Here is a 57671-nt window from a genome sequence, read left to right as displayed (position 1 = left end):
CCCTGCCGGACTTCCGCGACTACGGCGTGGAGGTTCCCGAACCGGGTACGCCGATCGCCGGCGCGACCGGGGTGCTCGGCCCGTGGATTCGCGACGTCATCAGCGCCAACCCGGAGACGTTCCGGCTGTTCGGCCCGGACGAGGTCGCGTCCAACCGGCTGGGTGCGGCGTTCGAGGTGACCGACCGGGTCTGGGTGGCCGCCACAGTGCCCGGCGACGACCACCTCTCCCCCGACGGGCGGGTCATGGAGGTGCTCTCCGAGCACCTGTGCCAGGGCTGGCTGGAGGGCTACCTGCTGACCGGCCGGCACGGCGTGTTCACCAGCTACGAGGCGTTCATCCACATCGTCGACTCGATGCTCAACCAGCACGCCAAGTGGCTGAAGGTGACCCGGGCCATCCCCTGGCGGCAGCCGATCGCCTCACTGAACTACCTGCTCTCCAGCCACGTCTGGCGGCAGGACCACAATGGCTTCTCCCACCAGGACCCGGGCTTCATCGACCACGTCGTCAACAAGAAGGCCGAGGTGGTGCGGGTCTATCTGCCGCCGGACGCCAACACGTTGCTCGCCACGATGGACCACTGCCTGCGCAGCCGGCACTACATCAACGTGGTGGTGGCCGGTAAGCAGGCAGCCCCGAACTGGTTGACGATGACCGAGGCGATCCAGCACACCCGGCGCGGCCTGGGCATCTGGGAGTGGGCCAGCAACGACGGCGACACCGAACCGGACGTGGTGCTCGCCTGCTGCGGAGACGTGCCCACCCTGGAGACGTTGGCCGCCGCCGAACTGCTGCGCCAGCACCTTCCGACATTGAAGGTGCGCCTGGTCAACGTGGTCGACCTGATGCGCCTCCAACCGGACACCGAGCATCCGCACGGCCTGACCGACAACGAGTTCGACACCATCTTCACCCAGGACCGGCCGGTCATCTTCGCGTACCACGGTTATCCGTGGCTGATCCACCGACTCACCTACCGCCGCACCAACCACGACAACCTGCACGTGCGCGGTTACAAGGAGGAGGGCACCACCACCACCCCGTTCGACATGGTGATGCTCAACGACCTGGACCGCTTCCACCTGGTCATCGACGTCATCGACCGGGTGCCCGGGCTGGCCGCCAGCGCCGCGCACCTGCGCCAACGGATGGTCGACGCCCGGCAGGCGGCCCGCGACTACACCCGCCAGTACGGCGAGGACGACCCCCAGGTCGCCGAATGGCGCTGGGTCCGCGAAACCGACCCGACCACCCCCTGAAGGAGGACGACGTGCGCGACGCGGAGATCCTGGTCGGCTACGACGGCTCCACCGACGCCTCGGTGGCCCTGGACTGGGCCCTGGAGGAGGCCCGCCACAGCGGCCAGCCGGTGCGGCTGGCGTACGTCTTCGAATGGCTGACGGTGGCCAGTTGGGTCGGCCCGGGCGTGGCCCCCGGCGTGTGGCCGGACGACACCGCCCGCCGGCAGGTCGACGACCTGGTGCGCAAGGCCGCGGCGGACGCCACAGCGGCACACCCCGGGCTGACCATCACCGGCGAGGTGTACGACGGGCCGCCCGCGCTGGTGTTGCAGGAACGCTCGGCGGAGGCCGGGATGCTGGTGCTCGGCAGCCGGGGTCACGGCGGCTTCGGCGGCCTGCTGGCCGGGTCGACGGCGGTCTCGGTCGCCGCGCACGCCCACTGCCCGGTCGTGGTGGTCCGGGACGGGGCCGACAAAGCCCTGGCCGGCCCCGTGGCGGTCGGCGTGGACGGCTCGGAACCGTCGCTGGTGGCGCTCGGCTTCGCGGCCGAACGGGCGGCACAGCGTCAGGTGCCGTTGCGCGTCCTGCACGCCTGGACACCGGGCCCCAACGCCGAGGCCGGGGTGCCCGACGAGCGGGCCGCCGTGGAGCAGGCGCTGGAGCCGTGGCGGCGGACGTTCGCCGAGCTGACCATCGCCGTCGACCTGGTCCCGACCAGCCCGGCGGCCATGCTGATCGAGGCGAGCCGGGACGCGCGGCTGGTGGTGGTCGGCAGCCGCGGACGGGGCGGGCTGGCCGGAATGCTGCTCGGCTCGGTCAGCCAACAGCTCATCCAGCACGCCCACTGCCCGGTCGCGGTGGTCCGCGAACGCTGACATCCACCGGGCGGGGCCGCACCCGGATGGGCGACCTGGCCCGGGGTCAACGCCGCGCGGTCGTCGGGTCGGACGGGTCGAGGGAGAAGAACTCCTCCTCTTCCTGAGCGCGCGTTCGGTCAACCCGCGGTACGTCTCGCGTACCGCCGGCAAACACCTCGGCGAGGCGGCGAGCCGGTCCAGCCGGTCCACTGTGAGCACCGCGTACGGTGCGGCGAGCGTCAGGGCGCACCGGATCCTCCAGCAGGATCGCGCCGAGCACTCCACCCTCGTCGCTGACCCACACCGCGGACACCGGGCGTTTCGCCCCGTGGACGGACGTCGTGCGGTGTGCCGGACCTGGTAAGGGCGGGCGTAACGGCTCGGCGTGGTCGGGACCTGCGGCCCCTGCGGGCACACCACCGGATGGCGAAGGATGAGGCGGCAACCCCGGACACGGCGACGCGCCGTACGGCACGATGAGCAGAGACGGAAAGGTCGTGACCATGAGTCAGGAAAATCAGCTGACCACCGCGTTGGCGGAGGCCGCCGCCACCGCCGGCCACGCCCCCTCGGTGCACAACAGCCAGCCGTGGCGCTGGCGGGTGCTGCCCGACGCGTTGGAGCTGCGCTCCGTCGCCGACCGACAGCTCGCCGCCGCCGATCCCGAGGGGCGGCTGCTCGCGATCAGCTGCGGCACCGCCCTGCACCACGCCCGACTGGCGCTGGCCGCCGAGGGGTGGCGCGCCGTGGTGCAACGGCTGCCCGACCCGGACGACAACGAGCTGCTGGCCCGGCTGACCGACCTCAGCCACACCGGGTCCGATCCGGACGCCATGCGCATGGTGCAGTGCATGCAGGTGCGCCACACCGACCGGCGGCCGGTCAGCGACGAGCCGGTCGCGCCCACGGCGATCGAGGAGATCACCCGGGCGGTCGGCGCGGAAGGCTGCCGGTTGCAGATCCTCGACCGTGACCAGGTGCTGGAGCTGGCCGCCACCGCCGGGCACGCCGACACGGTCGAGGCCGAGGACCCGGAGCTGCGCACCGAGCTGGCGTACTGGACCAGCCGGGCCGGCTCGGGCACCGGCCTGCCGGCGGAGGTGCTGCCCGAGCAACCCGCGCAGACCACCGTGCCGGGCCGGGACTTCGGCCGTCCCGGCAGCCTGCCGACAGGCCCGGGCCACGACCGGATGGCGGTGTACGCGATGCTGCACGGCGACGAGGACGAACGGGACAGCTGGTTGCGCGCCGGCGAGGCGCTCTCCGCCGGTTGGCTGACCGCCACCCGCCTCGGCGTGTCCGTGGTGCCGCTCAGCGCGGTGGTGGAGGTGCCGGGCACCCGACAGACCCTGCGGCAGCTGCTCTCCGGGATCGGCTTCCCGTACCTCGTGCTGCGGTTGGGCATCGCGGACCCGGCACACTCCGGCCCGCCGCACACGCCGCGGTTGACCACCGCGCAGGTGGTCGACACCTCCGCCGTCCGCTGACGGGTCTGGCGACGAGCGGCACCGGCGCTACCATCCCCCGGTGACCAGCAGCGCGCCGTCGCCCCGTCAGGAACCGTCCCCGACGCCGTCGCTCGGGCTGAGCCCGCTGTCGCGGGTCCGTCTCGACGAGCTGCTACAGGAGATGCTGGTCCGGGTCGGTGAGGTGATGACCAGCCGGGAGCGCCTGCGGGCCCTGCTCGACGCGGTGGTCGGCATCGGCACCAACCTGGATCTGCGCACCACCCTGCAACGCATCGTGCAAGCGGCCTGCGAGTTGGTCGGCGCCCGGTACGGCGCGCTCGGCGTGGTCGGCCCGGACCGGCTGCTGCACGACTTCATCGTCCACGGCATCACGCCCGAGCAGCACGAGCAGATCGGCGACCTGCCGCACGGGCGGGGCGTGCTCGGCCTGCTCATCGACGATCCCCGGCCGCTGCGGATGCCCGACATCACCCAGCACCCCCGCTCCTACGGGTTCCCGGCCCACCACCCGCCGATGCACAGCTTCCTGGGCGTGCCGGTCCTCATCCGCGACCAGATCTTCGGCAACCTCTACCTGGCGGAGAAGCAGGGCGGCGCGCAGTTCACCGAGGACGACGAGGAGATCGTCGTCGCGCTCGCCGCCGCCGCCGGCGTGGCCATCGAGAACGCCCGCCTGTACGCCCTGGCGCACCGGCGGGAACGCTGGCTCGCCGCCACCGCCGAGATCACCACGGTGCTGCTGGGCGAGGTACGCCGTACCGACGCGTTGGCGTTGGTCGCCCGCCGAGCCCGCGAGGTCGCCGAGGCCGAACTGGCGCTGGTGCTGCTCTACGACACCGACACCGAGCAGTTCTCCGTGGAGGTGGTCGACGGCCCCGACGAGCAGGCCGACCCGCTCGTCGGCGCGGTCCTGCCCGCCGCCGACACCAGCTTCGGCGCGGCGGTCGCCGAGGGCCGGCACGACCAGGTGGACGACCTGGCGCACGCCGCGCCGTGGCCGGCGCTGCTGCACACCGGCCCGGCGATGATCTCGCCGCTCACCACCGCCGAGACCCTGCACGGCGTGCTGATCGTGGCGCACCGGCCGGAGCGCGGCGGTGGCGCCAGCGAGGAGGACCTGACGCTGCTGGGCAGCTTCGCCGGGCAGGCCGCGCTGGCCATGGAACGGGCGCGCGGCCAGGAGGAACGGGAACTGCTGGTGGTCCTGGAGGATCGCGAGCGGATCGCCCGCGACCTGCACGACGTGGTGATCCAACGGCTCTTCGCCACCGGCCTGCAACTCCAGAGCGCCGCCCCGATGGCCCGTCCCGAGGTGGCCAAGCGAATCAACGCGGCGGTCGACGATCTGGACGCCACCATCCGGGACATCCGCCGGACGATCTTCGAGTTGCGTACGCCGATGACCTCGGAGCTGCGCACCGAGATCCGTGCGGCGATCGAGGCTGCTGCCGAAGCGCTGGGCTTCAAGCCGCACCTGGAGCTCTCCGGGCCAGTCGACAGCGCCGTGCCGGACGCCATCCGCCCGGACCTCACCGCCGTGCTGCGCGAGGCGCTGTCGAACGTGGTCCGCCACGCACGGTGCACCCGCGTCGACGTCGCCGTACGCGTCGATCCCGGCCAGGTCACCGTGACGGTCACCGACAACGGGGTGGGCTGCGACCCGGCCGCCGCCCGGGGTGGCCTGGTCAACCTGCGCGAACGCGCCAGCCGCCTCGACGGCACCTTCACGGTCACCGCGGCCGAGTCGCAGGGCACCGAGGTGTGCTGGGCCGTGCCGCTGCGCGACTGACTCCCGCGACCCAGGTCAGGGCGCCTTGCCGAGCAGACGCGTGGCCAGAACGGCGGCCTGCGTGCGGCGCTCCAGCCCCAGCTTGGCCAGCACACTGGAGACGTAGTTCTTCACCGTCTTCTCCGCCAGGAACATCCGACCGGCGATCTCCCGGTTGGTCAGCCCCTCGGCCACGTACTCCAGGATCCTGCGCTCCTGCTCGGTCAGCGACCTCAGCTCGCGCGGCTGCTCGACGCCGTTGCGGATGCGCTCCAGCACCCGGGTGGTGATCGCCGGGTCGAGCAGCGACTGCCCGGCCGCGACGCGACGCACCGCGTCGACCAGGTCGGTGCCACGGATCTGCTTGAGCACATACCCGGCGGCGCCGGCCATGATGGCTGCGAACAGCGCCTCGTCGTCCTCGTACGAGGTGAGGATCAGCCCCTTGATGGACGAGTCGACGGCGCGGACGTCGCGGCACACGTCGATGCCGTTACCGTCCGGCAGCCGCGCGTCGAGGATGGCCACGTCGGGGCGCAGCGCCGGGATGCGGCGGGCCGCCTCCTGTGCCGAGCCGGACTCGCCGACCACCGCGATGTCGCCGCTGCTCTGCAACAGGTCGGCCAGGCCACGGCGGACGACCTCATGGTCGTCGAGGAGGAAAACCCGGATCATCCCTTGTTTCTACCCGCTGCCCGTAGCCCACCGCACGGGCCGAAGGTCCCGATCGGCACGAAGCGAGCGGGCGCTCGGACCCGACTGGTCGGGACGTCCGGCCCTGCTGGGCGAGCACTGAACGACGGACCGTGAAGGTACGCCAGCACTGCGGAACCACCCGCCGCCGGCCCAGCGGGAGAGGAGCACCGCCATGGACATCGGCTACACCGCAGCCCAGTTGCGGACCGCCGCCGTGGACGCGGTCCGGGCACCGTCGTTGCACAACACCCAGCCGTGGCGGCTACGGCTGCGCGACGGCGGCATCGAGGTGCTGGCCGACCCGACCCGCCGGCTGCCGGCGACCGACCCGAGCGGGTGGGGTGTCCGGATCGCCTGCGGTGCCGCGTTGTTCAACCTGCGGATCGCCCTGGCCGTGGCAGGAGTCCCGGCCCGGGTGCGGCTGCGCCCCGACCCGGCCGAGCCGGACCTGCTGGCCCGGCTGGTACCGGACCTTCCGCGTCGACCCACCCCCGCCGAGCAGAGCCTGCACGGGGCCATCCCGCGCCGGTTCAGCAACCGCCTGCCGTTCTGGCCGGACCCGGTGCCGGCCGATGCCCGGTGGCGCCTCGGCGAGGCGGCCCGTGCCGAGCAGTGCTGGCTGGAACTGCTGATCGGGGTGAGCGCGGTCGCCGCGTTCGGGGAGATCGCGCGCAGCGCGCACCGGGTGCTGGAACGCGACCCCGCGTACCGGGCCGAACGGGATCGGTGGCTGCGCCGGGAGTCCACCCCGGACGGCGTGCCCAGCTCCGCCGGGGGTCCGCGGGGCGAGCCGCAGGACGTCCTCCCGACGCGCGGCTACGGTGGGCGTGACCGCGCCCCCGGGCGGGATTTCGAACCGGAACCCCTGGTGGGGGTGCTGGGCTCGGCGGGCAACACCGCCGTGGACCAGGTGATCGCCGGGCAGGCCCTGCAACGCCTGCTGCTCACCGCCACGGACGCCGGACTCAGCGTCTCGATGCTCTCCCAGCCGATCGAGGTGCCCACGGCGCGGGAGCAACTGCGGCTGTCCCTGGGCCGGTTCGGCACACCGCAGATGGCTTTGCGGATCGGGTACGGCCAGCCGGGTCGACCGACCCCCCGACGTGGTGTCGACGAGGTGCTGGACCTGCCGGTGGTGCCCGCCTGACCCGCCGGGGCACGGTCAGGCGGCGAGCACGGCGGCCTCCACTGTCGGGTCCAACCCGATCGAGCTGCGGTGCGGTCGCCCGGCGCGCGGCGGAACCGCACCGACCTCGCGCAGCCACCGCCAGGTGTCGGCGACGGTCTCGGCCACCGGCCGGCAGGTCAACCCGGCGGCGAGGGCCCGGGTCACGTCCTGCTCCAGCAACCCCCGGTACGGGTGGCCATGCGGCAGCCAGATCGGCAGGTCGCTCCACGGTTGCACCCCGGCGGCGAGGATCGCTGCCGGATCGGTCCACCGCAACCGGGCGTCGGCACCGGTGGCGGCCACGCACGCGTCGAGCAGCTCGCCCATCGTGGTCTGCGTCGGACGGCCGACCGCGTTGAACGTGCCGCCCACCTTCCGGGTGCCCGCGTCGAGCATCCACCCCGCCAGGTCGCGGACGTCGACGTACTGCACCGGCAGGTCGGCCGGGGCGGGGGCGAGCACGTCCCCGCCCCGCTCGATGCGCCGTAGCCACCAGGGCAGCCGGCCGATGTCCTCACCCGGGCCCAGGATCAGGCCGGCCCGGGCGACCAGCGCACGCCCACCGAATACTTCCCGTACGGCGCGCTCGGCACCGGCCTTGAGCTGCGGGTAGTCGCCGTCGACGGAGCCCGGGTCGGCGTCCACCACCGGGGAGTCCTCGTGCAACCCCGCTGCGGCATGGTCGGTGTAGACCGAGCCGCTGGACACGTACACGTAGTGGCCGACCGCGTCGACCAGGGCGCGGGCGGCGTCGCCGGCGGCCCTCGGCGCACCGTCCCAGGTGTCCACAGCGACGTCCCACGCGCCGTCGGCGAGCGCGGCCAGACCGTCCGGCGCGGTCCGGTCACCCCGCAACCGGTGTACGCCGGAGGGCACCGTGCCGTGCAGCCCCCGGTTGAACACCGTCACCGACCAGCCGCGGCGTACCGCCTCGGCGACGGTGGCCCCGCCCACGAATCCCGTACCACCCAGCACCAGCAGTCTCATGTGCTCCACCCTGCTGGCACCGGTCGGCGGAGGGCACCCCCATTCGCCGGCAGCGGATCTGCCCGTGGCAGAACCGGACGGTGAGGACGCCGTTCACCTGCTGCCGGTCGCCGGTCCGGCCAGCACGCTCCTGCGGCGCAGCAGCGCCGCACGCGCCCGACGGGCCGCCCGCAGGTTCAGGGCCGCCACCGCGCCGAGCAGGAGCACAACGCCCAGCAGCGCCGGCTCCAGTTCGTGTCGCAGCAGGCTGATGACCAGCGCGCCAACGCTGAATGCCAGCCAGGCTCCGACGCCGAGCCAGCCGGCGACCACCCGATCCCGGGCGAACAGCGGAGTCCGCCGAGTCACGGCCCAACCACCGAACACCGCCCAGCACAGGCCGATCGCCACCAGGACGGCGAAGGCCACGTTGGTGCGCGTCGGCAACCCGGGCTCGGTGGCCCAGAGCAGGCCGATCAGGGCGCTCGCGGTGAGACCGGTGAAGGCCAGGGCCAGGTAGCCGACCCGCCTGCGCAGCGACAACGGCGCGTCCAGTCGCGCCAGCACCTCTTCCGGAGTCATGCCTCGTACCCCTTCCGCACCAGCTCGTGACGTAACAACCTGCGGGCCCGGTTGAGCCGCGACTTGACAGTGCCGACGGGTACGCCGCAGATCAGCGCGCAGGCGTCCAGCGGCTGGTCCTCCAGGTAGAACAGCAGGAGCACCTCCCGTTCCCGGGCGGGGAGCGCCGCCAGCGCCCCGGCCAGCGTCTCCCGGTCGACGACCTCCTGCGCCTCGTCACCGCCGGGCAGGTCGTCGACCGGTTCGGGCTCCGGGCGGGCGTACGCGTCCCGCAGCCGGTTCATCACCGCCCGCCGGGCGATGATGAACAGCCACGGGGTGAACCGGTCCGGCTGCCGCAACTTCGGCAACCCCTTGACGACCGCCAACCAGACTTCCTGCACCACATCGTCGTCGGACCCACCGAGCATCCGCCCGACGTACCGTTCGACCGCCGGATGCCAGCCCTGCACCAGCTCGGCGAACGCCTCCCGTTCACCCAACTGGCAACGGACCACCAGCAACTCATCGCTCATCGGCCCTCCTTCGCCTGTTCAGTCGACGTGGAAGCCCGGCAGGTTCACGACCCGCCACAGCGAAAACCGGTCTCGGCGGGTGGGAGGGTCGCGACGGTAGACCCCCGCCCAGAATGCAGGAAAGCCACCCCGGGCATGGTCAACGAAGCCACCGATTGCGAAACTGCTTCAATCTGCCTCAGCACAAGCCGGACGGAGCAGGGAATGTCCAGCACCCCGCTGTCCCTGCTGCAGCCCTCCGCGCGGGCACCCGAGTTCGGCCGCGACGCGCTCATCGTCTGCGAGAACCTCGTGCGGATCTACCAGACCGGTTCGATCGAGGTGCAGGCACTACAGGGACTGGACCTGGCCGTGGAGAGCGGTGAACTGGTCGCCGTCGTCGGTGCCTCCGGATCGGGCAAGTCGACACTGCTCTCCATCCTGGCCGGCATCGACGCTCCCACCGCCGGGCGGGTCCGGGTCGAGGAGTGGAACCTGCTGGCGATGTCCCGCGCGGACCGGGTGGACTACCGACGGCACACCGTCGGGTTCGTACGGCAGCAGACGGCGAGCAACCTGATCCCCTACCTGACCGCACGGGAGATGGTGGACCTGCCGATGACGGCGGCCCGTACCCCGAAGCAGGAACGCCGGGAGCGCACGGCCGAGCTGCTGGACAGCCTCGGTGTCGCCGACTGCGCCGATCGCCGCCCCGGGCAACTCTCCGGAGGGCAGCAGATGCGGGTCGCGATCGCGGTGGCGCTGGCCAACCAGCCGCGTGTCCTGCTCGCCGACGAGCCGACCGGCGAGCTGGACGCGGCCACGTCCGCCGAGGTCTTCGGTGTGCTGCGCGACGTCAACCGGCGCTACGGCGTCACCGTCGTCGTGGTCACTCACGACCCGGAGGTCAGCGGCCAGGTCGAACGGACCGTCGCGATCCGGGACGGACGCACCAGCAGCGAGGTGCTGCGCCGCACCACCACCGACGCGGAGGGCGACACGCACATGATCGCCGAGGAGTACGCGGTGATGGACCGGGCCGGGCGGGTCCAGGTGCCCCGCGAGTTCCGCCAGGCGCTGGCGCTGACCCGACGGGTCCGGCTGGCCCTCGAACCCGACCACATCACGATCCACCCCGACTCGGGAAGCGGCGAATGAGCAGCGAGCCACTGCTGAGCGTGCGCGGCGTACACCGGCGCTTTCGCACCGGGCCGACCGTCGTGCACGCCCTGAACGGCGTGTCGCTCGACGTGGCCGCCGGTTCGATGGTGGCGCTGGTCGGCCGGTCCGGCTCGGGCAAGACCACCCTGCTCAACGTCATCGGTGGCCTGGACCGCCCGGACGCCGGCACCGTGCACGTCGACGGCACCGACGTGACGGCGCTCGACGAGGACGGCCTGTCCCGGCTACGACGCGAGAAGGTGTCGTACGTCTTCCAGAGCTTCGGGTTGATCCCGGTGCTGTCGGCAGCGGAGAACGTCGCGGCCCCGCTGCGGATGGCCCGTGTCGCCCCACCCGAGCGCGAGCGGCGGGTCGAGTTGCTGCTGGAGCTGATCGGCCTGGCCGACCACGCCCGGCAGCGGCCGGCCGAGCTGTCCGGCGGCCAGCAGCAGCGGGTGGCGATAGCCCGCGCGCTGGCCGCCTCACCCCGGCTCCTGCTCGCCGACGAGCCCACCGGGCAACTGGACGCCGAGACCGGTCTGTCGGTGATGGCGCTGCTGCGCGGGATAGTGGAATCCGAGGGCGTCACGGTACTGGTGTCGACCCACGACGCGGTGATGATGGCCCTGGCCGACCGGGTGATCCGCATCCACGACGGGCAGCTCGACGAACAGGCGGCCGGGCAGCCGTACGTACCCGTGCCGGACGCCGGGTGACGCGAAAATGAGGTTGGTCAGCCGGCGCGCCCGCGCGCAGTGGCCGCTGCTGGCAGCCCTCCTCGGGGTCGTCACGATCGGCGCGACCCTGCTGGGCACCTGCACCCTGCTCGTCACCCGCACCGCCGAGCGGGCGCTGGAGGTCGCCATGGCCCGCGCCGCCCCCGCCGACGTCGACGTGACCGTCTACACCGGCACCGTCGAGGGCCCCGACACGCAGTCCGTCGCCGCCGACACCCGTACCGTGGTGGCCTCCACGCTCGCACCGATCCCGGTGACGACAACCGCGCGGGCGTCGACGGTGCTGCGGGCGCTGCCGCCCACGCTCGCCACGGGCACCACCGTCCCGCCGCAGGCCTACCTGTCGGGGCTGGACGACCTGCCGACCCGCGCCGAGCTGGTCACCGGGCGCTGGCCACAGCACCCGGGCGACGCGGTGCTGCTGGAGTCCACCGCACAACTGCTCGGCCTCACCCCCGGTCACCGGGTACGCCTCGGCGCCGAACTGGCCCACGCGCCCGTCCCGGCCATCGACGTGACAGTCGTCGGTGTGGTGCGCCCCCTCGCGGGACGCGGCTGGGACCGTGACCCGCTGGCCGCGGCCGGCTCCGCCATCGGCTACCGGGACGGCCGCTTCATGCAGCCGGTCAACGCCTACGGGCCGTTCCTCGTCGACCTCGCCGACCTGTTCACTACCGGCGCGACAGTCGACCGGATGGAGGTCACCGCCCATCCGGACCTGTCCCACAACAACCGCAGCAACCTGGAGACCGTGGCCGGGGCCGTCGACAAGGCCGACCGCCGGCTGGCCGGCACCCTCGGCGAGCGCGTCCAGCTCGCACGTGTCGCCTCCGACCTGCCGCTGACCCTGCGGGCCGCCGACGACCAACGGCACGTCACCGCCGCCGTCGTGCTCGCCGTCGCCGTCCTCGGCGGTGTCCTGGCCGCGACAGCACTCGTCCTCGCGGGCCGGCTGACCGCGGGCATCCGCGCCGACGAAACCGCCCTGCGGGCCGCCCTGGGCGCCAGCCGTCGCCAACTCGCCGCCACCGCGACACTCGAGGCCGGGCTCGTCGCCGCCGTCGCCGTCGCCGTCGCGATACCTGCCTCGTCGGCCCTGCACGCCGGTCTGACCCACCTGCCACCGCTGGACGACGCCGGCCTGACCGTCCGGCCGGCCGTCGCCGGCGTCCAGGTTCTCGCGGTCGTCGGTGGCGCGGTGGTGCTCGCCGCCGTACTCACCGTCCTGGCGATCCGACCCGGCCCGGCGGCCGGCGAGCGGCGCACCCGCCGCGAACTGCTGGCCCGATCCGGCGCCGACCTGCTGCTCGCGGCATTCGCCGCCGTCGGGTGGTGGCAGCTGTACGCGCAGCCCACCACCGCCAGCCCACGCGCCGACGCGGTCCGGGTGCTCGCGCCGGCACTGCTGCTCACCGCAGGTGCCGCCCTGGCTCTCCGGGTGGTACTCCCCGCCCTGCGCGGTGCCGACCGGCTGGCGTACCGCGCCCGCGGGCTGGCGCTTCCGCTGGCGGTCTCCGAGGCTGCCCGCCGGCCACAAGCGGTCGCCGCCGGTCTGCTCGTCGGGCTGGCCTGCGCGGCCGGAACCTTCGGCCTCGCCTTCGACAGCACCTGGCACCAGTCGCAACGCGACCAGGCCGCGCTCTCCGTCGGCACCGACCTGGCACTCACCCTCAGCACCGCGCCGGTGGCCGGAGACGGCGCCGTCGTAGGCGCGGCCACCACGGGGGCGGTGAGTCCGGCCCTCGACCGTGGCACCACGGTCGGTCAGTGGCTCGGCACCGCCGGCGACGCCCCGCGTCTGGTCGCCGTCGACACCACCCGCGCCGACGCGCTGCTGCGCGGGCGGCTCGACAGCGAGCGCGGATGGGCGGACGTCGGCGCCGCGCTGGCACCACGCACCCGGGTCACCGGCCTCGCCGTCCCGGCCGGCACCCCGCTCGTCGTGAGCGGAACCGCCTCCGGCGGCACCCCGCTCACCGTGACGCCCCAACTGCTGTTGCAGGACGCCACCGGCCTGCGCACGTCCTGCACCGGTCCCGCCGTACCGCTCGACGGTCGGGAGGTTCGGCTGCCCCACTGCGCGTCCGCCGACGGACTGCGGCTCGTCGCGGTCGCCCTGCCGATCGCCGCCGACCCGGTCGGCGGACGCGTCGCCGTGGCCGTCACACTCACCGTGCCGCCCGCCGGCTCGCAGGGGAGGTCCACCGACGGGTCGGACTGGACCGCCACGTCCGCGCCGCCGGTTCCGGGCAGGTTGGTCGACCCGACGGTCATGATGTCCGCGACGCCGACGGGAACCGCGCTGCGGATGGCCACGACAGTCGACCTCGCCGCCGCCGACGACGCCGCCCGGACCCTCGTCGCCACCGCCTTCCCGGACCCCGGCCCGGTGCCCGTCGCCGTCTCCGACCACTTCGCCAGCGAGGTCGGCGCCGATCGCGGCAGCAAACTCAGCGTCACGGTCGGCATCACGCCCGTCCCGGTCGTCGTCACCGAGGTCATCCCGACCGTACCGTCCGCCCCCGGCGCCGCCGCCGTGCTGGCCGACCTGGACACGCTGTCCCGCGCACGCGTCGTCACCGGCGACCTGACGTTCCCGGTCGACGCCTGGTGGGTCGGCCGGCCGACCGAGCCCGGTGCCGCCGAGCGGGCCACCGCCCTGCACCTGGGCACCGTCGCGACCCGCGAGGCGGAGACCGCTCGTCTCACCGACGGCCCGCTGAGCGCCGGGCTGCCGGCAGCTCTCCGGCTCATCGTCCCGGCCGCCGCACTGCTGCTGCTCGCCGGCGTCGTCCTGCACGTCAAGTGTGATCTGCAGGTCCGTGCCGTCGAGGTGGCGCGGCTGCGTGGCCTGGGGATGTCCCGACGCGACATCCGAGCCGTGCTGCTCGGCCAGCACGCCGGCGTACTGCTGCCCCTGCTCGCGGCGGGTACGGCCGTCGGCGCGCTCGCCACCAGCATCGTCGCTCCCCTGCTGGTGCGCTCCGACACCGGCGCCGCGCCCGTCCCGGTCGCCCAACCACACTGGCCGTGGCCGGCCGAGGCCGCACTGCTCGCCGTCCTGCTGGCCGGATGCGTGCTGGCGGTCTCCGTCGTGGTCACCGTCCAGGTCCGCCGGGCCGACGCCGCGCACCTGCGGGTGGCACCGTGAACCGGTGGCTGACCCGCCGGTGGCCGACGCCACACTGGCCCAGCATTCGCGGCCGTGGCCGCACCGACGTCGGGCCGCTGCTGCTCACCGCCGCCGTCATCGCGACCGTCACGCTGCTCGCCGGGGCCGTACCGCCGCTGCTCCGCGCCGCCGCCGACAACGCCGTCCAGGGCACGGTCCGCGACGCCGGCACCGACTCGAACGTTCTGGCACACGCCGACTGGGAACGCGACGACGGACCGACCGGTGGTCGGGTCCGGATGCCCAACCTCGCCGAGGCGGTCGACGCTTTCCTCGCCCGGGCGACGTCCGCGCTCGGGCCCGACCTGGACGCCGCGCTGCTCCCGCCCGTCGCCGTCGTCAACGGCCCGATCCTCACCATCACCGACGGCAGCTCCCCGCGTACCTTCCAGTTCACCTACCTGGCCGGTGACCTCGGCGGCCCGGACGTCACCTGGATCGCCGGCAGCCCGCCCGGTCCCGCCGTCTCCGACCAGTACGTCGAGGTCCGCTACGACGGACCCCCCTGGCCGGTGCAGATCGGCCTCTCCGAGGCGGACGCCGCCGCACTCGACCTCGGCCCCGGCGACCGGATCCCGGCCAAGGACGGCCAGGGTCGCGACAAGGACGTCCGGGTCAGCGGGATCTACCGACCCGCGGACAGCGCCGACCCGGCCTGGCGACTCGCCCCGGCACTGCTGCGCCCCGTACCCGGCGCGGACGGCGTCGGGACCACCCGGTTCAACGGCCTGCTGTCGCGCGACTCGTTACCGGACGCCCGGCTCGCCATCAACGAGGACCAACTACGACGCACCGTCCACTTCGCACCCGTTCCCGACGCGCTCACCTCGGACTCCACCACGGCGCTCGCCAGCCAGGTGGTCAAGCTCAAGGCGACCTCCGGCTCGTCGAGCGACCGCGACGAGTCCCTGAAGTGGGAATCGCAGCTCGACACCGTCCTGCGCGACGCCCGTACCCGCAACAACGCCGCTGCGGCACAGGCCGCCATCCTGCTCGCCGGGGTACTCACCGCCGCGGTGCTGGTCCTGCTGCTCGCCGCCGACCTGCTGGTCCGCCGCCGCACCCCGGTGCTGAGCATCGCCCGGCAGCGTGGGGCGGCGCTCCCCGACCTCGGCGCGGAACTGGTCATCGAGTCCGCAGTGGTGTCCCTGTCAGCCGCCGCCGTCGGGCTCGCGCTCGCGCGCGCGGCCGCCCCGGGCGTCGCCTGGACCTGGGCCGTTCCCGTGGTCCTGGCCGGCGCCGTCGCCGGGCCGGCGTTCGGCACCCTCGCCGCCGCCCGCGCCAGCCGTGACCGACGCCAACCCGCCAACCCGGCCGCTCGGCGCTGGAACCGGGCCACCGGCCAGCTGCGACGCGCCGCCGTGGAGGCCGCTGTCCTGATCGCCGCGATCGCCGCCTTCGTCACACTGCACCAGCGTGGGCTCCTACCTGTCGCCTCCGGCGGCGACACCGGTGAACTGACCGGCGACCTCGTCCTGCCGGTCAGCGCCCTCTCCCTGGGCGCGCTCGTCGGCGCGCTCGTCCTGCTCCGGCTACTGCCCCTCGGGGCGCGGTTCGCGCTCCGACAGGCCCTGCGCTCACGCCGCCCCCTGGCCGTGTTCAGTGCCGCCCAGGCGACCACAACGGCCGGTCGCGCGCTGCCCCTGCTGGTGCTGGTCAGCACCACGGCGCTCGCGTCGTTCGCGCTCATCCTCGGCGCCACCGTCACCCGGGGCCTGACCGACGGCGCGTGGAGCACCGTCGGCGCCGACGCCCGCCTCGACATCGGCGCGGACGCCGAAACCGCCACGCCCGCACTCGCCGAACGCATCGCCGCCGCACCCGGGGTAGGGCAGGTCGTCGTCGCGCAGGTGACCGACTCGGCACGCGTCTTCACCGAATCGACGCTGCTCACCCCACGCCTGGTCGTCGTGGACGCTGCCGCGTTCCAGCACCTGCTGGCCACCACTGCGCTGCCCGACGCGCCGGCGCTGGCCCGGCTCACGGCTCCCGGTCCGGGCCCCGGGGAGGTCCCGGCGCTGGTCCGCTCGACATCCGGCGACCTGCGCACCGGCTCGCGGCTGCAACTCCCCCGCGAAGGCGCGCCGGCGATACGCCTCACCGCCGTCGGTACCGCTCCCTCCGTCGGCGGCGTCGACGACGTCGTCATCGTGGACGCCGCGGCCCTTGCCCACGCCGGGCTGCCCGCCGTTGCGAACACCGTCTGGGTGACCGGTCCCGGCGCGGGGCGGGCCGTGTCGAACACCGGAGTGTCCTCCGACGTCGTGCTGCGTACGGACGTCCTGCGGGCGCAGCGGGTGGCTCCTTTGACGGCAGGGCTGACACGGCTGGCGTGGACAGCTGCCGCGGTGCTGCTGGCGCTGGGGTTGCTCGGCCTCATGCTCGCCGCCGCCGCCGGTGCGTCCCAGCGGTGGCGGACTCTCACCCGGCTGCGGACCCTCGGCCTGCGGCCACGCGACGTCCGCTGGGTCGCCGCCGGAGAGTTGCTCCCGCCGGTCGTGGTCACCGCGGTGTGCGGCCCGCTACTCGGGGCCGTGCTCGCCCGCCTGGCGCTCGGCCCGCTCGACCTGCGGCTGCTCACCGGCCAGGCGGCCGACCCGGTGCCGGTCCTGCCGTGGTGGCTGCTGGGCCTGGTGAGCGTGGCGCTACTGGCGGCGGCGGCCACCGTCGTACCCGTCGAGTCGGCGCTGCGGCGACGTGACCGGCTGAGCGAGGTACTCCGCGCCGGCGAATGACCGACGGTCACCCCAAGAACAAAGAGGCCCGTCACCGGATATCCGGCAACGGGCCACCTGATCGCTCTGTGTGGATGGTGGGCGATACTGGGTTTGAACCAGTGACCTCTTCCGTGTCAGGGAAGCGCGCTCCCACTGCGCCAATCGCCCGTGGCGGCCCCAGGGGGCACATCGCGAGCGGACGACGGGATTCGAACCCGCGACCCTCACCTTGGCAAGGTGATGCGCTACCAGCTGCGCTACGTCCGCACGTCCCCGGCAAGCGCCGGCGACAGGTGAACTCTACCCGATGCCAAGATCGCTTGGAACGGCACCCTGGCCGGTCGCGGTTGCGCTGGTTCCGGCCGGGGTACTGAACGATCCGACAGCGCACCACACCCCCTAAGGAGGCTGTCGTGGGTATCGGCACCAGCATCTTCCTGATCGCGCTCGGCGCGATCCTCACCTTCGCACTGGACGCGAGCGTCGGCGGCATCAATCTCGACGTGGTCGGCTGGATCCTGATGGGCGCCGGCGTGCTCGGCCTGATCATGACCACGCTGATCTGGGGTCGCCGCCGCCAGGTCGTCACCACCACCGAGCAGCCGGTGGAGTACCGCCAGGTCGAGGAGCGGCGGGACATCGCCCCGCCGCTGTGACCCGGCCAGGTCCACCGCTGGTAGAGCCGCCGGGTCCACCGCTGGCCGAGCCGCCAGACCACAGCGCATCCGGGCCGGCCGCCGCACCGACGGCGGCCGGCCCGTCCGCATACGCCATCGCTGGCGGGGCCGGAGAGACATGAGGCGAGCGAGGTGCCGGCCGCCGCCATGATCGTGCTGGATCCTGGATGTAGTGGCCTCATCGACGGTGCGACACCACTGGATCCAGGTTCGGGCGCGATCGTGGGATGAGGCGCGCGGCAAGGCCATGGTTGCCGGCGAAACCATTGACTACGGCGCTCAGACAGCGTTGTCTTTCCTGTGGCACCTGGGGAAGGGGAACGATGGTCGACGATTTGTCCCTCGTATTCTGCGTGAGCGCTGACGTGTCCGTACGCGAGCGGATGGTGCGGCGACTCGACGGGCTCGGCACTCTGGTCATCTGCACCGACCTCGCCGAGTTGCAGGCGATGATCGGCCCGCCCATGGTCAACGGGCCCGCCTCACTCCTCAGCCCCACCGCGCCCGCCGCCGTTGGCGCGTCAGCCGCCGCCCCCGAAGCCGCCGCGCCCGAAGCCGCCGCCGAACCCGCCCCCGCGGTGAAGGCCACCGCCGCACCGAGGGCCACCGCCGCGCCCGCCCCTGCTGCCACCTCGGGACGGATCAGCCTGCGTGACCTCGAGATCTACCCGCTCGACCACCTGGTGACGTGGCGCGGAGAAAGACTCAGCCTGACCCGACTCGAGCGCAACCTGCTCACCCAACTCGCCACCGCACCTGTCGGAGTCTGGACGTACCAACGACTCTTCGAATCGGTCTGGGGCTGCGCGTTCCTCGGCGACACGTCGAGCCTGCACTCGGCCGTGAAGCGGTTACGTCGCAAACTGCACGCCGTCGACGACGCCCTGCGCGTGCACACCGTACGAGGCGTCGGCTACCGGCTCAGCGTCGACTGATGACGTGGCACCACAAGCGGAACGGCTCGCCACCGGATTTCCAGTGACGAGCCGTTCTCCTCTGGTGGGCGATACTGGGTTTGAACCAGTGACCTCTTCCGTGTCAAGGAAGCGCGCTCCCACTGCGCCAATCGCCCGTGCTTGTTGCCGAGGTGGGGACGGGATTTGAACCCGCGTACACGGCTTTGCAGGCCGTTGCCTCGCCTCTCGGCCACCCCACCGAGGTTGCCCCCGTCATACGTGGCGGCAGCTCCGAGCGGACGACGGGATTCGAACCCGCGACCCTCACCTTGGCAAGGTGATGCGCTACCAGCTGCGCTACGTCCGCACGCCCCCGGACGTTCCCGGGTGACGGATGAGAACTTTAGCCGAGTAGGTGTTTGACTGCCAACTCGGGGTCGCCTCGGCGCGTCCGGGGTGGCCGGGGCTGGAGCGGAGTCACCTCCGGCCGGCTTCCTAGGCGGCTGGCCTGGTGTCTGAAGCCACCACTGACCGTCACACTCCGACATTCCTCGGCAATGATCGTCATCATCGCGTCGCATACCTGACCATCGACGTCTCGACGACCCGGCACTGGGCAGCGGACCTCGGTGAACACTCTCCGTGGAACGACCGACGACACCCGAAAGAAGTGTCCGGCTTCCGACTGCCACGGTGTGGATCGGCGCGTGGTGGTAACTGTTCGTGTTCAGTCGGATGGGCTACGGTAACGGTCGTGACGAGACGTGCGGCCGAGATCCGCCTGGATGCCCTGCTGCGCACCGCCTGCGACGTGATCGTGGAGCGCGGTCTGGCCAACACCCGGACAGCGGACGTGGCGAATGCCGCGGGCGTGAGTCAGGCGTTGGTCTTCTACCACTTCGCCACCAAGGAACGGCTACTTGCGCAGGCCTTCGCGTACGCGGTCGAGCAGGATCTGGCCCGGCTCGACGCGGTGACCCGCTCCTCGGCCGCACCGCTGACCAAGCTCCGCCGGATCCTCAAGCTCTACACCCCGGCCGGGCGCGCGACCTCCTGGTCCATGTGGATCGACGGCTGGTCCGAGTCTTTGCGTACCCCGGAGTTGGAGAAGGTCTCCCGGCGGCTCGACCTGCGCTGGCGACAGGACCTGGCCGCGGTGATCACCGCCGGGGTGGCCGACGGCACCTTCCAGTGCGCCGACGCCGACGGGGCCGCGTGGCGGATCAGCGCGGTGATGGACGGCCTCGCCGTCCAACTCGCCGTGCACGACCGGGTGATCTCCCGCCGCCAGTTCGGCGAGTGGGTCCGGCTGGTCACCGCCCGAGAGCTCGGCCTGGACCCGGCCGACCTCGACTGAGCAACCGATCCCCGCACCGAGCCGGGCAAAACGGACTCGGTCCGCCCCGTCGACCGGAACAATCGGCGGCATGGACCTCTTGGAGGCGTACCGCCGGAGCCTGGCCGAATTCATCGACCGGGTGGATCAGATCGAGCCCGGTCAGTGGTCCGACCCGACACCCTGCTCGAACTGGGACCTCCGCACGCTCGTCAACCACGTGGTGACCGAGGACCGGTGGAGCGTCCCGCTGCTCGCCGGCCGGACCATCGACGAGGTCGGCGACCGGCTCGATGGCGACCAACTCGGCGCCGACCCGATCGCGACGGCTCGGGAGGCCGCCGCGCAGGCCGAGATCGCCGCCACCCACCCCGGCGCGATCGATCGCACCGTGCACCTCTCCGGCGGCGACACCCCGGCCACCGAGTACCTCCGGCAACTCCTCGCCGAGCACCTCGTGCACGGCTGGGACGTGGCGGTGGCGATCGGCGCGCAGCCACGGCTCGACCCGGACGCGGTGCACGCCGCCGCCCAGTGGTTCGCCGGCCAGATCGACGCCTACCGGCGCAACAACCTGGTCCACACCGGCGTGCAGGTGCCCGACGACGCCGACGAGCAGGACCACCTGCTGGCCGCGTTCGGCCGCGACCCCGATTGGGCGCCGAGCGCCTGAGCGAATCTCGATCTGTTGGTGCGACAGCGGCTCCGGACCTTGCCGTGACCTCGGGAGACTGATATTCACAGATGCGCATGCGTCACCGCGCATCTGTGGTCGGCGACTCGCCGGCCATCCCGCTCCCACGAGGAGGTCCCGTGCCACAACCGGAGTGGTCACCCCCGATGAGCCGGCGTCGACGCCGGCTCATCGCCATCCTGGCGACGACGGCGACGGTCGCCGCGCTGCTCCCCACCGGCGTGAGCACCGCGGCCCCCACCGGCGGCGCGACGTCCGCCGAGCGCCGGTCCGGGCCGTTCGCCGAGGGACACACCCCCGCCGACGCCGACAACCGCGCCGGTACGGCGGCACCCGCCGCCCGCCAACGCGGCCTGGCCCGCGCCGTCGACCCCGACGTCCGGTGGAACCGGCTCGGCACCCCACAGGCGCTCGGCCCCGGCCGCACGCCGCTCGCCAGCGGGCTGCCCGCCGACCCGGAGGCCGCCGCCCGCGCCTACCTGGCTGCCAACCAGGACCTGTTCGGCATGGACGCCGCCACGGTGGCCAGCATGGAACGGGTGCTGGTCCGACCGATCGGCAGCGGCACCGTCGTCACCCTCCGGCAACGCTTCGGCGACCTGCCCGCGGGGCCGGACGGGCTCGTCACCCTCGCGGTCGCCGACGGCGCGGTGCTCTCGGTCAGCTCCTCGCTGGCCCGCGACACCGGCACGCCGGCACCGGCCACCCGCACCGCGGAGCAGGCGTACGCCGCCGCGCTCGCCGACGCCAAGCTGACCGCCGACGCGGTTGCCAGCCACACCATCCGGTCGGTGGCCGTGCCCACCCCGCTGGACGGGCCACGGGCCGCCTACGAGGTGACCATGATCGGCGCGGACACCGAGCACCCGGCCGCGTTCACCAGCTACGTGGACGGCAGCACCGGGCAGGTGCTGGTCCGCGAGGACCTCGTCGACTTCGACTCCGACAACCCGAGCTGGGCGGTCTTCCCGGCCACCCCGCCTCGCGACCTCGGCCCCGGGCAGGACCCCCGGGTGCGCTGGTGCGGCGACCCGGCCCCCGGCTGCCAGGCCGCCTTCCGCGACCCGGCCACCGGCCAACCGTGGGACGTCGACGCGGCCACCGGTACCCCGACCCTCACCTCGCGCGGCAACTCGGCCAACACGGTGCTGTCCTGGGGCGCGAGCACCCCGGTCGTGCCGGCCCCCACCAGCCCGGAACGCCGCTACGAGTACCCCTTCACCGACCAGTGGCACCAGGCGAAGTGCAACCCGGGGGTGTTCACCTCCGCACAGCGCAACGACGCGGACGCGTCGATCGCCAACCTCTTCGCCATGCACAACCGGATGCACGACTGGTCGTACCAGTTGGGCTTCACCGAGTCGGCGTGGAACCTCCAGGCGGTCAACCTCACCCCGTCCGGCCTGGGCGGTGACGCCGAGCAGGGCCGCGCCCAGCAGGGCGCGCTGACCGGCAACCGGAACAACGCCAACCAGGGCACCCCGCGCGACGGGTTGCCGCCGACCACCAACATGTACCTCTGGCAGCCGCAGGCCGGCGGGCCGTACCCGCCGTGCGTGGACGGCGACTACGACATGACGGTGATCGGTCACGAGTACACCCACGCGATCACCAACCGGATGATCGCCGGCCCGGACAGCGGGATCAGCGGCCACCAGGGTGGGGCGATGGGTGAGTCCTGGGGCGACCTCCTGGCCGCCGAGTACCTCTTCCAGCACGGGCTGCGCGCGCCCGGCGAGACGCCCTTCATCACGGGCGGCTACGTCACCGGCAACCTGGTCAGCGGCATCCGCAACTACGACCTGAGCCGCAGCCCGCTCAACTACTCCGACATCGGCTACAACACCGCCGGCCCGGCCGTGCACGCCGACGGGGAGATCTGGGGTGCCACCAACTTCCGGGTCCGCTCGGCCCTGGTGAAGCGGTACGGCCTCGGCACCCCGCAACGGCAGCTCGACTGCGCGCTGGGCAAGGTCGCGGCAGATCAGTGCCCGGGCAACCGGCGCTGGTCACAGTTGGTCTTCGATTCGTTCCTGCTCCAGGCCGCCAGCCAGGTCAGCATGCTCGACATGCGCGACAACATGCTCACCGCCGACCTGCTCCGCTTCGGTGGCGCGAACCAGGACCTCATCTGGGCCGAGTTCGCCCGCTCCGGAATGGGCCGGGACGCCGCCACGAACGGTGCCGGCGACACCGACCCGACGCCGAGTTTCGCCTCGCCTCGCGGTGGCAACGCGACGCTCACCCTGCGCCCGCGCGGAGACAGCGCCGAAGCGCCGATCCGGGTGTACGTGGGGGCGTACGAGGCGCGGGCCGTGCCGGTGGCCGACACCGACCCGGCGACGCCGATCCCGGACACGGTGGAGATGGTCGCCGGCACGTACGACCTGCTCGCCGTGGCCCCCGGGTTCGGGCACCAGCGGCTCAGCGTCACCGCCAAGGCAGGGCAGAACGGGTACGTCGACCTGCGGATGAGCCGCAACCTCGCCTCTACCGCGTCCGGTGCCACCGTCACCGGCGACGGGGTCAACCTGGACCGGGTCGTCGACGACACCGAGGCGACGAACTGGGCGTCCCTGGACGGGGTCGCCGGCCGGCAGCTCACAGTGGCGCTGGCGGGCGACGCCCCGCAGACGGTCAAGCGGGTGAACGTCAGCGCGATGCTGCGCCCGGCGATCACCGGCGACGCCGACACCGGCGCGCAGAACGCGCTCAGTGCCCTGCGCTCGTTCGCGGTGTCCGCCTGCAACGCGACGACCACCGACTGCACGGATCCGGCGCGTTGGCAGCGCATCTACACCAGCGCGGGGGACGCGTTCCCCGGCGGGGCGTACCGGGCGTACAGCCGCGACATCAACCTCCGGACGTTCGCGGTACCCACCACCCTCGCCACCCACCTGCGTCTCGAGGTGCTGGCGAGCCAGTGCACCGGCGGCCCGAACTACGCGGGCGAGCAGGACGACGACCCGGCCACGACGACGGACTGCGCGACCGCCAGCCCGGCCCGGAGCCAGGTCCGGATCGCCGAGTTCCAGGCGTTCTCGAAGTGACACGGTGGGGCCGGCGGATGTCCGCCGGCCCCACACCCCCGATCAGTGAGGGTCAGCGCTACCGACCCACGGTTCCCGTCGCGGACCCCCGATCAGCGGTGCGCTCGGCTCCACGGGTCGGCGACGGCCGGGCGTTCCCAGCGCCGGTCCACCAGGGGATCGTCACCCCCGTCGGCGTCCCCGGGCGCGGCCCGGGTCAGGTGCCGCAGCCGCAGCAGCAGCCCCACCCCGAGGAAGAGCAGCAGCCCGCCGAGGAGAAACGCGGCCTGCACCACGCCGAACGCGCCGGACTGCGAGACCGGGCGGTTGGCCGCCGGTGGCGCGGCGTCGGCCGGGTACTCCCCGACCGCCTCCTCCGTCGCCGTGCTCTCGTCCTCGGTCGGCGCGCTGGCGGTTTCGGTGGGCTCCGGCGGGGTCTTCGTCGGCTTCGGGGTGCTGGTCGGTGCACCGCCCACCCCCACCACCGAGCGGGTGGCGGTCTGCCGGGCCAGCAGGCGCAGGTTGGCGTCGTACGCCTCGGCGGCGAGGGTGACCCGCCCCTCGGTGACGTCCTCGGTGAAGGCCACCCGGTAGCGGGCCGTGACAGTGCGGCCCGGGCAGAGCGTGCCCGGGTCGAGTTGCCGGTCGGTCAGCCGGGCGGTGTCACCCTCGGTGCGGATCTGCAGCGGAAAGTCGCCGGTCTCCTCCACCCGGTCCATCTTCACCTGGTCGAGCCGCAGGCCGCCCTGCACGCTGAGCACCATCGACCAGCGCACCTTCGCGCACCTGGCGCGCCGGTCCGTCTGGGAGACCACAGCGGAGATCGTCCGCACCTGCTCACCGGCGGTGAACCGTCCCGGCAGGCCGCTCATCTCGGTGGTGAAGGCCGCCTGTGCCGGGGCGGCCACCGCCAGCTCCACCCCGCTCAGACAGGCCAGCACCACCCCTGCCCTCAGCGCATACCGCCACACCGTCACCACCGCCGTCCTCCGTTCGGTCGCCTCCACCCCGCAACGCTAGAAGCGGGGGACGGCGCCGACCAGACGGGTGTGTTCGCACCGGACGGCAAGCACGGGGTGGGTTTTCACCGACCGTGGTGAACCGGTCACCACTCCCCCGCGACACGCCGGAAGTCGGGCCGCTGGGACAATCACGCCGTGTCCGAGCTCTCCAGCACGTTCGTCCGGCTGCACGCCCGGCTGGCCCCGGTCCCCTTCGTACCTGAGGTGCGGCTGCACCAGGCGGACGAGCCGATCGGCCTGTGGGAGCTGACCGAGGGCGAGTTCTCCAGCGACCGGCCACCGCCGTTCTGGGCGTTCGCGTGGGCCGGCGGGCAGGCCCTCGCCCGGTACGTCACCGACCACCCGGAGCTGGTCGCCGGCCGGCGGGTGCTCGACCTCGCCTCCGGCTCCGGCCTGGTGGCCATCGCCGCGGCCCGCGCCGGCGCGGCGTCCGTGCGGGCCGTCGAGGTGGACGAGTTGGCGGTGGCGGCGGTCGCCCTCAATGCCGAGGCCAACGGGGTACGCGTCGACGCCGAGTTCGGCGACATCCTCGACGGCGACGCCGGGGACGCCGAGGTGGTGCTCGCCGGAGACGTCTTCTACAGCGAGACGATGGCCCGCCGGGTCCTGCGGTTCCTGCTGCGCGCCGCCCGGGCCGGCGCGCCGGCGCTCGTCGGTGACCCCGGCCGGGCGTTCCTGCCCCGGGACCGCTTCGACGAGGTGGCCGCCTACGACGTGCCGGTGCCGGAGGCGTTGGAGAGTGTGCGGGTGAAGCGCACCACCGTCTGGCGGCTGCGCGCCGGGCTGCCGGGGGCCCCCGGCTAGCGTGTCCGGGTGCTGTTCCGCAGCTGGGCGCAGGTGGCCGACCCCGCATGGCCGGACGTGGCCCGGGTGCCGGACCACGTCGGCGGCACCCACCTGGTCGTGACCCGGCACGCGCTGGTCCGCGAGGTCCTCGCCGACCCGGTCACCTACCGACCGGACAACGCGCTGGACGCGGTGACTCCGATGCCGGTGACCGCGCTGCGGGTGCTCGCCGGGCACCGGTTCCGGCTGCCGCCGACCCTGGCGAACAACTCGGGTGCCAGCCATCCGCAGATCCGGGCCATCGTCGCGGAGGCGTTGCACCCGGCCCGGGTGGCCGCGCAACGGCCCTGGCTCACCGCGCTGGTCCGGGACCGGGTCGCCCGGATCGGCGCCGCGCTCGACGCCGGCTCGCCTGTCGACCTGTACGCGGACCTCGCCGCCGACCTGCCGCTGCTGGTGCTGGCCCGGCTGGTCGAGCTGCCGGACGCGCCGGCCGGCGCGGTCAAGGAGTTCGCCCGCGCCGCGCTGGAGTTGTTCTGGGCGCCACTGGACCCCGACCGGCAGGTGGCGCTCGCCACCGAGGTGGGCCGGTTCCACAGCGTGCTGCGTGACTTCGCGGCCGTCGGCGGCGGTCTGGCCGCCGAGCTGCGGGCGGCCGGGCACCCGCCGGACGTGGTGGTCGGCGCGCTCTTCTTCCTGTTGGTCGCCGGGCAGGAGACCACCTCGCAGTTCCTCACCCTGCTCCTGCACCGGCTGGCCGACGAGCCGGCCGTCCGGGCCGGCCTGCGCAGCGGCGAGGTCGCGGTGGCCGACGTGGTGGAGGAGGGGTTGCGGTTGGAACCACCGATCGTCACCTGGCGGCGGGTGGCGACGACGGCGAGCACGCTGGGCGGCACGCGGGTGCCGGCGGGCAGCAGCCTCGTGCTGTGGCTGGGCCGCGCCGGTCGGGACCCGGCGGTCGTGGAGTCGCCCGACGAGTTCCGTCCGGGCCAGCGTGGATCACGCCGGCACCTGGCCTTCGGGGCGGGCGCGCACCGCTGCGTCGGGGACGTGCTGGCCCGGATGGAGGCGGCCGTGATGGTGGCCGAGGCCGCGCCGCTGCTGGACGGGGTGACAGTGCTCCGTCCGCCCTGGTGCCCGGACAATCTCACCTTCCGGATGCCTGACGCGTTCGTGGTCCGCCGCCGCACCGCGGACACCGGGCTGACCGGATCCTGACATCCGCTCGGTATGTTTCCGGGCGTGTCAGCCACCCCCACCCGTCGGATCCCTGCCGCCGTAACGCTTCTGGCCCTGCTGGCGTTGACTGCCTGCACAGTCGGTCCGAACTACCCGGCGCACGCTCGGCAGGTCGCCGCGGCTGAGCCGACTCCGTCCGTCTCGGCGCCGACCCCCTCGGCCTCGCCGTCCCCGACCGCGAAGCCCCCGTTCAAGAGCCTGGCCTGGTACGTGTCCCAGGTGCCGACGTTTCCCGAGGCGCCACTGCCGCAACCGGTACCGCTGCCCACCACCGGTTCGGCCGCGTTCTGGCATCGCCTGCCGACCGACCAGAAGGTCGCCTTCATCACCATCGACGACGGTGGGCTGGCCCGTCCGCCGGAAGTTGTCGACTTCATCTGGGAGGCGCGTATCCCGGTGACGATGTTCCTCAACTCGCCGGCGGCGGCGGAGCACACCGACTACTTCCGGCAGATCGCGGCGGTGGGCGGGGTCGTGGAGAACCACACCATCCACCACAACTCCCTGGCCGGCCGGTCGTACGACTACCAGAAGCAGGAGATCTGCGGTGCCGCCGACAGGCTGGAGGAGCTGTTCGGCAAGCGACCCACCCTGTTCCGGCCACCGTTCGGTGAGCATGACAGCAGCACGCTGAAGGCCGCGCACGACTGCGGCGCGAAGGCGGTCTTCCACTGGACCGAGACCGTCCACGAGGGGAAGGTGCGCTACCAGACCCCGGAGAAGGTGGTCCAACCCGGCGACGTGCTGCTGATGCACTTCCGACCGGCGTTGATGGACGACCTACTCGCGGCGTTGAAGGCGATCCACCGGGCCGGGCTCACCCCGGCACTGCTGGAGCAGTACGTACGGTGATCAGCCCGCCACCGACCTGACGAAAGTCAGGGACGGGTGGTGCCGTTCGGGCGCGGCGGCGCGGCAGCTCACTCGCCTAGCGTCAGCGCATGATCACATTACGTGGGTTGACGAAACGGTTCGGGTCGACCGTCGCGGTCGACGCGTTGACAGTCGACATCGCGCCCGGCCGGGTCACCGGCTTCCTCGGCCCCAACGGCGCCGGCAAGTCCACCACCATGCGGATGATCCTCGGGCTGGACCGTCCCACCGCCGGGCAGGCCCTGGTGAGCGGGCGCGCGTACCGGGAGTTGCGCCGGCCGCTGCACGAGGTGGGCGCGCTGCTCGACGCCCGGGCCATCCACCCGGCCCGGTCCGGCCGGGCGCACCTGCGGGCCATGGCGCACAGCAACGGCATCCCGACCCGCCGGGTCGACGAGGTGTTGGACACCGTCGGGCTGGACGGGCGGGCCGCCGCCAAGCCGGGGCGGACGCTCTCGCTCGGCATGGGCCAACGGCTCGGCATCGCCGGCGCGCTGCTCGGCGACCCGCCGGTGCTGATGTTCGACGAGCCGGTGAACGGACTCGACCCGGACGGGGTGCGCTGGGTGCGGCAGCTGATGCGCTCACTGGCCGACGAGGGGCGGACGATCTTCGTGTCCAGCCACCTGATGAGCGAGATGCAGCTCACCGCCGACCAGCTCGTGGTGATCGGCCGGGGGCGGCTGCTCGCCGACGAGCCGATCGGCGAGGTGATCGCCCGCAGCACTGTCGCGGTCCGGGTCCGCAGCCCACGCCCGGATGGGCTGGCCGCGCTCGCCACGCGCCTCACGGCCGCCGGGGCGAGCGTCGAGGCGGCCGACCGGAACGAGCTGACCGTCACCGGCGCCACCGCCGACCAGGTCGGCGACCTGGCCCACGAACTGGGGGTACGACTGCACGAGCTGAGCGCACACGCCGCGTCGCTGGAGCAGGCGTTCATGGAGCTGACCGCCGACAGCGTCGAGTACGCCGGTGGCCCGACCGGAGGTGGGGCGCGATGAGCACCAGCACCAGCACCAGCACCCGCCACGGCGCGGTGGCCGCCGAGTGGACCAAGCTCTCCTCGGTCCGGAGCACCTGGTGGACGGCGCTGGCCGGGCTGCTGGTGATGGCCGCCAGCGCCGGTCAACTGGCCATCTACGCCGCCAACGACAACACCAACGACGACCCGACCGACGACCGGGGAATCGTCACCGTCGGCAGCGTGCTCATCGACTCGGTCGAGTTGACCCAGTACGTGGTGCTGGCGCTGGGCCTGCTCGCGATCACCGCCGAGTTCACCAGTGGCACCATCCGTACGACGCTGCAGTGCACCCCGTCCCGCGGTCGCGTACTGCTGGCCAAGGCCGCCGTCGCGGGGGCGGTCACCTTCGCGCTCGGGCTGCTGCTCGGCGGCGTCGGCGCCCTGGTCGCCCGGCCGGTGCTCGGTGAGTGGGGCAGCGCTCCCGCCGCCGACACGGTCGGCGACATCGTGGCGGTGGCGACCTACCTGGCGCTGGTCGGTGTGCTCGCCCTGGGCCTCGGCGCCGCGCTCCGCAGTGCGGTGCTCACGCTCACCGTCCTCCTCGCCACCCTGATGATCGTGCCGCTGTCGCTCCAGGAGCCGGACATCGACGTGCTGAACCGGATCGCCGACGTGTTCCCCGGCGTGGCCGGCGGGCACTTCCTGGCCGGCGACACCGAGCCGTACCCGCCAGTGGTCGGACTGCTCGTGCTCGCCGGGTGGGCCGCCGCCGCACTGCTGCTGGGCCGGGCGGCGTTGCGCCGACGCGACGCGTAAGGCAGGCCGCGCTGAGCGGGGGCCGATCGGCCCCCGCTCAGCCGTCGACCAACCCCGCCTCGTACGCCAGGATCGCCGCCTGCACCCGGTTGCGGACGTCCAGCCGGGTGAAGATGCTCGTCAGGTAGCTCTTCACGGTGCCCTCCACGAGGTGCAGCCGGCGGGCGATCTCGGCATTGGAAAGGCCCGCCCCGACCAGGGCCAGCACCTGCCGTTCCCGCTCGGTCAGCCCGGCTGCACGGTCCCGGGCGGCGGGTCGACGGGCCAACCGGTCGGCCCCCAGCTCGATCACCCGGCGGGCCACCCTCGGCGACAGGTACGCCCCACCGTCGGCGACCGCGTGCACACCGGCGATCAGCTCACGCGGGTCACCGGCCTTGAGCAGGAACCCGCTGGCACCGTGCCCGAGCGCCCGGGCCACGTGGTCGTCCTCGCCGAACGTGGTCAGCATGATCGTCGCGGTGTCCGGCACGATCCGGCGGATCTCGGCGGCGGCGGCCAACCCGTCCAAACGCGGCATCCGGATGTCCAGCAGCGCCACCCGGGGACGGTGGGCACGGACCAGTTCCACCGCCGCGTGCCCGTCGCCGGCCTCGGCGACCACCTCGATGCCCGGGTCGCTGGCGAGGATGGCCCGGACGCCGGCCCGGATCATCGCCTCGTCGTCGGCCAGCACCACCCGGATCGGCGGTGTCCCCGTCGTGTGGGTGTCCACTAGGCGATCCACTCCTTGCTGACCAGCCGGCCATCGGTGAAACAGAGCCGCCAGGTCGGCGCGGCGAGGGGAAAGTTGCCGTCGGTGTAGTACTCGCAGCCCGCCCGGTCGACAGCCGCCGACCGTTCCAACTGCCGCCGGGGCAGCCCGACCAGCTCCGACCGGGCCGCGCCGACACGCAGCTGGTCGAAGGTGGCCCGGTCCAGCACCGTCCCGGCGGTCGCCACCGGGTAGTAGACGAACGAGAGCACCAGGGCGAAGCAAACCGGGGCGACGAGCGCCACCAGCAGGCTGCGCCGAACCCGCCGGCGGGCGTCGTGCAGCCGCCGCTCGGCGTCCACCGGCCGCTCGGCCGGGCCGGGTCGCTCGTCGGACCATGACGTCGCCGCGACCTCGACCACCGACCCGATCGCCTCGGACGGCGCCGCGGCGGCGGCGGGCAACACCGCCCGTACCGTGAACCCGCCCTCGGCCCGACGGCCGGCGTCGAGCGTCCCACCGGCGAGGCGGACCCGCTCGGCGAGGGCGAGCAGCCCACTGCCCTGCGACGGCGGGGCGGGCAGCGGCCCGGCCGGCGGCGCGTCGTTGACGACTGTCACCTCGACCCGGTCACCGTCGCGGGTGAGGCGCACGTCGACCGGGGCGCCCGGCGCGTACCGGGCCGCGTTGGTGAGCGCCTCCCGGACGATCCGGTGCGCCGCGTGGCAGGTCATCGCCGGTAGGTCCGCGACCGCCGGGGCGGCGTCCAGCCGTACCACCATGCCGGCCTCGCGGGCACCGTCGACCAGGTCGGCCACCGTCTCCCCGCTCGGGCGCAGCGACGCGCCAGCCTCCTCGCGGAGCACCCCGATGATCTCGTGCAGTCGCTCGGTGGCGGCGGAGACGCTGGCCCGCAACTCCCCGGCCGCGGCCCGGTGCCGGTCGTCAAGGTCGGCGGCGACCTCCAGGGCGGCGGCGCGCAACGCGATCAGGCTGAGGTCGTGACCGAGGGAGTCGTGCATCTCCCCGGCGATCCGGGCCCGCTCACGCAGCCGGATCCGCTCGGCGGCACCCCGCTGTTCGCGGGTCAGCGCGTCGACGTGCCGGCGACCGGCGTCGGTCAACTCCTGCTGCTGGCGACGGTACCGGCCGACCAACCAGGGGAACACGGCGGCGAAGAGCAGCACCGACGCGAGCAGGAACCAGGTGGCCGCACCGGCGCCGAGAAACCCCAGGTTGAGCGCCGTGCCACCGGCCGTGATCAGCACGAAGACCATGATCGCCGGACCCACTGTGGCGCTGCGCCGCCCGGCGAGATAGCTGAAGACCGGGATGGCGAACACGAAGTTGCCGTCGACCAACGACCCGAGCACCGCCAGCACCAGGGCGACCAACGGCTGACGTCGAGTCGCCACGACCGCCACACCGAGCAGCAGCAGCTTGCCGACCAACAGCGGCACCGTGTACCGCGAATAGGGCGGGCTGGCCTCGGCGTAGCCGACCGGGGCGGCCACCACCGCCCAGAGCAGCACGTCCAGCAGCAGGCGACGCCGCCGGTGCAGCCAACCCGGCGGCGGGTAGTCGAGGATCCGCACGGCGGTCAGGCTACCCACGCCCGACCTGCGCGGACACCGACGAAAGTCAGGTGTTCAGCCGCTCTCCTCGGCCCAGACCCGCCAGTCGTCCAGCACCCCGTGCAGGTCCGGGGTGAGCCAACCCGGCGCGGACCGCCGGAACACACCCGGGTCCATCGCGCCCGCGCCGTCGGGCAGCGCGCCGAGCAGGTTCGGCACCAGGTCGGTGAGGTTCGTCCAGTGCACCAGCTCCGGCCGGGCCGGCCAGGCGCCGATCACCACACCGGCCGGCACCGCCCTACGGTCCAGCGCCTCCAGGGTCAACGCGGTGTGGTTGAGCGTGCCCAACCCGGCGCGGGCGACCACCACCGCCGGCGCGCCGAGCGACACCGCCAGGTCGGCCATCGTCCACGGCTCCCCCGACGGCCGCAGCCCCATCGGAACCAGCAGCCCGCCCGCGCCCTCGATCAACACGAGGTCGTGCTTGTCGGCCTCCGCGCGGACGGCGTCCACCGCCGCGTACAACTCCAACGGCGGCAGGTCGGCGACCCGCGCCGCAGCCAACGGAGCGAGCGGATCCGGATAGCTGGCCAGGGTCCGACCGGTCAGCGGCGCAGCCAACCGGTTCACCGCGTCCACGTCGCCGGGCTCACCGCCGGCCGTACCGGTCTGGCCCGGCTTGACCACCGCCACCCGCAGCCCGGCAGCCTGCGCGGCGGCCGCGATCGCCGCTGTCACCACCGTCTTGCCGACCTCGGTGTCCGTCCCGGTGACCAGCACCGACCCCGCCCAGCCGGTCATGGTGCGCAGTCCACGATGACGTCCAGCGCCCGCTCGAACGCCGTCCGGGGCACCCCCGCGCTCACCGTGAGGCGCAGGCGGGAGCGGCTGTCCGGGGTGGATGGTGGCCGGAAACAGCCCACCGCGACACCCCGGTCCCGGCAGTCCGCGGCCCACGCGGTCGCCGCCTCCGGGCCCGGGGCGGTCACCGAGATCACCGCCGCGTCCGGGGCGGAGACGGTCAGCCCGGCCGCCCGCAGTCGAGCGACCGCCAGTCCCACCCGGTCGGAGAGTTCGGCGCGCAGGTCGTCGCCGGCCTGGGCGAGCCGCAGTGCCGCGTGCACGCCGGCGGCGACCGCCGGCGGCAGCGCCGTGTCGAAGATGAACGTGCGCCCGGTCTCGACCAGATGCCGGACGAACTCGGCCGGGCCGGCGACAACGCCACCCGCGCCACCGAGCGCCTTGGACAGGGTGGCGGTGACCACCACGTCCGGCTCGCCGGCCAGCCCGGTGGCCGGCACCGCGCCCGCGCCGGCCGGACCGGTCAGGCCCAGCGCGTGGGCGTCGTCGACCAGCAGCAACGCGCCGTGACGGCGGGCCACCGCGTGCAGCCGAGCCAGCGGGGCGAGATCACCGTCGACCGAGAACACCGACTCCGTCACCACCACCGCCGGGCGGCCGGGAGCGGCCGCGAGCGCGGCGGCCACCGCGTCGACGTCGGCGTGCGGGGTGACCACCGTCTCCGCACCGGAGATGCGGCAGCCGTCGATCAGCGACGCGTGGTTGTGCGCGTCGGAGACGAGCAGCGTCTGAGGTTGGACGAGCGCCCGCAGCGCGCCGAGGTTGGCGAGGTAGCCGGAGGAGAAGACCAGGGCGCCGTCGGTGCCCAACCAGCGGGCCAGGTCCTCCTCCAGCGCCCGGTGCGCGTCGGTGGAGCCCCGGACCAGACGCGACCCGGTAGCGCCCAGCCCGTACGCCGAGAGGGCCGCCGTGGCCGCGGCGACGACGTCCGGGTGGGTGGCCAGGCCGAGGTAGTCGTTGCCGGCCAGATCGGTCATCTGATCGTCGGCCGGACGCGGATGCAGTCGCCTGGTGAGCCCGGCCTTCGCCCGCAGCTCCGCGCGGCGGTCGAGCGCCGCCAGCCAGTCCGCCACCGTCACCCTCCCCCGCTGTGTGTGCCGGTCAGCCCGACACCCGCCGGGCGAAATTACCACCCGCCGCCATCGGCCCGACGATTCCACTCGGTGCGGGTGGGCCGCCGGACTGCCAGGTCATTCCGGCTGATCGGGACGCCTTGTAGGGTACGAGCCATGCCAGAGATCCTCGACCAGGCCCGGACCCAGGTCCTGGGTGACGGTGTCGGCCTCGATCAGGCCGGCATCCTCGCCGTGCTGAACCTGCCCGACGAGCACCTGCCCGCCGCCCTCCAGCTCGCCCACGACGTGCGGATGCGCTGGTGCGGCCCGGAGGTCGAGGTCGAGGGCATCGTCTCGCTCAAGACCGGCGGCTGCCCGGAAGACTGCCACTTCTGCTCGCAGTCGGGCCTGTTCACCTCGCCGGTGCGCTCGGTATGGCTGGACATCCCGTCGCTGGTCGAGGCGGCGAAGCAGACCGCCGCGACCGGGGCGACCGAGTTCTGCATCGTCGCCGCGGTCCGCGGTCCGGACGCCCGGCTGATGAAGCAGATGCGCGAGGGCGTCGCCGCCATCAGGGCGGCTGTCGACATCCAGGTCGCCGCGTCGCTGGGCATGCTCACCAAGGAGCAGGTCGACGACCTGGTCGACATGGGCGTGCACCGCTACAACCACAACCTGGAGACCTGCAAGTCGTACTTCCCCAACGTGGTCACCACGCACTCGTGGGAGGAGCGCTGGGAGACACTGCGGATGGTTCGCGACTCCGGCATGGAGGTGTGCTGCGGTGGCATCCTCGGCCTCGGTGAGACAGTCGAGCAGCGGGCCGAGTTCGCCGCCCAGCTCGCCGAGCTGAACCCGCACGAGGTGCCGCTCAACTTCCTCAACCCGCGTCCCGGCACGCCGCTCGGTGACCGTCCGGTGGTGGAGGGCAAGGACGCGCTGCGGGCCATCGCCGCGTTCCGGCTGGCCATGCCGCGCACCATCCTGCGGTACGCCGGTGGCCGCGAGATCACCCTCGGCGACCTCGGCACCCGGGACGGCCTGCTCGGCGGCATCAACGCGGTGATCGTCGGCAACTACCTGACCACGCTGGGTCGACCGGCGACAGCCGACCTGGAGCTGTTGGACGAGTTGAAGATGCCGGTCAAGGCGCTCTCCGCCACGCTGTGACGACAATGACGACGACGGAGCTGTGGTGCGACAGGTGCGGTGAGCCGGCGACGGCCACCGTCCACCCGGCCTGCGCGTCGGCCCGCCAGTTGGAGCCGCCCCGCTTCTGCCCCCGCTGCCGTCGCCGGATGAAGGTTCAGGTGCTGCCGGTGGGCTGGTCGGCGATCTGCGTCGAGCACGGCGAGATGCGGGGCTGAGCCGGATGCTGCGAGGGCGGGCGGTGACCCTACGACCGGCGACGGTCGCGGACGTGCCGGCCCTCGCCGCGATCCGGGCCGACCCGGAGGTACGCCGCTGGTGGCGGGGCGGCGACGACCTGGCCGACTCCGTGCGTGCCGACCTCGCCGACGACGACCTGCACGTGTACGCGATCGAGCACGACGGTCGGGTGGTCGGCGCGATCCAGTGGTACGCCGAGGCGGACCCGGACTACCGGCACGCCAGCCTGGACGTCTTCCTCGATCCGGCGGAGCGCGGCGCCGGCCTCGGTGGTGACGCCATCCGCACCCTGGCCCGACACCTGATCGACGAGTACGGCCACCACCGTTTCACCATCGACCCGGCCGCGGCGAACAGCGCCGCCATCCGGGCGTACGCGAAGGTCGGTTTTCGGCCGGTGGGGGTGCTGCGCCGCTACGAGCGCGGCGCGGACGGCCGCTGGCACGACGGTCTGTTGATGGACCTGCTCGCCGACGACCTGGTGGAGTGAGCGGGAGCTCTCGCGCTCACTCAGCCCATTTGGGGCATTCATCCCCTAAGGCTCGAATCGCGCTTATCGTGCCTTGAATGAGGGTGGAGACGAGGGGGTCGGACGCGAGCGCCGGCCCGATCCTCGCGGGCCGGTTCCGTGGCGACATCGAAGGGCTGCGGGGGCTCGCGCTGGTGCTGGTGCTGGTCGGGCACGCGGGCATCTCCGCGCTCCCCGCCGGGTTCGTCGCCGTCGACGTCTTCTTCGTGATCTCCGGCTTTCTGATCACCGGACTTCTCGTCGACGAGATCCGCCGGACCGGCGGAATCCGTATCGTCGACTTCTACGCCCGACGCGCCAAGCGGTTGCTGCCGGCCGCCAGCGTCGTCCTCGTGGCGAGCCTCCTGCTCACCTACCTCTTCCTGCCCCCGATCCGCTGGGCGGGAACTGCCCGGGACGCCCTGGCCAGCGCGGTGTACGCGATGAACTGGCGCCTGGTCGAGCAGTCGACCGACTATCTCCGCTCCGAGGAGGCCCCCAGCATCCTCCAGCACTTCTGGTCACTCGCCGTGGAGGAGCAGTTCTACCTGGTCTGGCCGCTGCTCCTGCTCGTCGTCGCCCTCCAGGTTGCGCGGCGCACGTCCCGGCACATCGACGCGCGGCGTCCGATCTCGGGTGGTCGGTCGGGCCGACACCGCAGACCGTTCCTCGGCGACCGGATGTCCCCGTGGCTGCTCGCCGCCTTCGCCCTGGTCGGCATCCCGTCGCTGGCCTGGTCGATTCACCTGAGCCAGGCCGAACCGGCGCGGGCGTACCTCGTCACCACCACCCGGATGTGGGAACTGGCGCTGGGCGGTGGTCTGGCGATCCTGGGTGGACACCTGTCCCGGCTGCCGCGTCCCGCCGCGATCGCGCTCGGTTGGGCCGGTATGGCCACTGTCGCCCTCGCCGCGACGTTGATCCGACCGGAGACGGCTGCCTACCCGGGATATCTCGCGTTGCTGCCCACCCTCGGCGCGGTAGCGATCATCGCGGCCGGGCCCGGTGCCGGACGATACGGGCCGGCCCTGCTGCTCAACAGGCGACCGACGCGCGCGATCGGTGCCGTGTCGTACTCGTGGTATCTGTGGCACTGGCCCCTGCTGGTGGTGGCGGAAGCCCGGTGGGGACCACTGGGAACCACGGCCGGCCTCGCGATGATCCTCTGCTCGGCCGTCCCGGCGGTACTGACCTACCACCTGGTGGAGAACCCCTTCCGGTACGCACAGTTCTCCAGGGCCCGCGTGCTGCGAATGGGACTGGCCGCCACCAGCGTCACGGTCCTCACCGGAATCGGACTGCAACTGGCGGTCCGGCCACCGGCCTCGGTCGAGGCGCCACCCGCCGGGGCCGCCGCGCCGGTCGCGTCACCCGGGGGCGAACGGGCGGCGGCACCGGTGGACCGGTTCGCCCGCATCACACCCGATCCGCTCGAAGCCCGCGACGACCTGCCCGACGTCTACCGGGACGACTGCGTCACGCAGGCGCAGGAGGCAAGCCTGCGCAGCTGCACCTACGGCGACCGGAACTCGCCGGTCGAGGTGGCCCTGGCCGGCGACTCGCACGCGGCGCACTGGGTGCCGGCCCTCCAGGTCATCGCGGCGGAGCGCGGCTGGCGGCTGGTCACCTACATCAAGACGACGTGTTCCTTCCTGACCGCGCCGATCGACATCGCCGGGCGGCCGGACCACAGCTGCACGGAATGGAACCGCAATCTGCGAACCGCGCTCACCGGCGAGCGGCGGCCCCGGCTGCTCATCGTCTCCAGCGTGACCCAGATTCCGCTGGTGGACGGCAGCCCGCCGCCACCGGGCCCGGCGACGACGGACGCGCAGACGGCCGCACTGTCGCAGACCTGGTCGGAGATGACCGGGGCCGGGCTGCCGCTGGTGGTCATCCGGGACACCCCGTCGTTCACCGTGGACATCGCCGAGTGCGTCTCGGCCCATCGCGAGCGACTCACCGCCTGCGCGCAGCCCCGGCAGCGCGCGCTCACCTGGGGCATCCCGCAGGAGCGCGCCGCGGCGGCGGTGCCCGGCGTGCGCCTGGCCGACCTCAACGACGCCATCTGCCCCACCGAACCGTGCCCCGCGGTGATCGACGGGCTGCTCGTCTACCGGGACGCGCATCATCTGACCGCCACGTACGCCCGCAGCCTCGCCCCGCGGCTGCACGACCGGTTGCGTCAACTCGTGCCACAGCACCTGCCGTAGGGAGGTGTGACCGCAGATGTGGACAGTTACCGTCCGCGCGGGACGGCAACTGTCCACGATCTCGCGTGCGGTGCCGGTCAGGCGATGGCGCAGGTGGTGTTGTTGACGGTGAAGGCGGTCGGTTTCGGGTTGGCGCCGCTGTACGTACCGTTGAAGCCGAAGCTCACCGACGCCCCGGCCGCGATCGTGCCGTTGTAGGACAGGTTCGTGGCGGTGACCGCCGCGCCGCTCTGGCTGATCGCCGCCGACCAGCCCTGGCTGACGCTCTGCCCGCCGGGGAAGCTGAACCGCAGGGTCCAGCCGTTGATCGCGGTGGTGCCGGTGTTGGTGATCGACACGTTGGCGGTGAAGCCGCTGCCCCAGTCGGTGGTGGCGTACCCCACCGTGCAGGTGCCACCGACCGGCGGGGCCGCGGTGGTCACCGCGACCGGCGTGGACGCCGCGGAGGTGTTGCCCGCCGCGTCCACCGCGACCACGTAGAACTGGTACGCCGTGGAGGCGGTCAACCCGGACACCACCTGGGTGCTGCCGGTCGGCGAGCCGACAAGCACGTCGGTGGCGCCGGCCTCGCGGTAGACCCGGTAACCGGTGACGCCCACGTTGTCGGTCGACGGGGTCCAGGCCAGGGTGAGCCCGGTGGCGGTGACGGCCGAGGCGACCGGCGTGCCGGGGGTGCTCGGCGCTGTGGTGTCGGCGGTGCCGGCCGGTGGCGTGGTCACCGTGAGCTTCGGCGAGGCGGCCGACGTGTTGCCCGCGCCGTCGCGGGCCACGACGGTGAACTCGTACGTCCGCTCGGGCAGCAGCGTCGGGACGGTAAGCGTCGTGCCGGTGACCGGCCGGACCACCACCACGTCGTTGCCGACCAGGAACTCGCGGACGTCGTAGCCGGCCAGGCCACTGCCACCGCTGTCGGTGGACGCCGCCCAGCTCAGGGTGACCGTGCGGGGCCCGAGGCCCGACGCGACGGGCGCACCCGGGACGGTCGGCGCGGTGGTGTCCGGTACGACCGGGCCCGGCTCCTCGCCCCAGACCCGGGTGGCGCCGGAGTAGAGCGGCACCTTCCGGTTGGGCCCGGCGGTGGCCTGGTACGACGGGTCGTTGGTCGGGTCCCAGGTGCCGCCCTCCGGCACGCCGATCTTGAACTGGACCTCCATCCGGTGCTGCGACTGACCCGCCGGAGCGATGGTGTACCCGGCGCAGTCCACCTCGACGTACCAGATGTCGCCGCTGAACTGCTTGGCGGTGGTCGGGGACGGGCAGCCCTGGGTGTAGCCGGCGGTGACCTGCACCGGGCCGGTGCCGTCGGGCCGGAAGTAGTACCGGAACCGGCCGTCGGTCAGCGCGCGGGCCGGGAACGCGGACTTGTTGTAGACCATCACCTTCAGCCCGGTGGCCCGAGGTTCGGCCTGCGTCACTGTGGTCTCCACGGTCAGCTCGTCGATGTCCGGCGTCTCGGCGACCGGGAAGTTCGCCAGCGGCGTGCCGCCGTACTCGGAGGTCAACCGGACCAGCGCGGACGTGAAGCCGGCGTTGTAATCGGTGGCCACCTCGTTCATCACGTAGTCAGACCGGCTGTCGCTGTACGCGTCGTTGGCCGAGGACGGGCCGCCGACCAGCGCGCCGTAGAGGGTGTGCCGGGTCTGGACCGGCACGGTCTGGCTATCCCACCAGGAGCCGTGCGCGGTGCGGTGGTGCGGGTTCTTCGGCGAGTTGGCGCCGAATCCGATGACGTAGCTGGAGTTGCGCGGGTTGTCGCCGAGCGCGTAGTTGATCTGCCGGACGGCGAAGTCGTGGTAGCGCGCCTTGCGGGTGGTGTCGGTGGTCTTGTCGCTGTAGACCAGCGCGGCGAAGGACGTGTTCGCGGCATAGCGCAGCGCGCCCCAGGAGTCGAGCACCGCCATCCCACCCGGCGAGTACGGCACCCGCTGCCCGTTCACCCCGACGGTCCAGTAGTCCAGCCACCGGTTGGCGTCGTCGACGTACTTCTGTTTGCCGGTCAGGTTGGCCAGCAGCACGTACGCGCCGAACTGCTTGTTGTCCCAGGCGATGGTCCACTTGTAGGAGCGGGTGGTGGTCTGGTTCTCGGTGCCGAGCTTGTCGTACTCACTCTCGGCCTTGGCCAGGTAGCTGGCCTCGCCGGTGGCCCGGTGCAGCCAGATCGCGGCCCAGACCAGCTCGTCCTGCCAGCCGCTCCACGAGCGGTAGAAGCTCGTGGCGTCGGTGATGCACTCGTGGTAGGCCTTCCGCACCGTGTCGGCGAAGGTGTAGAGCTGCCGGGCGTGGCCGAGCAGCTTGTCGGCGTAGGCCGCGTCGGTGGGGCGGAACACCATCGAGGAGGCGGCCATCGCGGCGGCCGTCTCCCCCGCCAGGTCCGCGCCGCCACAGCTCGCATCGATCTTGTACGCGGGCCGCGCCATCGGCATCACCTCGGCCGGACCCCACCACTTGTGGTCGTCGTCGCCCTTGCCGACCTGTCCGTAGAGGACGTTGGCCGACGGGTGCGCCTTGATGAAGTAGTCGTTGACGAAGCGCAGGTTGTTGAGCAGGTGCGGCAGTTGCCCGGACGAGGTGTACCCGCTGCGGTACTCGACCGCGCCCCAGGCGAGCATCGTGGCGCTGAACGCCATCGGGAAACCGAACTTGACGTGGTCGCCGGCGTCGTACCAGCCGCCGGTGAGGTCCACGCCCGCGCTGGCGCCGTCGGTGAGCGCGCTGTCTCCGCGCCAGGAGACCCGGTTCCAGTCGGGCAGTGGGCCGGACTGCTGCGCCTCGTAGAAGAGCAGCGACTTCTGCAACGCCTCGGCGTAGTTGTAGGTGGCCGCCGGCGCGGCGGAGGCGGGCTTGGCCGCCGGGGCGGCGGTGGCGGGCCCGGACGGTGGCGCGGTCACCGCGAGGGACGCGCCGGTGAGCAACGCGACGCCGAGGGCCAGCAGCCGCCGCGGCCAGGGCTGGTCGGCGGCCGGCGACCGGCCGGGCTGGCCGCTGAACGGCCGGGTCAGGTGGCGCATGGCGGACTCCTGTCGGAGGCGCCGCCGGCGGTCGCACCGACGCGGGACGGCGTACGGGCGGCACGGCCACCGGCGACAGCGGGGGTGGCGGTGTGACCATGGGTCATGGAAGCGCTCCCATGGATAACCGACAATGTAATGGGCGGCTCGTCGGTTGGAAAGCCTGCCGATCGGGGCCGACGCGTACGGCACCACTTCCGTACTCGCGAGTAACCACTGCGGACCATTTCACATCATCGATGGATCTCGATCTGTGAAAGACGTTTGCGCAGCTCACGGCGAGCGCGTCTGCGACAAATTTCGCACCGATCGAGCGCTCCGGCGACCAGCCAGACGAACGTACTGTTGCTGACCCGCTACGAAGCGCGAGACAGTACCGCTCACCAGCGGTGCCGTCGACGCCGCCGCTCCCCGGTCAACCTGAGGAGAAGCGATGGCAGCACTACGACTCGCCGACGACACCGCCTGGGACGACATCCTGGCCCGCGCGGTGACCGTCGCCCCGGAGGCGTTCGGCACCGAGGTCGACGGCGTCACCACCCTGCACAACCTCGTCGAGGGCGAATGGCGGGCGGTCGGCCAGCCCGCCCCGGTCCGCACCCCGTTGGACAACACCGTCCTCATCAACCTGCCCCGGGTCGACGCGACCACCGCGCGCGCCGCGGTCGCCCACGCCGCCGCCGCGCACCAGGCCTGGGCCCGGACCCCGCTGGCCGACCGCAGGGCCCGGGTCGCCGAGGCCCTGGACTCGCTCACCGCCCACCGCGACCTGCTCGCCCTGCTGCTGGTGTGGGAGATCGGCAAGCCGTGGCGGCTGGCCTGCGCCGACGTGGACCGGGCGCTCGACGGCGTCCGCTGGTACGCAGGCGAGATCGACCGGATGCTCGCCGACGGCCGCGAGCCGTTGCCCGGCCCGGTCAGCAACATCGCGTCGTGGAACTACCCCATGAGCGTGCTGGTGCACGCCGAACTGGTGCAGCTCCTGGCCGGCAACGCGGTCATCGCCAAGACCCCCTCCCAGGGCGGCGCGGTGTGCCTGACCGTCGCGCACGCGCTGATGCGCCGGGCCGGACTGCCCGCCACGCTCGTCTCCGGCAGCGGCGCGGAACTGTCCGAGGTGCTGGTACGGGCACCCGAGATCGGCGCTGTGGCGTTCGTCGGCGGCCGGTCCAACGGCGGCAAGGTGGCCGCCGCTCTGCTCGACAGCGACAAGCGGCACTTCATCGAGCAGGAGGGCCTCAACGCCTGGGGCATCTGGAACTTCTCCCAGTGGGACCTGCTCGCCACGCATCTCAGGAAGGGCTTCGAGTACGGCAAGCAGCGCTGCACCGCGTACCCCCGGTTCGTGGTGCAGCGCGACCTCGTCGACGAGTTCCTCGACATGTACCTGCCGGTCGTCCGCTCCGTCCGCTTCGGTCACCCGCTCGCCGTCGGTGACGGCTGGGCCCCCGGTGACCCGCTGCCCGAGCTGGACTTCGGTCCGCTGATCAGCGCCACCAAGGCCGACGAGCTCCGCCGCACCGTCGACGAGGCGGTCCGTGGCGGCGCGATCCCCCTGCACCGGGGCAAACTGGCCGGCGCGCCGTTCCTGCCCGGGCAGGACACCTCGGCGTACGTGGCGCCGTCGGTGCTGCTCGCCCCGCCCGGACGGTCCCGACTGATGCACGCCGAGCCGTTCGGTCCGGTCGACACGATCGTCGTGGTGGACACCACCGACGAGCTGCTGGCCGCGATGAACGCCTCCAACGGCGCGCTGGTGGCCTCACTCGCCTGCGACGACACCGACGAGGCCGGCAAGCTCGCCGTGGACCTCCAGGCGTTCAAGGTGGGCATCAACAAGCCGCGCTCACGCGGTGACCGCGACGAACCGTTCGGCGGCCGGGGCGCCTCCTGGAAGGGCGCGTTCGTCGGCGGCGACCTGCTGGTGCAGGCCGTCACCGTCGGCGGAGACAGCCGGCTCTACGGCAACTTCCCCGACTACAGCAGTTACCCCAGCACCTGACGACCGGGCCCCTTGTGGAGGCTCGCCGACGACCGGGCCCCTTGTGGAGGCTCGCCACGCACAAGGGGCTCTCGTCAGGCCGTGGAGAACGCGCCGTTGCGGTCCGCCCCGGTGGGGACAGCGAGCGGCACGGTGAGGGTGAGCAGCCCGCCGTCGCGTTCCACAACGGTGGGCCGGCCCAGCCGGTGCAGCGTCCGCAGCATCGGGTCGTTGGTGGCCTGCACGTGCAGCACCAGCGCCGCGTACCCGGACCGGTCGGCGTGCTGAACCACCCGGCGCAGCAACGCCGAGCCGAGCCCACGCCGCTGCCAGTCGTCGCGCACCAGCAGCGCCACCTCCGCCTCGTCGCCCTCGCCGAGCAGGTTCGCCATGGCGACCACCGACTCGGCCGCGCCATCGGAGCCGGTGGTGCTGGCGATCAGCGTCAGCCCTCGGCTCGGCTCCAGCAGTCGACGCAGGCGGGCCGGCTGCGGCAGCGCCGCCCCGCCCAGGTAACGCCGCTGCCGGCTACGCGGCGAGCACGCCTCGTGCAGCTCCACCACGCCGGGCAGATCATGGGCGTTGGCCGGCCGGACGGCCACCTCCGCGCCGTCGGGCAGCACCACAGTCACCTGTTCGGCGGCCCGGCGCGCCACCGTGGCGGCCAGCTCGACGAGGGCCTGCGCCCGCGCGTACTCCGCCGGGGTGAAATCGGGCGCGGCCCGGCGCAGTGCGAACGAACCGCCCGCCGGGTCCGCCAACAGCATGCTCGCCCCGGTGATCCCCCGTTCGCCGCCGACCGATGCCGGTCGCCAGCTGACGACGTCGGCGGCGAGCAGGGTCCGCAACGCCTCGCCCGTCGCGTCCGGGTCACGCACCAACCGGTTTGCCAGCCCGAGCACCCGGGTGGGCTGGTCGGCCAGACCACGCGCCTCGCTGCGCGCCACCCAGCAGTCCCGGCCCCGACCCTGCTCGACGGCGGCGATCAGCTCAGCCTCGTCGAGCGCGTCCGGCGCGTCGACCAGGAAATCGTCCACCGCGCCCTGCTCGGTGGGCTGCACCTGCACGGTGAGGATGTTGACCCCACGCAGGGCGAGGCTCGCCGTGAGCACCGACAGGTAACCCGGTCGGTCGTCCACCGTCGCTCGGATCCGCCACAACGTCATGGTTGGCTCCCTTCCCCGGTAAGAGCCTCACCCCCGCCTGTTGCCGCCCGGTTGCCCGGCGGTGTCGGCCCGGGAACTCCTCGGCCGCTCAGGGGCCGGCGACCACCGGCGGCGGCGAACCGACGAGGTCGAGTCGGTCACCGAGGATCACCGCGCAGGCGCGGACGAGCTGGGTGAGCCGATCCACCTCGGTGCTGTGGAACGCCGCAGCGGAGAGGGTCTCGCTGCGCTCACGGGCCACCACCAGCACCAGGCCCGCCCGGCCGAACGGCGTGATCGCGTGGTGGGTCCCGTCGGGCGTGGTCATCGACCGACCGCGCAGCGGGGTCACCTCCGGCAACCGCGCGGGTACGGGAGCCCGCCAGCTCGCGTACCCCACGGTCGCCCCGCCGCCCCCGCTGCGCGAGGCCCAGTCGACCGGCACCACGGCGGCCACTGCCCAGTCGGCGGCCAGCAGCCCCGGCACCGCGTCGACCAGGGTGGCCAACCCGTCGGCCGGGTTGGCCGCGACCTGGGCCAACAGCTCCGCGTCCTGGCCGGTGGTGGTGGGCGCGCCGATCGCCCGCCACACACCGTCCACCCGCACGCCCGGTATCGCCGCGAGGCCAGCCAGCAGCCGCTCCACCCGCGCCGCACCCGGCCAGACGACAGTGAAGTCGTCCACCGCGCGCCCGCCGAGCCGTTCGAGGACCACCACCTGGACGATGTCCGCCCCGGAGACGCCTAAGGTGCGGGCGACCTGACCGAGAGTGCCCGGACGATCCGGCAGGGTGACCCGAACTCGCAGCAACATGTCTGTCCCTCCGCTCGGCGGGCCGGCACAGAGAGCTGCCGGCAGGCTGACACCAGCCTGGTCGTTGACCATTTCGTCCCCGTTGCAGGGGCATGTCCCGAGCGGAAATTCTGACCTTGACAACGTGAGCGGGCTGCCATCAACTAGTCGGATGAGCGATCCGGCTGTCGACGCGTCACGGCCGGGGGCCACGGCCGTCTCCCCAGCGGGGCTTGCCCTTGACCGTCTCGCCGACCATCTGGCACAGCACCGACCCGAGCTGGCCGTCGGGCCGCTGCGGGCTCAACTGATCGCGGGCGGCAAGTCCAACCTCACCTACCTGCTGCGCCTCGGCGACCGCGAGGTGGTGCTGCGCCGCCCCCCGCTGGGCCACGTGCTGGCGACCGCGCACGACATGGCGCGCGAGTTCCGGGTCATCTCCGCGCTGGCGCCGACCGAGGTGCCGGTCCCGGGCGCGCTGCTGCTCTGCACCGACCCCGAGGTGATCGGCGCACCGTTCTACCTCATGGAGCGGATGCCCGGCGAGGTGTTCCGCACCCGCGCGCAGACCGACCCGCTGGGCGACGAGCGCCGCCGCGCACTGGCCATGGCGATGATGGACACGCTGGCCGCGCTGCACAGCGTCGACCCGTCGAGTGTCGGGTTGGCTGACTTCGGCCGCCCCGAGGGCTACCTCGCCCGGCAGGTCCGCCGCTGGTCCGGGCAGCTCGACCGCTCCCGCAGCCGCCCGTTGCCCGGCATCGACGAGCTGCGTGACCTGCTCGCGGCGACCGCCCCGGAGGGCGCGAACGCCGGCCGGATCGTGCACGGCGACTACCGGCTGGACAACCTCCTCGCCTCGGCCGACCCGGTGGCCGTGCACGCGGTGCTCGACTGGGAGATGGCCACCCTCGGCGACCCCCTCGCCGACCTGGGGCTGCTGCTGACCTACTGGGACGTGCTCGGTGGCAGCGACACCGCCGCGGGTAACCCCGTCGCCGACGGGCTCGGCCCGCGCGCCGGCTTCCCCACCGGCAGCGAGCTGATCGACAGGTACGCCGGCCGCAGCGATGTCGACGTCGGGCCGCTGCACTGGCACGTGGCGCTGGGCTGTTTCAAGCTCGCGGTCATCTGCGAGGGCATCCACTACCGCCACACGCTCGGGCAGACGCTCGGCGAGGGCTTCGACCGGATCGGCGAGATGGTGGCACCGCTGGTCGCGCACGGGCTGACCGCCGCCAGGGAGCGGTGATGGACTTCTCATACGACAGCCGGACCGAAGAGCTGCGCGCCGAGCTGACCCGGTTCCTGACCGAGCACGTCTACCCGGCCGAGGCCGTGCACGCCGAACAGGTGGCCGCCGGGGACCCGTGGTCGCGTACCCCGGTGTTGGCCGAACTGAAGGCGGAGGCCCGCAAGCGCGGCCTGTGGAACCTCTTCCTGCCCGACCCGCGTTACGGCGCCGGCCTGACCAACCTCCAGTACGCTCCCCTGGCCGAGCTGACCGGCCGCAGCCCGCACCTCGCGCCGGAGGCGGTCAACTGCGCGGCACCGGACACCGGCAACATGGAGTTGCTGGCCGAGTTCGGTTCCGAGGCGCAGCAACAGCGCTGGCTGATGCCGCTGCTGGAGGGCGAGATCCGCTCGGCCTTCTGCATGACCGAGCCGGATGTCGCCTCCTCCGACGCCACCAACATCGCCACCCGGATCACCCGCGACGGCGACGAGTACGTGATCAACGGACGAAAGTGGTGGTCGTCCGGGGCCATGGACCCGCGCTGCGAGATCTTCATCGTGATGGGCAAGACCGACCCCACCGCCGACCGGCACCGCCAGCAGAGCATGGTGCTGGTCCCCCGGGACACCCCCGGGGTCACAGTGCGCCGGGGCATGACCGTCTTCGGCTACACCGACGGTTCGCACGGCGGGCACGCCGAGATCGACTTCACCGACGTCCGGGTGCCAGCGGAGAACCTCATCGGAGCCGAGGGGACCGGCTTCGCCATCGCCCAGGCCCGGCTCGGGCCGGGCCGGATCCATCACTGCATGCGATTGATCGGAATGGCTGAGCGGGCCCTGGAGTTGCTCTGCCGCCGCGCCAACGAGCGGATCGCCTTCGGCCGACCGCTGGCCGAGCAGGGCGTGGTCCGGGAGTGGATCGCCGAGTCCCGCGTCCGCATCGAGCAGGCCCGGCTGCTGGTGCTCAAGACGGCCTGGCTGATGGACACCGTCGGCAACAAGGGCGCGCACACCGAGATCCAGGCCATCAAGATCGGCACGCCGGCGATGGCGGAGTGGGTGATCGACAAGGCTATCCAGGGGTACGGCGGCGCCGGCGTCAGCCAGGACACGCCACTGGCCGCTCTCTGGGCGCAGACCCGCACCCTGCGCCTGGCCGACGGGCCCGACGAGGTGCACCGCAACTCCCTGGCCAAGCGCGAACTACGCCGCTGGACCCCGTAACCCCGCCCGCCCCCGCACCCCAAGATCGCGCTCGACCCTGGATGGAGTGGTGTGCGCTCCCCCGGAGGCCACCAGATCCAGGATCGAGCGCGATCTCCCCCGCCAACCCTCGTGATCATGAGGTTGACGGGCTGGAATGCCGGAAATGTCCAGGCCAACCCCATGATCGACACCCGCTGGGCGGGGTGGGGGTGGGGGGTGGGGGTGGGGTGGGGGGTGGGGGTTAGGCGGAGGCTCGGTGGATCAGTTGGGTGTCCAGGAGGATGTGGGAGGCGGGTAGCTCCTCGCCACGGATCCGGGCCACCAGCAGGCGGGCCATCTGCCGGCCCATCTCCTCCACCGGCTGGAAGACAGTGGTCAACGGCGGCTCAGCCTGTCGGGCGATGGTCGCGTCGTCGAAGCCGATCACCGCGACGTCCTCGGGCACACGCCGGCCGGCCTCCCGCAGGGTACGCAGCGCGCCGAACGCCATGAGGTCGGACGCGACGAAGACCGCGTCCAGGTCCGGGCAGACATCCAACAGCCGGCGCATTCCGGCCGCGCCGCTGCCCTCGCTGAAGTCGCCGTACGCGATCAGGTCGGGGTTGACGCTGGCGCCGGTGGCCTTGACCGCGTCGGTGTAGCCAGCCAGACGGGCCAGCCCCGCACCCATGTCCTGGGGACCGGCGATGGTGGCGACGCGCCGCCGGCCCTGTCTCGCCAGGTACTCCACCGCCTGCCGGGCCCCGCCAACGTTGTCCACGTCGACAAACCAGGCCGGTTGGGCGCCGGGTTGCAGCATCCGGGCGGGCCGACCGCCGAGCACGGCGGGCAGGCCGCGCTCCTCCAGCAGCGTCGGCAGCGGGTCGGAGTCGTGCAACGACAGCAGCAGTACGCCGTCGACGTGCTGGTTGGTGAGGTGGTGCTCGACGCGCTCCCGCTCCACCGGCGACTGGGCCATGGCCAGCCAGAGCTGCATCGGCGTCTCCAGCAGCCCGGAGCTGATCCCCCGCACGATCGAGGCGAAGAACGGCTCGGTGAAGACCCGCTCGCCGGATTCGGACACGACCAGCGCGACGGAGTCGGTCCGCTGGGTGACGAGCGCACGGGCGGCCCGGTTCGGCACGTACCCCAGCTCTGCGATGGCCTGTTGGACCGCGGCCCGGGCCTCCGGGCTGACCTGGGGCGAGCCGTTGACCACGCGGGAGACTGTGCCCCGACCGACGCCGGCACGCGCCGCGACCGCGTCGAGGGTCGGGCGCCCGAGCGACCGGGTGCGCTGCGTTGTCATCGTGTGCTCCTCCGACGGCGGGCGGACCCGGCGCCACCTGCGGGAGGTGGACGCCGGGGCCGTCCTGATGGCTGGCCCGAGCCTATTGTGCGGCCAGACCGTTGCGGCGGATCACCGAGGCGTACCACTTGGCGCTGGACTTGGGGGTGCGGACCTGACTGTCGTAGTCGACGTGGATCATGCCGAACCGCTTGGTGTAACCCCAGGCCCATTCGAAATTATCCATCAGCGACCAGGCAAAGTATCCCCGCAGAGGCACTCCGGCGTCGATCGCCTCATGGGCGGCGCGCAGGTGGGCGTCGAAGTAGGCCAGCCGATCGACGTCGTCGACCTGCCCGTCGACCACCGAGTCGACGAACGCGGAGCCGTTCTCGGTGACGTAAAGGGGCAGCTCGGTGTAGTCGTGCACCCGGCGCAGCGTCTCGGTCAGACCCGGGGCGTCGATCTCCCAGCCCATGTCCGTGACCGGAACGCCACGGGTGACGAACCGGACGTCCTCGCTGCCCGGCCAGCACGAGGGGGCCGGGTCGGCCTCCCCGTCCTCGACCGGCGCGGCGACCACGTGCCGGCTGTAGTAGTTGACCCCGACCAGGTCCAGCGGCGTGGAGATGGTCGCCAGGTCGCCGTCGTGCACGTGCTCGAAGTCGGTCACCGTGCTGAGGTCGGCCACCAGGTCCTCCGGGTACGACCCCCGCAGCAGCGGGTCCAGGAAGAACCGGTTGGCCAACCCGTCGATACGCCGGGCGGCGTCCACGTCGGCGGGACTGTCACTGGCCGGGTCGACCGGGTAGAGGTTGACGGTCACGCCCACCTGAGCGCCCGGCCGGGCGGCCCGCAGTGCCTGCACGGCCAGGCCGTGACCGAGCATCAGGTGGTGGCCGGCGCGCACCGCGTCCGCTCCGTCGGTGCGGCCGGGGGCGTGCACGCCGGAGCCGTAGCCGAGGAACGCCGAGCACCACGGCTCGTTCAGCGTGGTCCAGTAGCGCACCCGGTCACCGAGAGCGTCGGCCATCAGGGTGGTGTAGTCGGCGAAGCGGACCGCGGTGTCCCGGGCCGGCCAGCCGCCGGCGTCTTCGAGCGGCTGCGGCAGATCCCAGTGGTAGAGGGTCAGCCACGGCTCGATGCCGTTGGACAGCAGCTCGTCGACGAGTCGCCGGTAGAAGTCCAGGCCCTGCGGGTTGGCCGCGCCGGTGCCGCCGGGTTGCACCCGCGACCAGGAGACCGAGAAACGGTACGACCTGAGGCCCAGTTCGGCCATCAGCGCGACGTCCTCGCCGAGGCGATGGTAGTGGTCGCACGCCACATCGCCGGTGTGCCCGGAGAGGACACGGCCGTCGGTGTGGCTGAAGGTGTCCCAGATCGACGGGGTGCGGCCGTCCACGGCCGCCGCCCCCTCGATCTGGTATGCCGCCGTCGCGGCCCCCCAGAGGAATCCGGGTGGAAAGGTCAGCCCGGGACGCTCGTCGAGGACGTCGACGGCGGGTGGGCTGGCGGGGTTGCTCACGACTTGACGGCACCTTCCATGATCCCGCCGATGATTTGGCGGCCGAACACGAGAAAGACGATGACCAGGGGGATGGTGCCGATCGCCGTGGCGGCGAACACCTGGGAGTAGTCGGTGTAGTAGGCGTACGACAGGAAGGAGAGCGAGACCTGGAGGGTCGGGTTCTCCGGGGTGAGGATGGCGTACGGCCAGAGGAACGAGTTCCAGGTCTCCATGAAGGTCAGCAGACCGAGCACGCCGGCGGCGGGACGCAGCGCGGGCAGCACGATGCTCCAGTAGATCCGGAACGTGCTGGCCCCGTCGACGCGACCGGCCTCGATCAGCTCGTCGGAGATCGCCTGGCTGGCGTACTGCCGCATCATGAACACGCCGAAGGCGGTGACCAGGAACGGCACGGTGACCGCGTAGAGCGTGTCGTACCACCCCAGGTCCTGCATCATCCCCCAGAGCGGGATGAGCCCCATCTGGGTCGGGATCATCATGGTGACGATGATCGCCAGCAGGAGGGCGTTGCTGCCGCGGAACTTCAGCTTGGCGAAGGCGAAACCGGCCAGCGAACCGGTGAGCACCACCGACAGGGTGACCACCGAGGAGACGATGATCGAGTTCATCATGCCGGTGAGGAAGTTGGCGGCGTCGTTGTCGAGCACCCGCTGGAAGTTGTCACCGAACGCGCCACCGGGGGTCAGCGGCGGCGGCACGTCGTTGATGTTGTCCAGGCTGCGGCTGCCGATCACCAGCATGTAGTAGAACGGGTAGATCGACAGCAGTGCCGCCAGGACGAGCGCCAGGTAGGTCAGCGGGCTGGTGCGCCACAGGCGCTGGGAAGCCGAGATCATCGATCTCTCCTCACTTCGCCGAGCGGCGGACGAGTAGGAAGTTGAACAGCGACACCACGATGATGATCATGAAGATCGCCCACGCGACCGCGGCTCCGTAGCCGGCGGTGTTCAGGTTCACGATGCCCATCTCGTACATGTACATGGCCAGCGTCTGGAACTCCCGCTGGTTGCCGCCGATGATGTTGCCGTTGCCGAAGAGCAGGGGCTCGGTGAAGAGCTGCATGCCGCCGATCGTCGACAGGATGACCACGAAGATGAAGGTGGGCTTGAGCATCGGCAGGGTGATCTGCCAGAACTGTCGCCACGGGCCCGCGCCGTCGATCTCCGCGGCCTCGTAGAGGTCCTTCGGGATCGCCTGCATGCCGGCGAGCAGGATCAGGGTGTTGTACCCGGTCCACCGCCAGTTGACCATGGAGGAGATGGCCGTCCAGGAACTCCACCGGTGCCCGTCCCAGTCGACCGGGTCGACACCGACGAAGCTGAGCAGCCAGTTGAACAGACCGAACTCCCGCTGGAACAGCATCCCGAAGACGATCGCGACCGCGGCCACCGACACCACGTTCGGCATGAAGATGGCCATCCGGAAGAAGGTCTTGGCGCGCAGGAGGGTCCGGTTGAGCAGGTTCGCCAGGAAGAGGGCGAGCAACAACTGCGGGATGGTCGACAGGGCGAAGATGCCGAACGTGTTGACCAGCGCGTTCCAGAAGTACTCGTCGGACACCAGCCGGGTGTAGTTGTCGAAGCCGATGAACGTGTGCTCGCCGATCATGTCCCAGTCGTGCAACGACATCCAGGCGGTACGCACCATCGGGTACAGCCCGAACACACCGAAGATCAGGAAGAACGGGGCGATGTAGAGGTACGGCGAGTACTTGACATCGAGGCGGTTGAGTAATCTTCCCCGTCGACGGTGGCGATCGACGTCGGGAGAAGGCGGTGCTGCTGGCGACGGCCGTGCCGTCGTGGCCGACAGGCTCATGCGAATTTCCTTTTCCGGCGAGGCCCGGGGGCCCTCGCGCAGGGCGCTACGCGGAGGGGACCGGCCGGTGGCGTCCGGGAAGCCCCGAACGCCACCGGCAGGGAATCACTCAGAAGGCACCCTGAGTCTTTGCGTCCTTCGTGAACTGCTCCCAGGCCTTCGCCTTGTCGGCCTGCCCGTTCTCGAACGCCCGCAGAGCCGGCTCGAGCGCGTTCTCCTTCACCGCCTGGTGCTTCGGGCCCAGGTGGGTCGGCTGGATCTTGGCGACGCTCTCGCCGAAGATCTTGCCCGTCGGCGCGTTGCTGAAGTACTCGTTGGTGTAGCTGACGAACGCCTCGTTCTTCAGCGCCTCCAGGTTCGTGGGCAGCGGGCCCTTGAGCTTGAACGCCTCGACCTGGCTCTTCGCGTTGGTCAGGTACTCGGCGAGCTTCGCCGCCTCGTTCGGGTACTTGCTCTGCGCCGGAACCGCGAGCCACGAGCCGCCCCAGTTACCGCCGCCGCCCGGCACGGACGCGACATCCCACTTGCCCTTGTTGGCCGGACCGGAGTTGTCCGACACGATGCCGAGCATCCACGACGGGCAGAAGGTGGCCGCGAAGGTGCCCTGCTTGAAGCCACCCGACCACTCCGGCGACCAGGTGGACGCCTTGGCGGAGATGTCCGCCATCGAGGTGGCGGTGTCCCAGGCGTTCTTCACCGCGGGGCTGGTGTCCGCGATGATGTTGTCTTCCTTGTCGTAGAACAGGTCACCGTTGCCCTGGAAGAGCACACCGTTGGAGACGGCGGTGATCGAGTCGATGAACGCCTTGCCGCCGCTGCCCTGCTTGTACTTCAGGCCGGCGTCGTGGAAGCCCTTCCAGTCAGGCCAGAGCGCCGACACCTGGTCACGCTCGGTGGGCAGGCCGGCCGCCTGGAACAGGTCCTTGCGGTAGCAGACGGCGAGGCTGCCGACGTCGGTCGGCAGGCCGATCAGTCGACCGTCCGGCGCCTTGCCCAGCTCCCACTTCCAGGGCAGGTATTCCTTCGAGTGGTCGGCGACCAGCGGGGCGAGGTCGGCCCAGTTACGCGCGTTGGGCTTGAACTCGTTGAGGATGCCCTCTTCCAAGGCGGTGACGTCCGCCGCGCCCTTGCCGGTGGCCAGGTAGCGGACCAGCTTCGGCCGGTACTCACCGAGCTGCGCGGTCTTGCGCAGCTCGACCTTGATGCCGGTGTCCTTCTCGTACTGCTTGACGAGCTCGTCGTAGCCCATCTCGCCGAAGGTGTCGACGACCAGCTTGGCGGGCTTCTCGCCGGCCGCTGGCTTGTCGTCGTCGTTGCCGCAGGCCGCGAGTCCGCCGATTGCGGTGATCGCGGCCAGGGCAGCGGCCGCCAGGCGGGTACGCCGCGTGGTGACACTCATGCGCTGACCCCTCTTTCCGGTGGTGAGGCTGGGTGGTTGTGGTGGGGGGTGTCTCATCGCGCCAGGCCGGGGATGCGTGAGTGACCCATGCCACCTCCGGGAGCGCTCCCATGAGATTGCCGGCGGGTAACGGGAGTGTCAATAGGACGTTGGGAGCGTTCCCAGATCGTTACCGCTGACCACTCCCTCCGCACCAACCCCACCCACAACGCCCGCCCCCACGCGGTGACCAGGAAGTATCGGTCAGGAAACGGTGCCCCTCCGGCACCGACTTGTTGATCGACAACGGTCGGTCGGGTGCGGCGGGGGTGGTGGATCAGCAGAAGTGGCGCAGGAGCGTGGTCGCGCGGGTGGGGTCGAAGCGGGACGGGTCGAAGGTCGAACCCGCCCAGTCGCGCAGCATCGCGTGGCGGGAGCTGACGAGGTCGGCCGTGGCGCTCTCGTCGTCCACGGCTTCCAGGAGCGCCTGGTAGCCCAACGATCCGCCGACACCCTCCGGCGGGCAGGCCCGCTCGCCGGCCACGCAGACCGGGTACCGCTCGTCGGGGTCGGCCGTCAACGCGTCCTCCACGACCAGGTCGTGCTCCCACCAGTCGCCGAAGTCGTACGTGTAGGAGAACCGGCTGCCCTTGCCGAGCACCGCGTCGAGCCGCACGTCCAGCTCGTCGTGCAACCCCAACTCCCCGTCCGCGTCCGGCTCGCCGTACTGCACCGCGTCGATCTCGAACGAGTGAAGGTGGCAGTCCCGCCAACCCATCGCGTGCTGCACCACCCGGTGCAGCCGGTCCAGCGTGTAGCCGGCCGGCACGAGCACCCTGCGCCACACCGGCGGGCGGGTTCCGGCGAGGGACATCTTCAGCTGGAAGATCTGACGCGCCATGCTGTCCTGTCCTCCCGCGGCTTAGGCTGCGAGCATGATCTGCCGAGCGTGCCGGGCCCGGCGACACGACGACTGCCCGGGCCGGAACTGGTGCGACTGCCAGCACCGTACCGCCGAACCCACCCCTCCGGTCACCGGTCCGGCCGACGAATGACCGTCGGAATTCCGATCCGACGGCTCTGGCCCGAGCCGTCGACGCAGCCGCTCGACGACTCCGCGCTGACCTCCCTCTACGGTCGCGCCGACGAGCCCCGACTGCGGGTGAACTTCGTGGCCAGCCTGGACGGCGCGGTCACCGTGGACGGCTTCTCGGCCGGGCTCTCCGGCGAGCCGGACAAGCGGGTGTTCGGCCTGCTGCGGATGGTCTGCGACGCGCTGGTGGTGGCCGCCGGCACACTGCGCCACGAGAAGTACCGGGCGGTCCGGCTCAACGAGCGCCGCCGAGCCTGGCGTCTGGCCAACGGGCTGGCCGAGTACCCGACGCTGGTGGTCGTCTCGAACTCCCTCGACCTGGATCCGGCGCAGGCCGCCTTCGCCGACGCGCCGACCCGCCCGGTGGTGCTCACCCACGCCGACGCCGATCCCCCGCCCGGCCTGACCGACGTCGCCGACGTGCTGCGCTGCGGCGCCGAGCGGGTCGACCTGGCCGCCGGTCTCGCCGAGCTGCACCGCCGCGGGCTCACCCAACTGCTCTGCGAGGGCGGTCCGCACCTGTTCGGCGCGCTCACCGCCGCCGACCTGGTGGACGAGCTGTGCCTCACCGTCTCGCCGCTGCTGGCCGGGCCCGGCCCGGGCCGGATCACCGCCGGCGACAGCGCAGCGCCCCGGCACCTGCCACTGCGCCACGTGCTCGCCTCCGACGACGGCGTCCTGATGCTCCGCCACGCCCGCCCGTAACCCGCCGTCGCCGGGGCACACACCCACCGTTGTGAGTGTGACGGCGCATGGTGTCGTCCGCCGCGTCGCGTGGCGACCTGTCGTACTCCTCGGGCAGGATGCACTGCATGCGCGCCGACCGTGATGCCCGACCGACCCGAGCCGCCCGATGACCGACGCCGAGCTCGACAGCCCGGGCGAGGTGGTCGGCCGCGTGCTGGGCACCGCCGACGCCACCCCGTTGCAGTTCTGGACGGCCGTCGCCCCGGGCAGTTACCTCCAGCTCGACGACGTGGTGGTCACCCGGCGCGAACTGCCGGACCGGGAGCCGGTGACGATCGCCGGGGTGGTCACCCAGGTCCGCGCTCGGCACGAGGGCGCCCAGTTCGAGTCCGACGTGTTCGCCATCGCCGACGGCACGCTGCCCGCACAGGTGCAGGAGGCGGCCGAGGTGACCACCACCCGGGTCGATCCGGAGCTGTACGTGCCGCCGACCCCGGGCGCTGTGGTGCACCGGGCCGAGGGTGACGCCCGGGCCCGCGCGCTGCACTTCGACCGGATGGAGCGACGCATCCCGATGGGGATGGGTCGGGACGGGGTCCCGGTCTACCTCAACGCCGACTTCCTCGACGGCAGCCGGGGCGCGCACGTCTCGATCTCCGGCATCTCCGGGGTGGCCACCAAGACCAGCTTCGCCACCTTCCTGCTCTACTCGGTGTTCCGCTCCGGCGTGCTGGGCGGCGACGCGGTCAACGCCAAGGCGCTGATCTTCAACGTCAAGGGCGAGGATCTGCTCTTCCTGGACCACCCGAACACCCGCCTCGACGAGCCCACCCGCGCCGCGTACGCGAAGCTCGGGTTGAGCGCTGGCGCCTTCCCCGACGTGCGGGTGTACGCCCCGCCCCGGGTCGGTGACTCGGCCGGTACGCCGGATGTGAGCAGCCGGCTCACCGGGGTCGACGCGTTCTACTGGACGTTGAGCGAGTTCTGCACCGACCGTCTGCTGCCGTACGTCTTCGCCGACGCCGACGACGAGCGTCAGCAGTACACGATGGTGGTCCACTCGGTGGCCGCGCACCTGGCCCGCTACGCCCAGCCCGCCGACGGCGGAGTGAGCATCGACGGGGTCCGGCTCGGCTCCTACGGCGATCTGGTCGACCACATCGTCGATCAGCTCAACGACGACGAGACCCGCTCCGACTGGGCGGGTAGCGCTGTGGGGCTGGGCACCGTCAACGCGTTCGCCCGGCGGTTGATCGGCAGCAAGAAGGACCTGGCCCGGCTGATCCGTGGCGACCTCGCCACCCGCCGCCCCCACTCCATCAACACGAGCGAATCGGCCCAGGTCACAGTGGTCGACCTGCACAACCTTCCCGACCGCGCGCAGCGGTTCGTGGTCGGTGTGACGCTCAAGAGCGAGTTCGAGCGCAAGGAGAAGTCCGGCACCGCCAAGCCGCTGCTCTTCGTCGTCCTCGACGAGCTCAACAAGTACGCCCCCCGGGAGGGCTCCTCGCCGATCAAGGAGGTCCTGCTGGACATCGCCGAGCGGGGCCGCTCGCTCGGGGTGATCCTGATCGGCGCGCAGCAGACGGCGAGCGAGGTGGAGCGGCGGATCGTGACCAACTCGGCGATCCGGGTGGTGGGCCGGCTCGACCCGGCCGAGGCGTCCCGCCCGGAGTACGGCTTCCTGCCGCCCGCGCAGCGCCAGCGGGCGTTGCTGGCCAAGCCGGGCACCATGTTCGTCAACCAGCCGGACATTCCGGTGCCGCTCTGCCTGGAGTTCCCGTTCCCGGCCTGGGCCACCCGGGTCTCCGAGGCGGGCCGGGCACCATCGGAGACGCTGCGCTCGATCACCCAGTCCGCCGACCCGTTCGCCGTGGTGGGCTCCGGCGGCGGCACCGACGACGACATCCCGTTCTAGGTAGGGGCCGGCACAGCCATGAAGATCCTGCACACCTCCGACTGGCACGTGGGAAAGGTGCTCAAGGGGCAGTCCCGGGCCGACGAGCACAAGGCCGTGCTGGCCGGGGTGATCGAGATCGCCCGTGCGGAACAGCCGGATCTGGTGATCGTCGCCGGTGACCTCTATGACACCGCCGCGCCCAGTTCGGAGGCGACCCGCCTGGTCACCAGGGCGTTGACGGCGTTGCGGCGTACCGGCGCGGACGTGGTGGCGATCGGCGGCAACCACGACAACGGCCCGGCGCTGGACGCGTTGCGTCCGTGGGCCGAGGCCGCCGGCATCACGCTGCGCGGCGGGGTGCGGGAAAACCCGGACGAGCACGTCATCGACGGCACCACCGCCGGTGGCGAGCGGTGGCGGCTGGCCGCGTTGCCGTTCCTGTCCCAGCGGTACGCGGTGCGCGCGTTGGAGATGTACGAGCTGACCGCCGCGGAGACCAACCAGACGTACGCCGACCACCTGGGCCGGGTGCTGGGGCGACTGACCGAGGGTTTCACCGAGCCGGACCGGGTGCACCTGGTCACCGCGCATCTGACGGTGACCGGCGCGGCCACCGGTGGTGGCGAGCGCGACGCGCACACCGTGTTGGGCTACGCCGTTCCGGCCACCGTCTTTCCGGCCACCGCGCACTACGTGGCGCTGGGTCACCTGCACCGGGCGCAGCGGGTAGCCGGCCCCTGCCCGGTGCGGTACAGCGGCAGCCCGCTCGCTGTCGACTTCGGTGAGCAGGAGAACATCCCCTCGGTGACGATGGTCGAGGTGACGGCCAGCACGGCCGCCCGGGTGCGGGAGGTGCCGGTGACGGCGGCGAGCGCGCTGCGGACGGTACGCGGCACCCTGGAGCAGCTCGCCGAGATCGAGGCACCGGACGCGTGGCTGCGGGTGTACGTGCGGGAGCAACCCCGCGCCGG

At 72.4% G+C, this 57671-nt stretch carries 47 protein-coding genes and 5 tRNA genes (2 of these 52 only partly in view); 29 read left to right on the top strand and 23 right to left on the bottom strand.

Annotation, left to right across the window (positions count from 1 at the left end):
- From ACIBEF_RS15035 to ACIBEF_RS15020, 4 genes are all read left to right on the top strand, one after another.
- Nucleotides 1–1262, top strand: the 3' portion of a protein-coding gene (locus ACIBEF_RS15035; RefSeq protein WP_396793940.1) for a phosphoketolase. It extends 1132 nt beyond the left edge of the window; 1262 of the gene's 2394 nt are visible here — the last part of the coding sequence; its start codon lies beyond the left edge, outside the window; its stop codon occupies nt 1260–1262.
- 11 nt (nt 1263–1273) lie between these two features.
- Nucleotides 1274–2119, top strand: a complete 846-nt coding sequence (locus ACIBEF_RS15030; RefSeq protein WP_396793895.1) for a universal stress protein — start codon at nt 1274–1276, stop codon at nt 2117–2119.
- Between the two features lie 485 nt (nt 2120–2604).
- The gene (locus tag ACIBEF_RS15025) at nt 2605–3588 is read left to right on the top strand and encodes an Acg family FMN-binding oxidoreductase (RefSeq protein ID WP_396793894.1); all 984 of its coding nucleotides are present in this window, start codon (nt 2605–2607) and stop codon (nt 3586–3588) included.
- Nucleotides 3589–3685: 97 nt separating this feature from the next.
- Nucleotides 3686–5359, top strand: a complete 1674-nt coding sequence (locus tag ACIBEF_RS15020) for a GAF domain-containing protein (RefSeq protein ID WP_396793939.1) — start codon at nt 3686–3688, stop codon at nt 5357–5359.
- A gap of 15 nt (nt 5360–5374) precedes the next feature.
- Here ACIBEF_RS15020 and ACIBEF_RS15015 read toward each other — a convergent pair whose 3' ends face one another.
- Nucleotides 5375–6013, bottom strand: a complete 639-nt coding sequence (locus ACIBEF_RS15015; RefSeq protein ID WP_396793893.1) for a response regulator — start codon at nt 6011–6013, stop codon at nt 5375–5377.
- A 193-nt stretch (nt 6014–6206) separates the two neighbouring features.
- On the opposite strand from ACIBEF_RS15015, the gene ACIBEF_RS15010 reads away from it, so the two are divergent.
- Nucleotides 6207–7181, top strand: coding sequence for an Acg family FMN-binding oxidoreductase (locus ACIBEF_RS15010; RefSeq protein ID WP_396793892.1), 975 nt, complete (start codon nt 6207–6209; stop codon nt 7179–7181).
- A 15-nt stretch (nt 7182–7196) separates the two neighbouring features.
- On the opposite strand, the gene ACIBEF_RS15005 is transcribed toward ACIBEF_RS15010, so the two are convergent.
- The 3 genes from ACIBEF_RS15005 to ACIBEF_RS14995 all read right to left on the bottom strand — a co-directional run bounded on the left by ACIBEF_RS15005 (nt 7197) and on the right by ACIBEF_RS14995 (nt 9265).
- Nucleotides 7197–8189, bottom strand: a complete 993-nt coding sequence (locus ACIBEF_RS15005) for an NAD-dependent epimerase/dehydratase family protein (RefSeq protein ID WP_396793891.1) — start codon at nt 8187–8189, stop codon at nt 7197–7199.
- 93 nt (nt 8190–8282) lie between these two features.
- A complete protein-coding gene (locus tag ACIBEF_RS15000; protein WP_396793890.1) occupies nt 8283–8750 on the bottom strand; it encodes a hypothetical protein in 468 nt (155 codons plus the stop codon).
- Complete coding sequence (locus ACIBEF_RS14995) at nt 8747–9265, bottom strand: RNA polymerase sigma factor (protein ID WP_396793889.1); 519 nt, start codon at nt 9263–9265, stop codon at nt 8747–8749. The genes ACIBEF_RS15000 and ACIBEF_RS14995 overlap by 4 nt, the downstream gene beginning before the upstream one ends.
- A gap of 204 nt (nt 9266–9469) precedes the next feature.
- Here ACIBEF_RS14995 and ACIBEF_RS14990 point away from each other — a divergent pair, with 204 nt between their 5' ends.
- From ACIBEF_RS14990 to ACIBEF_RS14975, 4 genes are read left to right on the top strand one after another with little or no spacing between them, the layout of a single operon-like run.
- Nucleotides 9470–10402 carry an ABC transporter ATP-binding protein gene (locus ACIBEF_RS14990; RefSeq protein ID WP_396793887.1) on the top strand — a complete coding sequence of 311 codons (933 nt, stop codon included), beginning with the start codon at nt 9470–9472 and terminating at the stop codon, nt 10400–10402.
- Complete coding sequence (locus tag ACIBEF_RS14985) at nt 10399–11121, top strand: ABC transporter ATP-binding protein (protein WP_396793886.1); 723 nt, start codon at nt 10399–10401, stop codon at nt 11119–11121. The genes ACIBEF_RS14990 and ACIBEF_RS14985 overlap by 4 nt, the downstream gene beginning before the upstream one ends.
- A gap of 7 nt (nt 11122–11128) precedes the next feature.
- Nucleotides 11129–14293, top strand: coding sequence for an FtsX-like permease family protein (locus ACIBEF_RS14980; protein ID WP_396793885.1), 3165 nt, complete (start codon nt 11129–11131; stop codon nt 14291–14293).
- Nucleotides 14290–17049 carry an FtsX-like permease family protein gene (locus ACIBEF_RS14975; RefSeq protein ID WP_396793884.1) on the top strand — a complete coding sequence of 920 codons (2760 nt, stop codon included), beginning with the start codon at nt 14290–14292 and terminating at the stop codon, nt 17047–17049. Before ACIBEF_RS14980 ends, ACIBEF_RS14975 begins: the two co-directional genes overlap by 4 nt.
- A gap of 75 nt (nt 17050–17124) precedes the next feature.
- On the opposite strand, the gene ACIBEF_RS14970 is transcribed toward ACIBEF_RS14975, so the two are convergent.
- Both ACIBEF_RS14970 and ACIBEF_RS14965 read right to left on the bottom strand, forming a co-directional pair.
- Nucleotides 17125–17199: transfer RNA gene (locus ACIBEF_RS14970), tRNA-Val, on the bottom strand.
- A 26-nt stretch (nt 17200–17225) separates the two neighbouring features.
- Nucleotides 17226–17298: transfer RNA gene (locus ACIBEF_RS14965), tRNA-Gly, on the bottom strand.
- Nucleotides 17299–17444: 146 nt separating this feature from the next.
- Here ACIBEF_RS14965 and ACIBEF_RS14960 point away from each other — a divergent pair.
- Both ACIBEF_RS14960 and ACIBEF_RS14955 read left to right on the top strand, forming a co-directional pair.
- Nucleotides 17445–17687, top strand: a complete 243-nt coding sequence (locus tag ACIBEF_RS14960) for a DUF6458 family protein (RefSeq protein WP_091400768.1) — start codon at nt 17445–17447, stop codon at nt 17685–17687.
- 374 nt (nt 17688–18061) lie between these two features.
- On the top strand, nt 18062–18643 hold the full coding sequence (locus tag ACIBEF_RS14955; protein WP_396793883.1) for a winged helix-turn-helix domain-containing protein: 582 nt from the start codon (nt 18062–18064) through the stop codon (nt 18641–18643).
- A gap of 62 nt (nt 18644–18705) precedes the next feature.
- Here the strand turns inward: ACIBEF_RS14955 and ACIBEF_RS14950 are convergent.
- The 3 genes from ACIBEF_RS14950 to ACIBEF_RS14940 form a co-directional block, all read right to left on the bottom strand.
- Nucleotides 18706–18780 (bottom strand) — tRNA-Val (locus ACIBEF_RS14950).
- A 13-nt stretch (nt 18781–18793) separates the two neighbouring features.
- Nucleotides 18794–18864 (bottom strand) — tRNA-Cys (locus tag ACIBEF_RS14945).
- 34 nt (nt 18865–18898) lie between these two features.
- A tRNA-Gly gene (locus ACIBEF_RS14940) sits at nt 18899–18971 on the bottom strand.
- A 387-nt stretch (nt 18972–19358) separates the two neighbouring features.
- On the opposite strand from ACIBEF_RS14940, the gene ACIBEF_RS14935 reads away from it, so the two are divergent.
- The 3 genes from ACIBEF_RS14935 to ACIBEF_RS14925 all read left to right on the top strand — a co-directional run bounded on the left by ACIBEF_RS14935 (nt 19359) and on the right by ACIBEF_RS14925 (nt 23684).
- Nucleotides 19359–19961, top strand: coding sequence for a TetR/AcrR family transcriptional regulator (locus tag ACIBEF_RS14935; RefSeq protein ID WP_355007060.1), 603 nt, complete (start codon nt 19359–19361; stop codon nt 19959–19961).
- A 70-nt stretch (nt 19962–20031) separates the two neighbouring features.
- Entirely contained in the window at nt 20032–20613 is a 582-nt protein-coding gene (locus ACIBEF_RS14930; RefSeq protein ID WP_396793882.1) for a TIGR03086 family metal-binding protein, read from the top strand.
- Between the two features lie 140 nt (nt 20614–20753).
- On the top strand, nt 20754–23684 hold the full coding sequence (locus tag ACIBEF_RS14925; RefSeq protein ID WP_396793881.1) for a M36 family metallopeptidase: 2931 nt from the start codon (nt 20754–20756) through the stop codon (nt 23682–23684).
- 92 nt (nt 23685–23776) lie between these two features.
- On the opposite strand, the gene ACIBEF_RS14920 is transcribed toward ACIBEF_RS14925, so the two are convergent.
- The gene (locus ACIBEF_RS14920; RefSeq protein WP_396793880.1) at nt 23777–24670 is read right to left on the bottom strand and encodes a hypothetical protein; all 894 of its coding nucleotides are present in this window, start codon (nt 24668–24670) and stop codon (nt 23777–23779) included.
- Between the two features lie 150 nt (nt 24671–24820).
- Here ACIBEF_RS14920 and ACIBEF_RS14915 point away from each other — a divergent pair, with 150 nt between their 5' ends.
- From ACIBEF_RS14915 to ACIBEF_RS14895, 5 genes are all read left to right on the top strand, one after another.
- Nucleotides 24821–25489, top strand: coding sequence for a class I SAM-dependent methyltransferase (locus ACIBEF_RS14915; protein WP_396793879.1), 669 nt, complete (start codon nt 24821–24823; stop codon nt 25487–25489).
- Between the two features lie 9 nt (nt 25490–25498).
- Nucleotides 25499–26689 carry a cytochrome P450 gene (locus ACIBEF_RS14910; RefSeq protein WP_396793878.1) on the top strand — a complete coding sequence of 397 codons (1191 nt, stop codon included), beginning with the start codon at nt 25499–25501 and terminating at the stop codon, nt 26687–26689.
- 24 nt (nt 26690–26713) lie between these two features.
- The gene (locus ACIBEF_RS14905; protein ID WP_396793877.1) at nt 26714–27562 is read left to right on the top strand and encodes a polysaccharide deacetylase family protein; all 849 of its coding nucleotides are present in this window, start codon (nt 26714–26716) and stop codon (nt 27560–27562) included.
- Between the two features lie 89 nt (nt 27563–27651).
- Nucleotides 27652–28584 carry an ABC transporter ATP-binding protein gene (locus ACIBEF_RS14900; RefSeq protein WP_396793876.1) on the top strand — a complete coding sequence of 311 codons (933 nt, stop codon included), beginning with the start codon at nt 27652–27654 and terminating at the stop codon, nt 28582–28584.
- Entirely contained in the window at nt 28581–29363 is a 783-nt protein-coding gene (locus tag ACIBEF_RS14895) for an ABC transporter permease subunit (RefSeq protein WP_396793875.1), read from the top strand. Before ACIBEF_RS14900 ends, ACIBEF_RS14895 begins: the two co-directional genes overlap by 4 nt.
- A 37-nt stretch (nt 29364–29400) precedes the next feature.
- Here ACIBEF_RS14895 and ACIBEF_RS14890 read toward each other — a convergent pair whose 3' ends face one another.
- From ACIBEF_RS14890 to ACIBEF_RS14875, 4 genes are read right to left on the bottom strand one after another with little or no spacing between them, the layout of a single operon-like run.
- On the bottom strand, nt 29401–30018 hold the full coding sequence (locus tag ACIBEF_RS14890; RefSeq protein WP_396793938.1) for a response regulator: 618 nt from the start codon (nt 30016–30018) through the stop codon (nt 29401–29403).
- A 59-nt stretch (nt 30019–30077) separates the two neighbouring features.
- Nucleotides 30078–31652, bottom strand: a complete 1575-nt coding sequence (locus ACIBEF_RS14885) for a sensor histidine kinase (RefSeq protein WP_396793874.1) — start codon at nt 31650–31652, stop codon at nt 30078–30080.
- Between the two features lie 54 nt (nt 31653–31706).
- Complete coding sequence (bioD, locus tag ACIBEF_RS14880) at nt 31707–32432, bottom strand: dethiobiotin synthase (protein WP_396793873.1); 726 nt, start codon at nt 32430–32432, stop codon at nt 31707–31709.
- Nucleotides 32429–33565, bottom strand: coding sequence for an 8-amino-7-oxononanoate synthase (locus ACIBEF_RS14875; RefSeq protein ID WP_396793872.1), 1137 nt, complete (start codon nt 33563–33565; stop codon nt 32429–32431). The genes bioD and ACIBEF_RS14875 overlap by 4 nt, the downstream gene beginning before the upstream one ends.
- Before the next feature lie 156 nt (nt 33566–33721).
- Here ACIBEF_RS14875 and bioB point away from each other — a divergent pair, with 156 nt between their 5' ends.
- From bioB to ACIBEF_RS14855, 4 genes are all read left to right on the top strand, one after another.
- Complete coding sequence (bioB, locus tag ACIBEF_RS14870) at nt 33722–34717, top strand: biotin synthase BioB (RefSeq protein ID WP_354941635.1); 996 nt, start codon at nt 33722–33724, stop codon at nt 34715–34717.
- A gap of 5 nt (nt 34718–34722) precedes the next feature.
- Entirely contained in the window at nt 34723–34914 is a 192-nt protein-coding gene (locus tag ACIBEF_RS14865) for a hypothetical protein (RefSeq protein ID WP_355007073.1), read from the top strand.
- A gap of 5 nt (nt 34915–34919) precedes the next feature.
- On the top strand, nt 34920–35426 hold the full coding sequence (locus tag ACIBEF_RS14860) for a GNAT family protein (protein WP_355007074.1): 507 nt from the start codon (nt 34920–34922) through the stop codon (nt 35424–35426).
- Between the two features lie 77 nt (nt 35427–35503).
- Nucleotides 35504–37657 (top strand): acyltransferase family protein, encoded by a 2154-nt coding sequence (locus tag ACIBEF_RS14855; protein ID WP_396793871.1) that lies wholly within the window; start codon nt 35504–35506, stop codon nt 37655–37657.
- Between the two features lie 77 nt (nt 37658–37734).
- Here the strand turns inward: ACIBEF_RS14855 and ACIBEF_RS14850 are convergent, their stop codons facing one another.
- Nucleotides 37735–40665 (bottom strand): glycoside hydrolase family 9 protein, encoded by a 2931-nt coding sequence (locus tag ACIBEF_RS14850; RefSeq protein WP_396793870.1) that lies wholly within the window; start codon nt 40663–40665, stop codon nt 37735–37737.
- A 433-nt stretch (nt 40666–41098) separates the two neighbouring features.
- Here ACIBEF_RS14850 and ACIBEF_RS14845 point away from each other — a divergent pair, with 433 nt between their 5' ends.
- Nucleotides 41099–42667: an aldehyde dehydrogenase family protein gene (locus tag ACIBEF_RS14845; protein ID WP_396793869.1), complete on the top strand. Its 1569-nt coding sequence runs from the start codon at nt 41099–41101 to the stop codon at nt 42665–42667.
- A 74-nt stretch (nt 42668–42741) separates the two neighbouring features.
- On the opposite strand, the gene ACIBEF_RS14840 is transcribed toward ACIBEF_RS14845, so the two are convergent.
- Together ACIBEF_RS14840 and ACIBEF_RS14835 are read right to left on the bottom strand one after the other, a co-directional pair.
- Nucleotides 42742–43812, bottom strand: coding sequence for a GNAT family N-acetyltransferase (locus tag ACIBEF_RS14840; RefSeq protein WP_396793868.1), 1071 nt, complete (start codon nt 43810–43812; stop codon nt 42742–42744).
- Between the two features lie 88 nt (nt 43813–43900).
- Nucleotides 43901–44605, bottom strand: a complete 705-nt coding sequence (locus tag ACIBEF_RS14835) for an amino acid-binding protein (RefSeq protein ID WP_396793867.1) — start codon at nt 44603–44605, stop codon at nt 43901–43903.
- A 151-nt stretch (nt 44606–44756) separates the two neighbouring features.
- On the opposite strand from ACIBEF_RS14835, the gene ACIBEF_RS14830 reads away from it, so the two are divergent.
- Nucleotides 44757–45836 (top strand): phosphotransferase family protein, encoded by a 1080-nt coding sequence (locus tag ACIBEF_RS14830; protein ID WP_396793866.1) that lies wholly within the window; start codon nt 44757–44759, stop codon nt 45834–45836.
- Nucleotides 45836–47047, top strand: coding sequence for an acyl-CoA dehydrogenase family protein (locus ACIBEF_RS14825; protein ID WP_396793865.1), 1212 nt, complete (start codon nt 45836–45838; stop codon nt 47045–47047). Before ACIBEF_RS14830 ends, ACIBEF_RS14825 begins: the two co-directional genes overlap by 1 nt.
- A gap of 223 nt (nt 47048–47270) precedes the next feature.
- Here ACIBEF_RS14825 and ACIBEF_RS14820 read toward each other — a convergent pair whose 3' ends face one another.
- The 6 genes from ACIBEF_RS14820 to ACIBEF_RS14795 all read right to left on the bottom strand — a co-directional run bounded on the left by ACIBEF_RS14820 (nt 47271) and on the right by ACIBEF_RS14795 (nt 53921).
- Nucleotides 47271–48317, bottom strand: coding sequence for a LacI family DNA-binding transcriptional regulator (locus ACIBEF_RS14820; RefSeq protein ID WP_355009408.1), 1047 nt, complete (start codon nt 48315–48317; stop codon nt 47271–47273).
- Nucleotides 48318–48399: 82 nt separating this feature from the next.
- Complete coding sequence (locus tag ACIBEF_RS14815) at nt 48400–49821, bottom strand: GH1 family beta-glucosidase (RefSeq protein WP_396793864.1); 1422 nt, start codon at nt 49819–49821, stop codon at nt 48400–48402.
- Nucleotides 49818–50660, bottom strand: a complete 843-nt coding sequence (locus ACIBEF_RS14810) for a carbohydrate ABC transporter permease (protein WP_357206990.1) — start codon at nt 50658–50660, stop codon at nt 49818–49820. The genes ACIBEF_RS14815 and ACIBEF_RS14810 overlap by 4 nt, the downstream gene beginning before the upstream one ends.
- 10 nt (nt 50661–50670) lie before the next feature.
- The gene (locus ACIBEF_RS14805) at nt 50671–51642 is read right to left on the bottom strand and encodes a sugar ABC transporter permease (protein WP_366607252.1); all 972 of its coding nucleotides are present in this window, start codon (nt 51640–51642) and stop codon (nt 50671–50673) included.
- Nucleotides 51643–51751: 109 nt separating this feature from the next.
- On the bottom strand, nt 51752–53041 hold the full coding sequence (locus ACIBEF_RS14800) for an ABC transporter substrate-binding protein (RefSeq protein ID WP_396793863.1): 1290 nt from the start codon (nt 53039–53041) through the stop codon (nt 51752–51754).
- A 316-nt stretch (nt 53042–53357) separates the two neighbouring features.
- The gene (locus tag ACIBEF_RS14795; protein WP_396793862.1) at nt 53358–53921 is read right to left on the bottom strand and encodes a plasmid pRiA4b ORF-3 family protein; all 564 of its coding nucleotides are present in this window, start codon (nt 53919–53921) and stop codon (nt 53358–53360) included.
- A 150-nt stretch (nt 53922–54071) separates the two neighbouring features.
- On the opposite strand from ACIBEF_RS14795, the gene ACIBEF_RS14790 reads away from it, so the two are divergent.
- From ACIBEF_RS14790 to ACIBEF_RS14780, 3 genes are all read left to right on the top strand, one after another.
- Nucleotides 54072–54818 carry a pyrimidine reductase family protein gene (locus ACIBEF_RS14790; protein ID WP_396793861.1) on the top strand — a complete coding sequence of 249 codons (747 nt, stop codon included), beginning with the start codon at nt 54072–54074 and terminating at the stop codon, nt 54816–54818.
- A gap of 148 nt (nt 54819–54966) precedes the next feature.
- Nucleotides 54967–56718 carry an ATP-binding protein gene (locus tag ACIBEF_RS14785; RefSeq protein ID WP_396793860.1) on the top strand — a complete coding sequence of 584 codons (1752 nt, stop codon included), beginning with the start codon at nt 54967–54969 and terminating at the stop codon, nt 56716–56718.
- An 18-nt stretch (nt 56719–56736) separates the two neighbouring features.
- Nucleotides 56737–57671 carry the 5' portion of an exonuclease SbcCD subunit D gene (locus tag ACIBEF_RS14780; RefSeq protein WP_396793859.1) on the top strand. Its footprint extends 214 nt past the window's final position, so only the first 935 of its 1149 coding nucleotides appear in the window; its start codon is at nt 56737–56739; the stop codon falls past the right edge of the window.

It is taken from the genome of Micromonospora sp. NPDC050795, assembly GCF_044456785.1.
Classification (GTDB): domain Bacteria; phylum Actinomycetota; class Actinomycetes; order Mycobacteriales; family Micromonosporaceae; genus Micromonospora.
The sequence above is the reverse complement of the archived record's forward strand: the minus strand, read 5'-3'. Positions and strand labels throughout refer to the sequence as shown.

Coding starts and splice junctions, on each gene's coding strand:
- ACIBEF_RS14835 (WP_396793867.1), bottom strand. CDS start 44,605: ATGTTGCTGCGAGTTCGGGTCACCCTGCCGGATCGTCCGGGCACTCTC.
- ACIBEF_RS14795 (WP_396793862.1), bottom strand. CDS start 53,921: ATGGCGCGTCAGATCTTCCAGCTGAAGATGTCCCTCGCCGGAACCCGC.
- ACIBEF_RS14840 (WP_396793868.1), bottom strand. CDS start 43,812: ATGACGTTGTGGCGGATCCGAGCGACGGTGGACGACCGACCGGGTTAC.
- ACIBEF_RS14865 (WP_355007073.1), top strand. CDS start 34,723: ATGACGACGACGGAGCTGTGGTGCGACAGGTGCGGTGAGCCGGCGACG.
- ACIBEF_RS15015 (WP_396793893.1), bottom strand. CDS start 6,013: ATGATCCGGGTTTTCCTCCTCGACGACCATGAGGTCGTCCGCCGTGGC.
- ACIBEF_RS15010 (WP_396793892.1), top strand. CDS start 6,207: ATGGACATCGGCTACACCGCAGCCCAGTTGCGGACCGCCGCCGTGGAC.
- ACIBEF_RS14930 (WP_396793882.1), top strand. CDS start 20,032: ATGGACCTCTTGGAGGCGTACCGCCGGAGCCTGGCCGAATTCATCGAC.
- ACIBEF_RS15000 (WP_396793890.1), bottom strand. CDS start 8,750: ATGACTCCGGAAGAGGTGCTGGCGCGACTGGACGCGCCGTTGTCGCTG.
- ACIBEF_RS14895 (WP_396793875.1), top strand. CDS start 28,581: ATGAGCACCAGCACCAGCACCAGCACCCGCCACGGCGCGGTGGCCGCC.
- ACIBEF_RS14805 (WP_366607252.1), bottom strand. CDS start 51,642: ATGAGCCTGTCGGCCACGACGGCACGGCCGTCGCCAGCAGCACCGCCT.
- ACIBEF_RS14855 (WP_396793871.1), top strand. CDS start 35,504: ATGAGGGTGGAGACGAGGGGGTCGGACGCGAGCGCCGGCCCGATCCTC.
- ACIBEF_RS14810 (WP_357206990.1), bottom strand. CDS start 50,660: ATGATCTCGGCTTCCCAGCGCCTGTGGCGCACCAGCCCGCTGACCTAC.
- ACIBEF_RS14790 (WP_396793861.1), top strand. CDS start 54,072: ATGACCGTCGGAATTCCGATCCGACGGCTCTGGCCCGAGCCGTCGACG.
- ACIBEF_RS14820 (WP_355009408.1), bottom strand. CDS start 48,317: ATGACAACGCAGCGCACCCGGTCGCTCGGGCGCCCGACCCTCGACGCG.
- ACIBEF_RS14890 (WP_396793938.1), bottom strand. CDS start 30,018: ATGATCCGGGCCGGCGTCCGGGCCATCCTCGCCAGCGACCCGGGCATC.
- ACIBEF_RS14980 (WP_396793885.1), top strand. CDS start 11,129: ATGAGGTTGGTCAGCCGGCGCGCCCGCGCGCAGTGGCCGCTGCTGGCA.
- ACIBEF_RS14830 (WP_396793866.1), top strand. CDS start 44,757: ATGAGCGATCCGGCTGTCGACGCGTCACGGCCGGGGGCCACGGCCGTC.
- ACIBEF_RS14860 (WP_355007074.1), top strand. CDS start 34,920: ATGCTGCGAGGGCGGGCGGTGACCCTACGACCGGCGACGGTCGCGGAC.
- ACIBEF_RS15005 (WP_396793891.1), bottom strand. CDS start 8,189: ATGAGACTGCTGGTGCTGGGTGGTACGGGATTCGTGGGCGGGGCCACC.
- ACIBEF_RS14800 (WP_396793863.1), bottom strand. CDS start 53,041: ATGAGTGTCACCACGCGGCGTACCCGCCTGGCGGCCGCTGCCCTGGCC.
- ACIBEF_RS14825 (WP_396793865.1), top strand. CDS start 45,836: ATGGACTTCTCATACGACAGCCGGACCGAAGAGCTGCGCGCCGAGCTG.
- ACIBEF_RS14985 (WP_396793886.1), top strand. CDS start 10,399: ATGAGCAGCGAGCCACTGCTGAGCGTGCGCGGCGTACACCGGCGCTTT.
- ACIBEF_RS14995 (WP_396793889.1), bottom strand. CDS start 9,265: ATGAGCGATGAGTTGCTGGTGGTCCGTTGCCAGTTGGGTGAACGGGAG.
- ACIBEF_RS14900 (WP_396793876.1), top strand. CDS start 27,652: ATGATCACATTACGTGGGTTGACGAAACGGTTCGGGTCGACCGTCGCG.
- bioD (WP_396793873.1), bottom strand. CDS start 32,432: ATGACCGGCTGGGCGGGGTCGGTGCTGGTCACCGGGACGGACACCGAG.
- ACIBEF_RS15025 (WP_396793894.1), top strand. CDS start 2,605: ATGAGTCAGGAAAATCAGCTGACCACCGCGTTGGCGGAGGCCGCCGCC.
- bioB (WP_354941635.1), top strand. CDS start 33,722: ATGCCAGAGATCCTCGACCAGGCCCGGACCCAGGTCCTGGGTGACGGT.
- ACIBEF_RS14785 (WP_396793860.1), top strand. CDS start 54,967: ATGACCGACGCCGAGCTCGACAGCCCGGGCGAGGTGGTCGGCCGCGTG.
- ACIBEF_RS14990 (WP_396793887.1), top strand. CDS start 9,470: ATGTCCAGCACCCCGCTGTCCCTGCTGCAGCCCTCCGCGCGGGCACCC.
- ACIBEF_RS14845 (WP_396793869.1), top strand. CDS start 41,099: ATGGCAGCACTACGACTCGCCGACGACACCGCCTGGGACGACATCCTG.
- ACIBEF_RS14850 (WP_396793870.1), bottom strand. CDS start 40,665: ATGCGCCACCTGACCCGGCCGTTCAGCGGCCAGCCCGGCCGGTCGCCG.